Origin of the sequence: Micromonospora sp. NPDC007230 (assembly GCF_042869115.1) — a bacterium.
In the GTDB taxonomy this organism is placed as follows: Bacteria; Actinomycetota; Actinomycetes; order Mycobacteriales; family Micromonosporaceae; genus Micromonospora.
On sequence record NZ_JBIAFE010000038.1, the window covers coordinates 1 to 50,019 of the forward strand.

The window sequence follows — 50,019 nt, forward strand, 5'->3', positions numbered from 1 at the left end:
AACACACCACCGGTGAAAGCCAGACCAGCAACACCAAGAACACTCTTACGCAGCATCGAGTTCATGATCAAAGCTCCATTCGGGGGTTGGCGCACCACAGCCCGATGGGGGTCGGACAGCATGCGCAAGCACCGTCAGGCGCTCAAACAAGGGGGGAAAGTCTTCGACCAGCGGCTCGCGGGGCGGGTTCGCCTCTTCGCGGCGCCGGGACCATATCCAACGACCGGCGGCCCGCCATCATTCCGGGCCCGGCCACCCCATCTCACGGGGGTGTGCCTACCTCGGCCGTGCAGCCATGTTCAACGAAACCCGGCCGCCCATCATTCCGGTCCCGGGATGCCGCCGACCACACCCACAAACCGGACATCGCCCACCACAACAGCTCACCAAGTGGGCGCGAAACGCCCTTGATCCACTCCATGTCGCGGAAACGGCGGTAACCGACACGCGCCTACACCGCCACATCCCCGACAGGGAGTCGATCACGGGCGGGCCAGGACGGGAGGCCACACTTTCGGCGCAACCGGCGGCCGAGCCGGTGCCCCGCCGAGGCGCGGACCGTGCGCAGGTACACATGCCGTACCCGGGGTGCGAACCGCGCACGCCGGACAGCCGGACGGTGCCGGACCACGACGCGAGGTGTGCCGGACGGTCAGGCTTGATCCCTGCGCTGGTCACGGTGGGCAGCCGGGCACGGCGGGACACGCACGCCGCAACCAAGCACAGCGCAGACGAAACCGGCCGGCCCAGAAGGGCCGGCCGGTTCACGAGGTGCAGGAAGTCACCAGACCTGCTGGACGATGTCCGCCGCCTGCTCCTCCCACTGCGCGTACGCGTACGGGAAGGCGGACACCTGCACGGTCTGCGCGGCGGCGGTCAGCGGCAGGTCCTGCCAGTCGCCGACGTTCTTCAGCGCGCCGAAGAACGCCTTGGACGCGTAGTCCGGGTCGGTGATCTGTTCGGGCGTACCCCAACCGGACGACGGGCGCTGCTGGAACAGGCCCTCCGAGTCGTGGTCGTTGTACGTGCCCAGGTGGCCGAGGTTGTACAGCTTCGACTCCTGGAGGGAGGTCGCGACGCCGATCACGGCGCCCCGCTCCCCCACGCCGGTCTCCTTGGCCGCCTTGACGATGGCCTTGGCGTTGGAGACCTGCTCGTCGTTGAGCGGGATGCGCGACTGGGCGCCCTCGACGCCGTGCGGGATGAGTTCGTCCCGGCTGGGCCGGTCGGCCTTGGTGGGAACCTTGTCGCTGGCGGTGGTGAGACCGGACTCGACCGTGTTGCCGGTGGCCAGGTCGATGGCGGCGACGGCGCCGGCGTGCGGGCCGGTGGTGACCGGCGCGGCGAAGGCGCTGGGGCCGACGGCCAGCCCGCCCAGGACGGCCACACCGGCGATGCTCAGCGCGGCCTTGCGGCGCGGGTTCTTGGCGATGTCGGGAAGCGATCGGGTGACGAGCTCGGCCTTGTCCTGCGCGGTCTTCGCGAGGGCGGGCAGCCGGCGGGTGACGAGCTCGTCCTGCGCGGTCTTCGCGAGGCCGGGGAGCCGGCGGGCGACGAGTTCGGCCTTACCTTGCGCGGTTTTGGCGATGGCGGGGAGCCATCGAGTGAAGTGCTGCTTCACGATGGTTGCCCTTTCGATCGTTACGACGCGCTCCGGGGTGAGCGAGCCTCGGGGGAAGTACTGACCGGTACGGGTTTACGTTCCGGCCGTACGGGGGACACAACCAGCTTGACGTGTCCGTCATTCCGGATATGCCGGAGTGGCCGCTGGCGGCGGTCCAGGTCACATGGGGTGCTGGACGGGCTGACCGAGTCGCACCGGAACGGGACGAAGACCCCAAAGGGCCGACAGCGCTCAGGCGGCCGTCGGGGTACCGAACCGGACGAGGACGTGCCAGAGCTGCTTGAGGTGCTGGAGGGTGACCTCGATCGGCCCCCGGTCGGCCCAACGGTCCGGTTCCCGCACCACCGAGGCGGCGGCCCGGCCGATCAGGGCGGCGTCGACAGGCTCCCCCGGGCGGGCGAACTCGGCGTGCACCCGCGCGGCCAGCGGCGGGATCGCCGGACCCCGGAACTCGGCGTCGATGCCGTCGACCGGCAGTTCGAAGCCGGCGTGCCAGCGCATCGGAAAGCCGTGCCGCCCGGCGATGCCGGCGAGGATGCGCCCCACCTCGGTGCCCCGGAACGACGGGTCGACCACCAGGGCCTCGACGTCGCGGGCCAGGCCCAGCTCCCCGTGGATCTGGGCCTCGATGTAGTCGTCCAGGGCACGCCCGGCCACGCCGGACCGCCGCGCCCTGCGGCGCAGCAGCGCACCCAGCAGGGTGCTGGTGTCCATACCGGCCACGCCGAGGCAGACGCCGGTACCGGCAGTGGCCGACAGCAGCGCCGCGAGCACCGGCTCGAAGATGTCGAGCGTGCCGAAATCCGTCGGCTGCGTGTGGCTGTCACCGAAGCTGAAGGTGGCTCTGGCGAGGGCCTCCGGGCGCAGCCGCAGGTGGCAGGAGCCGAACCGGGGGCAGGCGCCGTCGGCGTGGTCCAGCAGGTTCAGGCCGCCGTACTTCGGGCGTTCCGCGGGGAGCACACCGGGCCGCTGGTACGCCCCGCCGAAGAGCACCTCCTCCCAGCGGTCCCGGTCCCCGCCGGGGAACGCGGTGAGACCGCCGTTGGAGATGCCGGTTTCGAACTGGCTGCGGTAGACGCCCTCCTGGTCGAGCGCCTCGGCCACCGCGCGGCCGTCGGGCAGCAGCCGGTCCGGGTGGAAGTTCAGCGTCAACCGCCCGTGTGCGGCCACCGCCGCGATGACCTCCTCGGTCCGGTACGCGGTGTCCGCGCTGGCGAGCGGACCGGCGATGGCGCCCAGCGCCGCCGGCCGGTCCCGCAGCGCCACCTCGCGGACGTGCCGCAGGGCGGCGGCCTGCGCCGGGGTGAGCAGGGGTGTGGTGGCGGGATCGGGCACGGCCGCGATTATGGCGACTGGAAACGCCGACCGCAGGCGGATTTCGGCCGTCAGGCGTCGGTGCCGAACCCGTCCCGGCTGCTGCGTTCCGCCGGGCCGAGCAGTTCCTGGAAGATGGTGAGGTGCAGGCCGGCGGGTCCGTCGAGGCGGGCGTTGAGCGACTGCCACGGGGTGACCGTCGGCGGGGCGACCTCCGTGGCGCCGGCGGCGACCAGGCGCTCGGTCACCGCGCGGCTGTCGTCCACTTCGAACGCCACCCGTAGCCGGGGCGCGACCTGCCTACCGACCTCCACCTCGTCGATCATCCGCTTCTGCGCGGGGTTGGCCAGCTCCAGGGTGGCCCGGCCGGCTTCCAGGATCACCACCCGGGCACCGTCACCGCCCGAGTACGCCGCCTGCTCGGGCAGACCCAGGGCCTCCCGGAAGAACGCGACCGCGGCGTCGTAGTCGTCGGCCTCGACGACGAGGCGCAACTGGCGGACGGTCGGTGGTCGGTCGTTTCCCGCTGCGGTCATGGCAGCCGATCATAGTCGTCCGGACGCGCCCCGCCCGGTGCCGAAAGGGCGAACCGCTTGGCCATGCCCTCGAATTCGGCGTCGACCCGCGGACTCGGTCGACGTGTGGCGGGGTCCGACACGGCCGGACGAGGCCCCCGCGTCACGCTGGCGGGTCTTCTTCAAAGTTGCTCAAACGCGCCAGCCTCGCTACAGCCCGTAACCTACGATCGCCACCGTCGTTAAACACGCTCGGCGAGATGCCGGTGTCGAGGAGCGTGCCGTCGTCGCCGCATCTCACACCCACCAAGCCCGCCGCGGCTCGACCCGCCGCCGCCTCCCGTTCGACCCACCGCCGGCACCCGCACTGGCAGCGCCACCTCACCGTGGCCCAGCGGCAGCTCGGTGACCTGGCTGGCGCGGGACGCCGGCGGTGGCGGCCGACAGCCCATGCCGGGGCGAACGCTGCTTCGACTGCGGCAATCCCTTCCCCCGGCGGCCGCCCATCCGGAGAGTGCCACCACGACGCCGGCACCGGATCGCGATGCGGCCAGGTGGCCTCGCCACACTGCGCCTGATTACGCGTAGTGCAGCCGCCCGACGCTTGATAGTTGCCATCGACAACCCACCGCAGGTGCTGGCTCCCCAGGGCAGACATCGAAGCAGGACTATTTGGTATAGCAAAGGTTGTGACAAGTCGACACAGCGCTCAGCCCCCTGCTGGAAGCGCGCCCAGCAACCATTAAGGAGGCTTCAACGAGCTGTTGCCAGATGAAGAATTGGAACCGTGAATCATCATTTTCACGGCCAGGGAGCCATGTCGTCGCGCTGGGTCACCCACGGGGCCAACTCGACGTCACGGAGAGTAGTCACGTCGTCGCCGTAGATGTTGCACCCGCCAGCAGCCCACCGCTAGCATCGTCTCGGCACTAGGACAGTGGTGAACGCCAATTGCTCACGCCCATCGGATACGAACGGACAGGCTGGCCTGTGATGGGGGACGAGTCGGCCGCCTCCACCATTCACAATGGGAGCGAATTGCGCCGAGAGCCACTGCCTAGCCGTTTTCGGCAAGGGGGAGGCTTTGAAGGACCCGAGCATGAGGGCTGCCGAACGAGTCATTGAATACATGCAAGAGAATCTTGCAGATCAATTGACCGTTGACGACATGGCGAAGGCAGCCCTGTTCAGCAAGTTCCACTTTTCCCGCATCTTCCAGCGAGCCACCGGAGTCTCGCCGGGGCGGTTCCTCTCCGCCCTGCGACTGCAGCAGGCCAAGCGCCTGCTGATGTCCACCTCGCTCAGTGTCGCGGACGTCAGCCTGAGCGTCGGCTACTCCAGCGTCGGGACGTTCAGTTCGCGGTTCACCCGCAGCGTCGGACTGTCACCCACCACGTTCCGGCGCCTGGGGGGATTCACCACCCACGTCCCCATCGCCGACGGGCACGCGGTCGCCGACCGGCCGGGCGGGACGGTACGCGGGCGGATCACCGGAGTTCCGGGGATGCCCGCAAACCGGGTCTTCGTGGGGATGTTTCCGCAGCGAATTCCCGAGGGCCGGCCCGTGCAGTGCCGCATTCTCGACACCCCGGGACAGTTCACCCTCGACCCGGTACCCGTCGGGGCGTGGCACCTGCTGGCCCACTCGGTCGGACCGGACGAGGAGAAGGTGCCGGCGGCGGACGCCACCTGGGTCGGCAGCATCGGACCCCTGCTGATCACCCGGCACAGCTCCCTGGAGGTGGACCTCTCGCTCCAGCCGATGCGGATCGTCGACCCGCCCGTACTGCTCGCGCTGCTGGACGCCCGGCAATCGGCCCTGCGGCGGGAGCGGGCGCGACGGCGGACGATCGGCGCGCGCCACGGCTAGTGCGGCCGCGGCACGGCCCCCGCACCGGTGTCGGTGCGGGGGCGCGTCGGCCGCCGCCTCAGCGGACCGGATGGACGTGCATCGGCAGGCCACCCCGGACCCGCAACGACAGCATCGGCTCGGGTACGGCCCGGTGACCGGGCACCTTGGTCAGCCGCAGTTCGCGGGAGATCAGGGCCAGCACGAAGACCGCCTCGAGCATGCCCAGGTGGTTGCCCACGCAGAACCGGGGGCCGGCGCCGAACGGGAGGTAGGCGTAGCGCGGTCGGTCATGCCGGTGCGCCGGGTCGAACCGGCCCGGGTCGAACCGCTCGGGTTGCGCCCAGAAGGCCGGGTGCCGGTGCAACGTGTAGGGGCAGATCAGCACGTCCGCACCGGCCCGTACGTCGTAGCCGGCCACCGTGTCCGGGCCCTGCGCCTTGCGGGACAGCATCCACACCGGCGGGAAGAGGCGCATCACCTCCTCCACCACCATGGTGGTGTAGCGCAACCGGGGCAGGTCCTCGTATGTCGGCAGGCGGTCGCCCAGGACCTCGACCGCCTCGGCGTGCAGCCCCTCCCGCACCTCGGGGTGCTCGTCGACCAGGTGCAGCGACCAGCCCAGTGTGCTGGCCGTCGTCTCGTGCCCGGCCAGCAGCAACGTGATCAGCTCGTCCCGCATCCGCTGCCGGCCGACCCGGGGGTCGCGCTCCTCCCGGGTGGACTGGATGAGCCGGGACAGGGCGTCGTCACCGGCGACGCTCTCCCCGTCCCGGGCGATCCGGTCGGCCACCAGCCGGTCCACCACCCGTTGCAGGTTGCGCCGCGCCCGCCGGAACCGCACCTGCTTGGGCAGCGGCACCCACATCGGCACGGCGCTCATCGTGGCCAGCTCGAACATCGCCTGGTCCTGCATCGCCTCGAACGACCGGCCGACCGAGTGGTAGGCGCTCAGGTCGGTGTCGAGCAGGGTACGACCGAGCACGCCGAGCGTCAGGTCGGTCAGTCCTTCGATCACGTCCACCGGCTGTCCGAGCGCGGTGGCGCGCAGCCGGTCCACGAACCGGGCCCCCTCCTCGGCGACCACCCCGGCCTGCTGCGCGATCCGCTTGGCCTGGAAAACCGGCTGGATCGCCCGCCGCTGCTTGCGCCACAGGTCGCCCTCGCTGGTCAGCAGCCCGTCGCCGAGCGCCCGCCGGGCGTGCACCAGGCCGATGCCCTTGTGGTAGTTCCGGCTGTTGTCGGCCAGCACGTGCTTGGCGTGGTCCGGATGGTTGAAGAAGTAGAACGGCTTCGGCTCGGGGGCGAGTCGCACGGCGTCGCCGAACGTACGGGCTGCCGAGGTCATCAGCCCCAGCCGGTCGAAGCCGAACTTCCACAGTGTCGGCAGCAGGGCGACGCCGGCGGGGCCCGGTGGCACGGCCCGGCTCCTGGTGACGGTCACCGCCCGACCTCGCTGTGCTCCGCGCCGACCTGACGGAACCGGCCGCGGAAGAAGAGCACCGGTTCCTCCTCCCGCTGCCGTTCCACCGACAGCAGCCGACCGATGAAAATCGTGTGGTCGCCGCCGTCGTACGCCCGCGACAGCGTGCACTCGAAGCGGGCCAGGGCGCCCTCGATCAGTGGCGCCCCGGTCGCCCGGCCGGGCACCCAGTCGACGGCGTCGAACTGGGCCCGGCCGAGCGGTCGCCACTTGTCGGCGAAGTGGCGGGCGATCTTCTCCTGGTCGGCGGCCAGCACCGACACCCCGAACGTGCCGGCGGCCTGCAGGGCCTCGTGCATGACCGCCCGCCGCTCCACGCAGACCAGCACCAGGGGCGGGTCCAGGGAGACCGACGTGAACGAGTTGGCGGTCATGCCGTGCGGAGCCGGGCCGCCGACGGTCACCACGGTGACCCCGGTGGCGAAGGTACCGAAGGCTCCCCGTAGCTGTTTGGTATCGGTGACCTGCCCGGACGGTTGGTGGTCGACGCTCACGTTGGTCCCCTCCTCGCGGTCCCTGTCGGGTCAGGCCCGGGCCAGGGCCCGGTACGGTTCCAGCGCCCGGATCAGCGGCTCGGGCACGCGGGTGGGCACGGTGCGGGTGTTCGGCCCGCGCATGCACGCCACCCGTTGCCGTCCCCGGGCGATCAGGGTCTCGCCGCCGCCCGGGTCCAGGCGTACGTAGTCGAAGCTGAACTCGACCTGCGTCTGCGCCAGGTCCACCAGCCGCATCCGGATCGACAGTTCGTCGAACGCGGTGATCTCGGCGAAGAACTCGCAGTCGACCTTCAGGGTGAACAGCTTGAGGTCGCCCTGCAGATCGGCCAGCACCTCGGGGGCGTTGCGCTTGAGGAACATCTCCCGGCACCGTCCCTGCCAGCGCAGGTAGTTCACGTAGTAGACGTTGCCGACGATGTTGGTCTCCTCGAATCCCACGACGTGCGGGTACTCGAAGTAGTCGCTCACCGGTGCTCCCCCTTGCCGGTCAGGATCGCGAAGACCACCGGCTCGGCGCGGTCGCGCAGCCGGGTCGAAAGGGTCGCCACCGCCACGGTGCCGGCGGTGAGCACCACCCAGCCGTCCCGCCTCGGCGGGGTCAGGGTCAACGGGGCGCCCGGCAGGCCCGCCTTCTGCAGGCACTCGACGGCGGTCCAGACCCGGCTCGCGGCGACCTCGACGCTCTCGCCGGCCTCCCGGGCGATCAGCTCCACCAGGTCGTCGTACGAGCCGAGCAGATCCCGCCAGGCCTGCCGGTCCCGCGGCCGGACCTCCTCCACGTCGCAGGCCAGCGGCCCGGCCCCGGCCACCGCGAGCGTCACGCCGGCGCCGTGCGCGGCGGAGACGGCCTGGTCACCGTCGATCTCGGGTGCCCCGTCCGGCCGGTACCGGACCTGGACCGGGGCGCCGACGGCCCGACCGACGGCCACCGCGGTGCGGGCCCGCCGCCCGGCCACCCCGTCGGCCTCCGTCGGACCGTCCGGCTCCACCGCGACCGCCACCGCGGCACCGACCAGGTCGCCGATGGTGCGTTCCAGGTAGGAGCCGAGCAGCGGCGCCACCCAGGGACCAGCCCCGCCCTTCTTGCGTACGGCGTGCAGGCGCAGGCCCGCCCAGCGTTCGACCACCTCGCCGCTGTCGTCCCGGACGGCGATGTCGTAGACGTAGGTGTCGCCGTCCCGGCTGCGCTCGGTGGCGCAGTAGCGCAGTTCCCGATCCGCGGCGAGCCGGGGACCGCCGGGGTGGATCCGTTCGATGCCCGCCGGAAGCAACGTCCCGTCGGGCACGCAGACCTGGTTGCCGTGCATCAACGCGTCCCGCATCCCGGGGTCGCCGAGCAGCAGGTCGCCGGGGAGGAACCCGGCGAACCAGTCGGTCCCGCCGACCACGGCCACGTCCACGTCGACGTGCCGGGCCGCCGCCCGGTGGTAGCGGCGCAGCCGCTGGAACCGGCCGCCCTGGAACAGCGTGTCGCCGTAGAGGTCACGCTGCGGGTCGAGCGGCACCTCCGGCAGCCCCGCGCCGACCTGGTCGGGCGGCCCGGCCGGCGTCGGGTCGGTGGAGAAGACCAGCCGGGCCCGGAAGTGCTCGGCGGCGAAGCCGGTCTCCGCGCTGCGGATGGCCACCTCCACGGTGTCGTCGTCGGTGACGACCGCAGCGATCCGGATCGTGGTGGCACCGTCCGGCGGCACGACGATCGGCCGGCTGAACTCGGCCTGCTCGATGCGGGGCACGGTGCGGCGGCCGGTGAGGGCGGTCGCCACCTGGGCCATCGCCTCCATCCCGAACACCGCCGGGAAGAGCAGGTTGCCGTCCAGCAGGTGGTCGGCGAGGTAGAGGTCGGATCCGGCGCTGAGCGTGGTCTCGCAGACCAGCTCCACCCCGTGGTAGTGGACCAGCGGCTTGTCGACGAACCGGAGCAGCGGCAGCTCGGGCAGGTCGTAGCGGACCGTGTCGATGCCCTGGGTCCGACCGCTGACCACCACCACCGGCGGCACATCCGGGTCGGCGACCAGGCGCCGCATCAGCGCCACGCCCTGCTCGGGTGAGATCGGGGTGACGCCCTCGCGGGCCAGGCTCTCCACCACGGACAGCCGCTCCCCCATGCCCACGCCCGACCAGACCGACCACTCCAGGCAGAGGGCGCGGCACCGCGGGTGCCGGCGGCCGAACTCGGTGGTCAGGTCGGCCAGCCACTCGTTGGCGGTGGCGTAGTGCGCCTCGCCGCGTAGGCCGGCGCGGCCGATGATGCTGCCGAAGGTGACCAGCAGGCGCAGCCGGTCCGGGTCGACCGCGTCGAGCACGGCCCGCAGCCCGCCGACCTTCGGCGCGAAGGTACGCCGTACCGCCGCCATGTCCAGGCCGGTCAGCGCGGCCGGCTCGTTGCGGCCGGCGCCGTGCAGCACCGCGGTGACCGGTCCGAGCGCCCCGGTCACCTCGGCCACGGCCCGGCGGACCTGCTCGGCGTCGGTGACGTCGGCGCGGGCGTAATGGACGGCGACGCCGCTGTCAGCCATCCGGCGCAGGTTGGTCGCCAACTCGTCGTCCTCGGCCGGGTCGGACCGGCCCAGCACGGCCAGCCGCGCCCCGGCGTCGGCGGCCAGCGCGAGCGCGCACTCCGCCGTGATGCCCTTGCCGCCGCCGGTGACCAGCAGCACGTCGTCGGCGCCCAGCGGCTGTTCGGTCCGGCCGGCCCGGACCGGCAGGGCACGCAGGACGGGCACCCGGCGTACGCCGGTCTCGTCGTAGTGGACCTCGGCGTAGTCCGCCGTCGCGGCGACCTCGTCGAGCACCCGGTCGACCATCTCGCCGGCCTGCGGGGCGTCCACGACCGTCACCCGCAGCTGCGGCGCCTCCAGCCGCAGCGTCCGGGCCAACCCGGCCGCTCCGGCCCCGTGCTGCAGCAGGACGAACCGGGTGTCCGGGCCGGCCGCCAGCGCGGCGCGGGCGCCGAGCAGCGCCAGCTCCAACTGCTCCTCGGCACAGTCGGGCGGCAGACAGACCAGTACGCCCGAGCCGACCCCACGCTGCTGCAACGCCTGGCGCAGCCGCGCCGCGAGCGGGTGGTCGTCAGAGGCGAACACCTGCCAGCGCCCGTCACTCTCCTCGGCGCGCACCGCCGGCAGCGCTGCCACGTCCAGGTCGACGCGGAACGCCCTCGCCCAGGGGGCCGCGCCGGTCACCACCGGCGCGGCTCCGGTCTCGCCGGGCCGGGCGGTCGCCGCCAGTTCCTCCAGCGCCTCGGCCAGCTCGCGGACGGTGGCGGTGGCGAAGTTGGTCGGCGTGGCCGAGGCGGCGATCCCGCGCTGCTGGGCCGCCTGGTTGACCACCTGCCCCACGGTGATGGAGCTGAGGTGCAGGTCGTCGAGGAGCCGGCTGTCGCCGTGCACCATCTCGACCGGCAGCTCGGCCCGCTCGGCGGCGAGCCGGCGGAGCAGGTCCAGGCTGGACTCGCCCTCGCGGGCCGGCTCGACCACCCCGGTCGGCCGCGCCTCGGCGGGCCGGGCGACCTGCCGGACGGTCACCTCGGGGGCCTGTTCGCAGGGGCTGCCGAAGAAGGTGAACGTCTGCCCCACCGCCAGCGGTCGCACCAGCCGGCCGTGGAACAGCCCGCTGTGCACCTCCGGCGCACCCACGACGTATGCGGCCGCGACCACCCGCAGCAGCCCGCCGAGGGACTCGTCGTCGGTGTCCAGGGCCACCGCGGGAATCTCGGTCGCCGCGGCCGCCAGACCGGTGAGCACGTGCCCGGGCCCGACCTCCACGAACAGGTCGATGTCCTTGGCCGCGACCGTCACCGCCTGCTGGAACAGCACGGCGTCGGTGATCTGGCGGTGCAGCAGCGCCGGGATGTCGGTGTCGGGGCCGAGCACCTCACCGGTCACGGTGGAGACCACCGGGCGGCCGACCGGACCGAAGTCCTCGGCGGCGAGCCGCTCGGCGAAGGCCGCGGCGGCGGGGGCCACCAGCGGCGAGTGGAAGGCGTGCGACACGTTGAGCCGGGTCGCGCCGAGGCCCGCCTGGCGGGCCGTGTCGCAGAACTCCTCCACCGCCTGGACCGGGCCGGCCACCACCGTCTGCTCCGGGCCGTTGTAGCCGGCGACGACCAGTTCGGTGCCGTCGATCATCCGGGTCACCGTCTCGGCCGAGGCGGCGATGCCGGCCATGGTGCCGGAGGCGCTGTGCTCGGCCATGGTGCCGCCGCGTACGCCGGCGACCCGCAGCAGGGTCTCCGCGTCCATGGCACCGGCCCAGTGCAGGGCGGAGAGCTCACCGAGGCTGTGCCCGACCGCCACGGCGGCCTCCAGCCCGAGGTCGGTGAGGGCGGTGAGACCGGCCATCGAGCCGGTGACGATCCGCGGCTGGGCGACCGCGGTGGCCACCATGTCACCCGAGGTGGGCAGGGCCGCCCGCCGGTACACCTCGTCGACCTCCGGGAACCGCCGGCGCAGGGCGCCGCCGCTGGTGCCCCGGCCGGAGCCCTGACCAGGGAAGAGGTAGCCGATCCGGGCGGTGCCGGTGGCGTGGTTGAGGAAGCAGCGCCCGTCCGGGGAGAACAGCCGCGCCTCCCCGGCGTCCAGCGCCTCGGCGATCCGCTGGAGCTGCCGCTCGGCCTCCTCGGGCGAGGAGACGACCACGGCGGCCCGGTACGGCAGGTCGCGCAGCTCGCCGTGCAGGGTGGCGGCCAGGTCCGCGAGCTGCGCGTACGACACGTGCGGCACGAACTCGAGCAGCTTGGCCACCCGCTCGCGCAGGTCCGCCACGGACAGCGCGTCCAGCAGCAGCAGCTCCGCGTCCTGGCGGGACGAGGCGAGGCTGCGGGTCCGGCTGTCCAGGGTGGAACGGCGGCGCGTCTGACGCTTCTCCAGCACCACGTGGGTGTTGATGCCGCCGAAGCCCATCGCCGTGATGCCGGCGCGGACCGGCACGCCGGTGGGCCAGCGCTCCGCCTTCGGCAGCACCCGCAGCGCCGCGTCGTCGCTGGTGAGCAGCTCGTGCGGGTCCACGCAGCCGATCGCCGGCGGCAGCACCTCGTGGTGCACGGCCATGGCGGCCTTGATCAGCCCGGCGACGCCGGCCGCCGCCTTGGTGTGGCCGATCATGCCCTTGATCGAGCTGATCGCGGCCGGGGCGGCGGCGGAGTCGGCGGCCTGCCGGGCGGTGGACAGCGCCCGCAGCTCGGTGGCGTCGCCGACCGCGGTGCCGGTGCCGTGCCCCTCGAAGAGGCCGACCGTCTCGATGCCGAAGCCGGCCCGCTCGTACGCCCGGCGCAGCGCCAACTGGTAGCCGTTGACCTCCGGGCGGGTGATGCCGCCCTTGCCGTCGGAGGAGATGCCCCAACCGGCGATCGTGGCGTAGATCCGGTGCCCGGCCTCCAGCGCCTCCCGCTCGCGCATCAGCACGACCATGCCGCACCCCTCGCCGGGCCAGAACCCGTTGGAGTTGCGGTCGTACACCCGCATCTCGTTGCGGGCGAGCGCGCCGGTCTTGGCGAACCCGACGATCTCGAACGGGTCGATGGACAGGTCCACCCCACCGGCCACGGCGACGTCGACCTCGCCGTCGAGCAGCGTCTTGCAGGCGGTCGCCACGGACAGCAGGGAGGACGAGCAGGCGCCGTCCACGGTGTAGCCGCCGCCCTTGAGGTCGAAGTGGTTGCAGATCCGCCCCGCGATGGTGTTGGAGAGGCCGCCGGCGAGGGTGTCCTCGTCGATCTCCGGGAACGGCGACTTGTAGCGGGTCTCGAAGTCGGCGAGGAACTCGGCGAGCTGGTCGTCGTTCCAGTCCTGCTCCTTGAGCGCGGCGGCGACCATCCGCCGGACGTACGGCCAGCGCAGCCGCAGCTGGTTGGCCCGGGAGAACTCACCGGTGAGGCTGTTGCCGACGATGACGCAGGTCCGGTCCCGCGGCAGCCCCTCGGCCATCGGGAAGCCCGCGTCGGCGAGGGCCGTGGCCGCGACGTCCAGCGCCAGCCAGTGGGTCAGGTCGGTCGAGCGGAACGTGCTGCCGGCGACCTTGTAGGCGACCCGGTCGAACTCGTACCCCTCGATCACCGCGGCGTTGCGGGCGTAGAACCGGTCCGGGGTGGCCGGGTCGGCGTCCCAGTAGTCGTCCAGCCGCATCCGCACGTCGGGCAGGCGGCGGAACGCCCGGCGCCCGGCGATCGCGTTCTCCCACAGTTCCCTCGGTGAAGTGGCGTCCGGGTAGCGACACGCCATACCCACCATCGCGATCCTGCTCATGCCAGCACCTCGCTGCTGCACTGATGATTCGCTCGCTGACGCTCGCTCATGCCAGCACCTCGCTTCGCTCGGCGCCGGCATGAGGCACCACGGCGCTGCACTGATTGATTCGCTCGCTGACGCTCGCTCATGCCAGCACCTCGCTTCGAGTGCCGTTGACGTTTGCCGCCGGCGCGGGCGAGACCGGCGCGTCGCGCAGGGCGGCCGGCGGCGTGTCGGCCCGCTCGCGGGCCTTGTTCACGAAGTGCAGCGACCAGTGGAAGATGCCCCGGCCGAGGCACACCAGCGCGGTCGCGAAGAAGATGCCGTACGCGATCCCCGCGCCGGTGAGGAAGGCGTACACGATCGCCACGCTGGCGCCGAAGAGGAACTGGGGCCAGGGCTTCGACGGGCTGGTGCCCGGGTCGGTGACCATGTAGTTGGTGAAGAGGACGAACGCGGTGCCGGTCATCATCGCCAGCGCGCCGGGGATGGAGGTGTCCAGGATCAGGCCCCGGACGACGGCCTGGAGCGCGAAGACGAGCACCCAGCCGAGGATCAGCCACATCCGCCCGGTGAGCTTCCCGTTGATCATGGTGCCGCCGACGATGATCAGGGCGGGCAGCGCCCAGTCCAGCGGCCCCGAGATGTGCTCGGTGAAGTGGTACGGCGGGGCGATGCTGGCCCACGGGAAGACCAGCAGGATCACGGCGATGCCGAAGTTCGACGGGTTCATGTAGTGCCGCATCCGCCCGCGTACCGGTGCCTGGAGCACCCACTTGGCGCCGATGGCGACGCAGACCCCGAAGATCAGCGCGATGATCTGGTCGTTGACGTAGATCAGCATGTTCATCGCGAGGCTGGTGATGTGGGCCGGGTAGAGGAACTCGACGAGCCCGCGGAAGCCGTTGCCGGTGAACCGGGGGCGGCGTCCTTCGGCGCGGGCGCCGATCACCTCGAGCACGATCTCCAGGGAGTAGCCGGTGGCCAGGGCCACGAACGGCCAGACGAAGGGCTGCTCGAATCCCAGCAGGGTGTAGCCGACGATGTTGAACACCGTGATCGAGATGGCGAAGTTGCGCAGAGCCTTGATGACCTTCGGGTCATGACGAGGCGCGCCGATCGTGGTCGCGGCCATCAACGTCACCTTTCCTGAGCCTGGGAGCCGAGCTGGATGTCGTGCCAGCCCGGGGACAACTGGAGCTTCTGTTCGTGGGTCCGGCCGTCCCGGTCGCGCCAGTTCAGCTGCACGCCGACCGGGCCGGAGACGTCCTTGCCGAGGCCGATGTGCGCCTCGTTGCTGCGCTTGCCGGAGTGCCCGCTGCCGCCGTCCACCCGGGTGATGAAGGTGCGGCCGTCGGAGGTGGTGACGGTCACCTGGGCGCCCACGGCGGGAGATCCGGAGACCGGCCGGCCGGCGCTGGTCTGGCCGGCGTCCGCCGCCGGTTCGTGGGTCAGGCGCAGCCCGAGGAACGCCCCGACGGACGGGCTGTCGTTGTGGTAGAACACCGGCTCGTCCCACTGTCGGGCGACGGCGAAGTCCAACCGGCCGTCGCCGTCGGCGTCGCCGGTGGCGATGCCCCGGGTCGGCACGGGGATCGCCAGGCCGAGCTCGCCGGCCAGGTCGACGTACCGGCCGTCGCGTCCCTTGGCGAAGAAGTGCAGCCGCTGGCTGCCGCCGATGTCGTCACCGGACTTGACGTGCGGCCACCACAGCGGGTTGTCCAACAGGTCGTCGTTGGCCGTGGCCAGCTCCTGCAGCTGCGGCCAGCGGTTGACGTCGCCCTTGACGAAGCCGGTCGCCTGCGCCACCACGAGCTGTCCGCTGTTGTTGAAGTCGGCCATCTTGACGTCCCAGCCCCAGCCGGACCAGGCCAGCCCGAGCGGCGCGCTGCGGTCGTCGAACGGGGCCCGGCCGGCGGTCAACTGCCGGCGCAGGTCCTCCCGGTCCTTGGCCGAGCCGATGAACGCGAAGTGGCTCTCCTCGATGCCGAACGAGGTGGTGATGTTGCTGACGAACATGTCGTACAGTCCGTCGCCGTCGAGGTCGCCGTAGTCGATGCCCATGCCCTTGAACGAGTCGAGCCCGATCCGCTTGGACTTGGGCACCACGGCGCTGCTGCGCGCGCTCTGGACCAGCTCGAAGGCGATTTTGCCGGGGACCGAACGGTTGTGCAGGAGCCGATCCGGGCCGAAGTCGTGTGCGACGTACAGTTCCGGCAGCAGGTCGCCGTCGAGGTCGTTGGCCCCGGCGGCCAGCGCCCAGCCCTTCGACACGTCCCGGGGCAGGACGTTGTCGACCTTCTGGAAGGTGGCGGTGGGGCGGGGCCCGGCGGTCGCGCCGGTCCAGCGGAAGAAGTAGTCCTCGCCGCCGTTGAGGCCGTTGGACATGGAGTGGTTCATCTCGACGCCGCCGAAGACGGTGTCGTCGAGCACCGGGCCGTGCGGGAAGTAGTTGGCGACGAAGATGTCCACGTGGCCGTCACCGTCGAAGTCGTCGACGGCGATCGCGTTGGTGTTCCACTGCGGCTCGGTGTACTCGGTGGTCGACCCGGGCACCAGCTCGGTCGGCTGGTAGGCGTCCATCGACAGCGTCCGGGCGTCGGAGCGGGCGAGGTAGAGGATCGGCGTCCGGCCCCAGAAGTAGACGAGGAGGTCCATCCGGCCGTCCTCGTTGAAGTCGCCCGGGACGCAGCCCATCGGCGCCATCGCCTTCTTCATCGGCAGCGGCTCCGGCCGCAATGCGAACGGGGCGTAGCGGTCGCTGCGGGTGCCCGGCGTCGGGGTGACCGTCACCTGGTCGGTACGCGGGTCGGTCACGCACAGGTCGTTGGCCAGCCCGTCGCCGTCCAGGTCGTTCATGGCGATGGCCGAGCCGACCGAGGAGATCCAGGCGTCGATGTTGCGGTACCGCTGGTTGACCTTCCGGATGCTCTGCTGGGGGAACCCGCCCGGCAGTGCGATGGCCGTGGGGGTGAAGGCGAAGCCGTCCGCCAGCTGCTCCCGCTCCGCCGCCGACGCGCTGGGCAGGCGGGACGCGAAGAACAGGCTCACCACGAGGATGAGGGCGACGACCCCGGCAAGGTGCCGACGAAGCCAGCCGACTGTCATGGACATGTGTCAGTTCCTCCCGATGGCCACGAGGTCGTTGGCGACACGCTGTCGCCAGAGTTCGTACGCCGGTAGCTGGTCGCCGTCCGGTCCCTCCGGACGGCGCTGGTCGGTCAGCGCGGACGCTTCCGCGGGCGTCATGCCGCACAGGACGGCGGTGCCGGTGGTCACGTGGGGCACGACCAGGCCGGCCCGGACCCGCGCGGCGGCCGCGAAGGCGCTGCCCTGGGCCACCTGCGGGCGGTAGCGGCCGGCGCGGCGCAGGAAGGACCGCAGCTCGTCCTCGTCGGCCCCGCCGGCGTAGGTGGCGGCCAGGCCGGCACCGCTCCACAGATCCGCCCGCCGGTGCTCGGGGAAACCGTCGATGGTGTCGGCCACCCGGTCCGCCGCGGTGCCGCAGACGAACCACAGGGCCCGGCCGATGCCCTGGTCGATGGCCCGGTTCACGTAGGACCGTGGCCCGCCGGCGGGCCAACCGAACGCGGGTTCCTGGTAGTGGGCCCGGACGTACCGATCGGTCTTGAAGTACGCCTGGTGGAATCCGTAGCCGTCGAGAGCCAGCCAGCGCAGCAGCGGGTCCGGCAGCGCCAGCCGGCGGAACCGGAAGCGCGGGACTCGCGCCATGGCCCAGCCGATCCCGACGTACGCCATGTAGACGTGTTTGTCGGCGGCGCCGGCGAGGAAGCGCGACACGTTTGTCGACCTGCCGAAGGGCAGGGCGTCGAGAACGGCGAAGCCCATCGTCGCGCCCTCGTAGGCGAACCCTCGAAAACGATTGGGAATACCTTCCAACCGGCTGACGGCGTCGTCGTGTCTTGCCGCCTCGACGGCGAATGCGTAACCGGCGAGAAAGGTTTGACCGATGGTTTCCAGCAATTCCCGGGAAGCCCGGTTCTTCACATGGAATCCACGCACGTCAAGCCTGGTCTCGGAGACGTTCGGCGTGAGAATTCGGCGCCGGAGCGCGCGCGTGTGACTGGTCAAAGCGCCCCCAGGGGATATCACCAACGGTCATTCCGACGGGTCTGAATGGATTTTGCCAGCCGCCCGGCGGAACTTCTTCTTCTAGGATGCGAAGGGCCGCCGGCAGCACGAATCAACAATTTTGCGGGTGGCTTGATCGCAATTTCATGACCAATCGACGAGTCAGCGCACCGGCCCGGCCGACCGCAGGTCCCGGCAGCGCTGCCGGATCCGCTGCCGCCACGTCTCGTACGGTGGCACGTCGCCGCTGCCGCGCAGGTCGTCCGCCACGTCGTCGGCGAGGACCGCCGCGTCCCGTACTGACATGCCGGCCAGCACCTCGGTGGCGGCCTCCGAGTGCCCCGGGACGGTGCCGCTGAACGCCCGGGCCTTCGCGGCGAAGACCGCGCCCAGGGCGAGCTCGGGCCACTCTTTCCCGGCCGCCTCGCGGAGCCGGACCAACTCCTCCCGACCGCACCCGCCGGCGAAGACGGCGGCGAGCCCCACCCCGCTCCACAGGTCCGGGCGGCGGTCGACGGCGAAGCGACGCACCGCGGTGTCCACCTCCGCCGGCCGGGCGGAGTGGACGAACCAGAGCGCCCGGCCGATGCCCTGGTCGACCGCACGCGGGAAGTAGCCGGCGAACCCCTGCCAGGGATAGGACTTCGGGCGCTCCTGTGCGTCCACGATCCGCCCGGTGTCGAAGTACGCCCGGTCGAAGCCGTACCCGTCCACCGCCAGCCAGCTCATCGTCGGGTGGTACGGCATGCCGGGCAGGTCCGGCAGGACGGTCCGCCACAGCGGGCGCGGCAGCCGGGCCATCGCGAAGCCGATGCCGATGTAGGCGAGGAAGATGTGCGGCCGCCCCGGGCCGAGCAGCAGTTCCCGGGTACGCGTGCCGCGCCCACCGCGCATCGCGTCCAGGACGGTGCAGGCCATCGTGGCCCCTTCGTAGGCGAAGCCCCGCATGGCCGGCTCGACCAGCTCCAGCCGGCGCTCCAGCTCCCACTGGTCACGCGCGTCGATCCCCCACTCGAAGCCGCAGACGACGGACTGCGGCACGGCCTCCAGCCAGTGGGTGGCGGCGAGGTGCGGGCCGGGGAAGCCCCGGCGGGCGAAGCCCACGTTCGCCAGCGACGGCGCCAGCACGAGGCGGCGTAGGGCACCCAGAACGGTCGACATGGTTCCTCCAGCGGGTGTGGGTGGTCTGGGGCGGGTGCCTCAGAAGCTCGGGGCGGCAGGGCGCGGCGGAGGGTTCGTTGGTGGCCTGCCGGGAGCGGTCGCACCGGACCGGTCAGCCCCCGGCGGGCCCCGACTCGGCCGGCACGTAGCGGGCACCGATCCGGCGGGCGACGGCGTAGCTGGCCCAGGCGGCCGCCTCGACCAGGCGCCGGTCGTCGGGGTCGTGGCGCCGGAAGTCCTCCACCACGCTCTCGTCCACCTGATGGGAGGCGAGAGCGGTGAGCAGGGCCAGCCGCGCGGCGGCCCGCTCCGCTGCGGGCAGCCCGGCGACCAGGTCTTCGCACCACTGCCGGCTCAGCCCGGTCTCCTCGCCCCGCCAGTCCGCCAGCCGGCTGTGCACCAGCGCCCGGACCTCGGGCGACAGCGCCCGCTCGCCGGCCGCCTCCAGCGCCGCGTACGCCCGGGAAACCGCCTCGGCCACCACGTGGTTCCCGGCGGCCCAGCCGGCGTCCACCGGCAGCGCGGCGGGCGGCAGCAGCGACAGCGACCGGCCCGGCGGGAACGCGCCGCGCAGGGTGGGGCTGAGCAGGTGACTGATGCCCTGCTTGGCCCGTCGGCGGGCGGCCGGCGACAACCGCGGCGGCAGCAGGAAGCTGGCGAGGAAGACGTTGACCATCCGGGTCAGGTAGTGGAAGGCGACCATCACCCCCACCAGCTCGGGACGCTCGGCCTCGGTGAACACGGCTGGCGACGGCATCGGCGCATCCAGCAGGTGCGCCTCGCGAGCCCAGCCGGCCAGCCGCCGGAGGCGCTCGTCGCGCACGTCGTCCAGCCGGTCGGTGGCGATCGCCTCCGCGTCGTCGGGGCCGGCCAGGCCGTACATGTTGGTGCTGTGCATGTCCAGGCAGTACGGGCAGATGTTCGCCACCGACACGGCGGAGGCCACCGCCTCCTTCGCCGACCGGTCCACCGCGCCGCCGGTGGTCAGCGGCTCCCGCATCAGCATCCAGTACGCGGCGGTGGCCGGCGGCGACGGCGAGTGCAGCAGCACCGGTGGGACCACCAGGCGCATCTCCCCCGCCACCTGCTCGTACACCTCGGCGACGATGCCCTTGGCGGACTCCTGCGGGACCGGCTTGACGTACTTGACCTGACGCTGGACGACCGATGAAACGACCCGGCTGGCGAGCACTCCGCCTCCATGGTTGCGCTGACGTGGGCCGGGACCGGAGTCCGACTCGTCCCGGCCCCGGCCGGACGGTGTCCCGGCAGGGCCGGAGCGGAAGTCCGATCCCCTCCGGCAGGCCGGTCGTGGTCGGCTCCGTCGGGCCCCCGACCGGCGGTCACCGCCCCGGAACGGCGGGACTGGTGCCAGAATGACCGACCGCACCGAGGTGGCAGAACTCCGAGAGTGCGAACCTGAGCCGCCGCGGCGGGCCCGCGGCGCGACCCGTGCCGACCCGGCACACCGGCTCACCGCTCGGCGGGCTGGCCCGGGGTCCGACTCCCGGTGGCCGGGCCGGCGCCGGCCCACATCCAGGTGCCGATCCGGCGGGCCGCGGTGAGGCTGGCCCAGGAGGTCGCCGCGATCAGCCCTCGGTCGTCCAGGCCGGCCCCGCGCGCGTCCTCGATCACCGATGCGTCCACCTGATAGGAGGCGAGGGCCGCGAGCAGAGCCAACCGCGCGACCGGCCGCTGCGCCGTCGGCAGGTCGGCGACGGCCGCCCCGGTCCAGGACCGGCTCGGGCCGAGCGGCCGACCGTCCCACCGGCTCACCTCGGCCACCACCCGGTCCCGCACCTGCGGGGCGAGCGCCCGGGCGCCGGCGGCCTCGATGGCCGCGCCGGCGCGGGCGAAGGCGTCCGCCACGGGGGCGGATCCCCGCGCCCAGTCGAGGTCCGCCGGGAGGGCGGCCACCGGCAGTTGACCCCGCGCGGTACCGGCGGCGCGGGCCGTCCGGCCGGTGTGCCGCATGACGGTACGCAGCAGCCGGCGCAACGCCGACTGCACGGCGACCGGCGCCGCCGCCGGCAGCGGTGAGTCGTCCAGGAAGATGTTCACCATGCGGTTGATGTAGTGGAAGGTCACCGCGACGCCGATCACCTCCGGCGCCTGCGCCGGCCCGAACGGGGGCGCGGGGCGGTCGGACGGCTCACGGACCCCGCTGTGCCGGGCCCAGGTCGCCATCCGGCGCATTTCGGGGTCGGTGACGAGGTCGACCCGGTCCCGCGCGACCGCCGTGGCGTCCGGGCCGCCGGCCAGGGCGTCCAGGGTCGTGCCGTGCACCTCCACGCAGTACGGACACCGGTTGGCGACGGAGACGGCTGCCGCCACCGCCTCCTTGACCCCCCGGTCCACCCGTCCGGTGGCGACCAGGGTCTCGCGCAGCATCGCCCAGCAGGCCGCGAGCGCGTCCGGCTCGGGCGAGTGGAGCACCACCGGCGGTGCGAGTACGCCGAAGTCCCGCTCGACCTGGTCGTAGAGCGCGGCCACCGGCGGCGGGGCCGCCGCCGGTGGCACCGGTGTCACGTTCCGGATCTCCACTATCGACCGGCGTACGGCCGTCCTGAGCAACCAGCCTCGCACAGTCCACTCCCTCGTCCCGGACGGCGCCGCCCGGCGGTCCGTCATCATCGGTCGATGTCGACGCGGTCACTAAGATGACCGGATGTACAACCGGATCTACACAGGCCAGACCTGTTCGATCGCCCGTTCTCTCGACGTGGTCGGCGAGCGGTGGAGCCTGCTGATCGTCCGGGAGGCGCTGCTCGGCGCGACCCGCTTCGACGTGTTCCTGCGTAACCTCGGGATCGCCCGCAACGTGCTGGCCGACCGGCTCGGCACCCTGGTGGACGGGGGCGTGCTGCAGCGGGTGCCCTACCAGGAACGCCCGTTGCGGCACGAGTACCACCTCACCGACCGCGGCCTGGAGCTGGTGCCCGTGATCCTGGCCCTGATGCAGTGGGGGGACCGGCATTTCGCGGGCCCGGCCGGCGCGCCCCGGATCGCCGAGCACGACGGCTGCGGGGGCGCGGCCCAGGCCGTGATGCACTGCGTCGAGTGCGAGCGGCCACTCACCCCCGCGGAGGTGACCACCCGTCCCAACCCGGATCATGTCCCGCCCCGGTGACGCCGGTCCGGCGCGGCGGCCCGGGCGACGGCGCGCCACCCGCTCAGTTCGCGGTGCGGCCGGCCACCAGGGGCAGGACCCCGCGCCGACCCGCGGTGCCGCCGTCCGGCGACGGAGCGCCGTAGCGGACCTGCACGCCCCGCTCCTGGGCGGCCCGCACGATGCCCGGCACCGCGCGTTCGGCGAGCGCCGCGATGGTCATGGCCGGATTGACGGTGAGGGCGCCCGGCACGGCGGATCCGTCGGTCACGAAGATGCCCGGGTGGTCGCGCAGCTCGTGCCGGTCGTCCAGGGCGGAGGTGGCCGGGTCGTCCCCGATTCGGCAGGAGGCCAGCGGGTGCACGGTATAGGCGCCCACCACCTCGTTGGTCCACGGCATCACCCGAGACAGCCCGTCGCGTTCGAGGATGTCCCGCGCCGCCGCGTCCGACTCGGCCCAGCCGCGCAGCGTGTTGGGCGTCGGCCGGTAGCGCAGCGCCCCCCGGCCGAGCATCTGCTGGGACAGCCGCTGCGAGTTGCCGGACTCCGGGGGCGGCCCGAACACCCCCTCGTTGTCGTCCTCGCTCATCGTGAAGATGGTCAGCCAGGACCGCCAGCGGCGGAGCAGTTCCTTCTTCTCCGCGCCGAACCAGGTCGGGCCAACGGCGTCCGGCACCTGGGCGAGGATGGTGCCGAAGCCCGGCGGGAAGTACAGCTGCTCCAGCGAGAAGCGGCTGTACTCGGGCAGTGCCCCGTCCAACTTGTCCCAGCTGGCCACGCACGGCCCCTTGCCGATCTGGTAGCCCTCGTACGGCACGCCGTCGGCCCGGGACAGGCCGAGCACCTCGCGCACCCGGTCCTCGTCGAAGACGGCCGTGTTGAGCCGTTCCCCGTTGCCGGAGAAGTACCGGCCGACGGCCGACGGCATCGGCCCGAGGTGCGGCTCGGAACGTTGCAGGATCACCGGGGTGGCGCCCGCCCCGGCGGCGAGCACGACGACCCGGGCGTCGATCGCCCCGGCGCCGACCTCGACCCGGTAGTCGACCTCGTCCAGGACGCGGTAGTGCACCCGGTAGCCGCCGTCGTCGGTGCGGGCCAGGTACTGCACCTCGTGCATCGGCCGGATCTGCGCGCCGTGGGCCAGAGCGGCCGGGAGGTAGTTCAGCAGCAGGGACCGCTTCGCGTCGAAGCGGCACCCGGACATCATCCAGTTGCAGTTGGTGCAGCGCTCCCGGTCGATGGCGACCGGTACCGGGTTGGCGGTCCGGCCGGCGTGGGCGCAGGCCGCGCCGAACAGCCCGCCGGAGTACGGCACGTCGGTCCAGGTCTGCTGGCTGACCGGCAACGCCTCGGCGACCCGGTCGTACCAGGGGTCCAGGGTGTCCCGGGAGATGGCGGCGGGCCACATGCGACGGCCGATGCTGCCCTGCCGGTCGAAGACGAAGCGGGGCGCGCGGGGCATGGCGGCGAAGTAGACGACGCTGCCACCGCCGACGCAGTTGCCGCTGAGCACGCTCATCCCGTCGCCGATGACGAAGTCGAACACCCGGGTCGAGGACGAGCCGAACTTGAAGTCCTGGTCGAACTCCTCGCCCTGCAGCCACGGGCCGCGTTCCAGCACGACCACCCGGGCGCCGCCGGCGGCCAGGTGGTACGCGGTGATCGCGCCGCCGAAGCCGCTGCCGATCACGAGGACGTCGGTCTTCTCGGTAACCGTCATGCCGGGCTCCCTGAGGGGGTCGTGTCGGGGTGCGGTCGGGCGAGCACCCGGCCGTAGGAGTACTCCGGGAACCGCCAGATCCCGTCCCGGTCGGGTGGGTAGTAGCCGAGGGTGGCCAGACCGGGGTGGCCGGCGGCGAGCGCGTCGGTGGTGTGCAGGTGCGCGGCGGCGTCGAAGGCGATCGTGCTGAACATGGCCAGGCTCACCCAGGCCTCCCGCTCGGGGTGGTCCGCGCCGGTCAGCTCCTGCAACAACGCCACCCGGTCCGGGTAGGCGAGCGCCACGAACGGCGGTACGTCCGCGTCGGGCGTCAACCGGTGCTCCTCGGCGTACCGGCGGGCGTGGCCGTTGAGCGCCTCGGCCAGGCCGTCCAGGGCGGGGGCCATCCCGCCTTCCGGAGTGCGCAGCACGTCCACCGCGCCCGACGCGACCGCGCCGCCGCCGGCGGAAACCCCGGCGACGCTGCGATCGTCGGGCGAGCGCTTCTCGCCGGGCAGGATCGTGTCGGCGAACGCCTCCAACGTCATCGTCACTGCCGGGTCGGCATCAGGGGTAGTCGGTTGCACTGGCGTGTCTCCTGTCGTCGGTGAGGAGCACTGGTCGGGTGCCGGCAGCAGCGGGCGACCATCGCGGACCCCGCCCGGCTGCGAGACCCGTCCCGTGGGGGGGTACCGGCGGCGCGCCGTCCCGGCCCGCCGCGCGCCGGGACGGACCGACAGCGGCCGCCCGGTCCCGGCCAGCCGAGGCTCCGCACGGGCCGGGTGGCGCTGGCCCGGTACGGCCGGTCCTATCGTCCGAATCGCCGTCCAGACGCCGCATCTTCCCAGTTGCTAACCAGAACCGAGCAGTTCAGAAGCGGTGTGAGGCACCTCAGCCGGCGCTCTGCCGAACTGCGCAACATCGAAGAGCATGGCGCGTCCGGACGCCGTTAGCGTGGCTGGTGCACCCCAGTCACACGGATGGAGACAGTCATGCGCGTCCATGAGGCAGAGCGCGGCCGAGGCCTCGTCGCCCGGATCAACGGCCGGTACCACCAGACCGCGCTCCGGCTCTACCTGCTCGTCGTCGTGGCGCACTGGGCCGAGCACCTGGTGCAGGCCTACCAGATCTGGGTGCTCGGCACACCCCGGCCGGCGGCCCGCGGTGTGCTCGGCCAGTTCTACCCCTGGCTGGTCACCTCGGAGTGGCTCCACTACGGATACGCCCTGCTCATGCTCGTGGGCCTGTTCCTGCTGCGACCGGGCTTCGTGGGGCGGGCCCGCACCTGGTGGACGATCTCGCTCGCCCTGCAGTTCTGGCATCACATCGAGCACGCCCTGCTGTTCATCCAGGCCCAGACCGGCGCCTACCTCTTCGGCGCGACGGTGCCGACCAGCGTCCTGCAGCTGGTCCTGCCGAGGGTGGAGCTGCACCTGTTCTACAACTCGGTGGTCTTCATCCCGATGGTGGTCGCGATGTACCTGCACCTGCGACCCAGCCCGGCCGAGAGCGCGGCCATGTCCTGCGCGTGCGCGGCGAGCCGCCGCCCGTACCACGAGCCGATGCCGTCCTCGCCGATGCCCGCCTGAGATGGCTGGCCGTCACCTGATCCGGGCAGTAGTTCCGGCCGTGCTCACCGTCGCGCTCGCCGTGCCGGCCGCGCCCGCGGGGGCGTCGGGCGGGGACGACGCCACGGCCAGCGTCCCGGCCGACGGGGCCGCCCTGTCCGCCGCGCCGACACAGGTGGAGCTGACCTTCTCCCGGGCCCCCGTCGCGGCCCGCTCGCACCTGGCCGTCGTCACCGAGGACGGCCGGCGGGTCAACCGGTCCGACACGCCGACCGCCGCCGGGCGTCGGCTCGTCCAGGCCGTCTCGATCCAGCGGCCCGGTGTCTTCACCATCGCGTACCACGTGGAGTTCGCCGACGGCGGCGAGGCGCAGGGCAGCCGGCGCTTCAGCGTCGGCACCGGGGCACCACCCCCGGCCGCACCGGTGCCGGCGGCGGCGGTGTCGGAACACCAGCACGGCGTCGACCCGGTCAGCGCGGTGCTGCTGGTGGTCGACGGCCTGGTGGTCCTGGGCGCGGTGGCGATGCTGCTGCGGACCCGGCGGCCACGGCACGCCGGACCGAACCCGTCCGTCCCACCCGGGCCGCCCGCCGCCCATCCCGGGCCCGGCATCCGGCCGGTTCCCTGACCAGCGCCCGACCGATCGAGAGGAAGACTCGTGACCGCACAACCCGACGTGTACGCCCAGCTGACCGCCGAGGGCCAGGACGTGGACAGGTTGGTGGCCGACCTGGACACCGCCGGGTGGGAGCGCCTGACGCCGGCGCCCGGCTGGACCATCGCCCACCAGATCGCCCACCTGGCGGCCACCTTCCGGATGGCCGAGCTGGCGGTCAGCGACCCGGACGCCTTCACCCGGCTCACCTCCGGGCTCAGCGCCGACTTCAACACGAACGTCCAGCACGCCCTGGCCGGCTACCTGGCCGAGCCGCCGGAGGTGCTGCTCAAGCGCTGGCGGGCCGAGCGTGCGGCGGTGGACGAAGCGCTGACCGCGACGCCGCCCGGGCAGCTGGTGCCGTGGCTGGTCCGCCCGCTGCCGGCGGCGGTCCTCGCGGCGGCCGGCATGATGGAACTCTTCGCCCATGGTCAGGACATCGCCGACGCGCTGGGCGTGCGCCGGCAGTACGGCGACCGGATCCGGCATCTGGTCGAGTTCGTGGTCCGGACCTGGGACTTCGGCTACCAGTCCCGCGGCCTGGCCGTGCCCGACGTGCAGCTGCGGTTCGAGGTGACCGGGCCCTCGGGGGCATCCTGGACGTTCGGTCCGGCCGACTCCGGCGAGCGGATCGCCGGGCCGGCCGTCGACCTCTGCCTCCTGGCGACCCGTCGTCGCCACCGGGATGACCTGGCGCTCACCGCGACCGGCGCCGAGGCGGACCGCTGGCTCGACATCGCCCAGGCCTATCGTGGCCCCGCCGGCGCCGGGCGGCAGCCGGGACAGTTCGCCGGCGGGACGGCCTAGGCACGGCCGGTCACCAGCCGGCGAACCGACCGCGCGGCCGTCGTCGTCGTCACCCGGCCGGCGTCGGCCCTGTCGGACGTCTATCTGAACGGCGCCGCCCGGTTGCGCCCCGATCTGTCCCCCGCCGAGGAGGTCCGCTCCGACCCGGACCGGTCCGGCGGCCCCGTCGCCGGCGGGTAGGGGCGACCCGGCGGCCCGCCTGGTCATCGGGCCCACCCTGTGCGACGTTGTACGGATGCAGACTCATCCGTCCGGCCCGGAGGCCGCGTCGTACGCGCTGCGGCCCGTCGGCCGGGTCGAGTCCCCGCTGACCGATCCGGCGCTGGCGCCGAAGCAGGGCGACGAGGGGGCGCCGGAGGCGTGGCTGGTCTTCGACGAGACGTACGCCCCGGCGTTGCGCGGCCTGGGGCCCGGTGCGGACCTGCTGGTGCTGACCTGGCTGGACCGGGCGCAGCGGGACGTGCTCGTGGTGCACCCACGGGGCGACCGGTCCCGGCCGGAGACCGGGGTGTTCGGCACCCGCTCGCCGCACCGCCCGAACCCGATCGGACTGCACCGGGTACGGGTGCGCGAGGTGGCCGGCCTGCGGGTGCGGGTGGCCGACCTCGAAGCGGTGGACGGCACCCCGGTACTCGACCTCAAGCCGGTGCTGGACGGCGAGCGCTGAGCCCGACCGGGTCGGCGACCCGGCCGGGCGGTGGTTCAGTGACCCCGGGCGATCCACTCGGCGACGTGCGGTGCCTCGGCGCCGATGGTGGTGTCGTCGCCGTGTCCGGTATAGACCACGGTCTCCGGCGGCAGTGTGAGCAGCCGGGTCCGGATGGAATCGATGATGGTGCCGAAGTCGCTGTAGGAGCGGCCGGTGGCGCCGGGACCGCCCGCGAAGAGGGTGTCGCCGGTGAAGACGGCGCCGAGGTCGGGGGCGTGCAGGCTGCACGCGCCCGGGCTGTGCCCGGGGGTGTGCAGCACCCGCAGTGTGCTGCCGCCGACCGCCACCGTCTGGCCGTCGGTCAGCTCCCCGTCGGGTGGCGTGTCCGGGTGGACCTGGTCCCAGAGCACCCGGTCGGCGGGGTGCAGCAGGACCGGAGCGCCGGTGACCCGGGCCAGCTCGGGCGCGACCCGGACATGGTCGTCGTGGGCGTGGGTGGCCAGGATGGCGACCACCCGGCGGTCGCCGACGACCTTGCGGATGGCGGCCACGTCGTGCGGGGCGTCGACGACGACGCACTCGGCGTCGTCGCCGATCACCCAGACGTTGTTGTCGACGTCGAAGGTCTGCCCGTCGAGGGAGAACGTGCCGGAGGTGACGGCGTGGTCGACGCGGGCGGTCACGGGAAGACCACCACCGAGCGGAGCACGTCGCCGTGGTGCATCCGGGCGAACGCCTCCTCGACCTGGTCGAGGGCGATCTCCTCGGTGACGAACGCGTCCAGGTCGAGGCGGCCCTGCCGGTACAGCTCGGTGAGCATCGGGAAGTCCCGACTGGGCAGGCAGTCGCCGTACCAGCTGGACTTGAGTGCCCCGCCGCGGCCGAAGACGTCCAGCAGCGGCAACTCGATCTTCATCTCCGGGGTAGGTACGCCCACCAGCACGACCGTGCCGGCCAGGTCCCGGGCGTAGAAGGCCTGCTTCCAGGTCTCCGGGCGGCCCACCGCGTCGATGACCACGTCGGCGCCGAACCCGCCGGTGGCGGCGCGGATCGCCTCGACCGGGTCGTCCTCCGAGGCGTTGACCGTGTGGGTGGCGCCGAACCTGCGGGCCCAGTCGAGCTTGCGGGAGTCGGTGTCCACCGCGATGATCGTGGTCGCCCCGGCCAGGGCCGCCCCGGCGACCGCCGCGTCGCCGACGCCGCCGCAGCCGATCACCGCGACCGAGTCGCCGCGGGTCACCTGACCGGTGTTCATCGCCGCGCCGAGGCCGGCCATCACGCCGCAGCCGAGCAGCCCGACGGCGGCGGGTCGGGCGGCCGGGTCGACCTTGGTGCACTGCCCGGCGTGGACCAGGGTCTTCTCGGCGAACGCGCCGATGCCGAGGGCGGGGGCGAGCTCGGTGCCGACGGTGAGAGTCATCTTCTGAGCGGCGTTGTGCGTGTTGAAGCAGTACCACGGGCGGCCCCGGCGGCAGGCCCGGCACACCCCGCAGACCGCCCGCCAGTTGAGCACCACGAAGTCGCCGGGGGCCACCCCGGTGACCCCCGCCCCCACCTGTTCGACCACACCGGCGGCCTCGTGCCCGAGCAGGAACGGGTATTCGTCGGTGATGCCGCCCTCGCGGTAGTGCAGGTCGGTGTGGCACACCCCGCACGACTGGACGCGGACCACCGCCTCGCCCGGCCCCGGGTCGGGCACCACGATGGTGGTGACCTCCACCGGCGCGCCCTTGCGCCGCGACACGACTCCCCGGACTTCCTGGCTCACGGGCCCCTCCTGCGGTCGGTATGCGATCACGTCCCTGGAGCGAACCTACCGCCCGATCACCATCGCCGGGTCGCCGGTGCGGGGCGGGTTATCCCGCGCGTCGCGGGGTACGCGGGGGCCCGGGCTTCTCCGGCACTGACGGGAGTGATCATGAAGCTGACGCATGCGCCGCTGCGGGTCGCCATCGGCGCGTTCATCCTGAATTCCGGGCTCAGCAAGCGGAGCCTGGAGGGCGAGGCCGCCGCGGGCATGCACGGTATGGCGGTCGGCGCGATCCCGCAGCTGCAGCAGTTCGCGCCGGACCAGTTCGCCAAGCTGCTGTCCCGGGCCGAGCTGGCCCTGGGTGCCGCGCTGCTCGTCCCGTTCGTGCCGTCGTTGCTGGCGGGTGCGGGGCTGACCGCGTTCGGCGCCGGCCTGGTGCAGCTCTACCTGAAGACGCCGGGCATGCGGGAGCAGAACAGCCTGCGACCGACCCAGGCGGGGATCGGCCTTGCCAAGGACGTCTGGCTGGTCGGCGCCGGGCTGACCCTGGTGCTGGACGCGCTGACCCACCGCCGCAAGCACCTCTGAGGCACTCCGCGCGCTCGACGGTGCTCGCGGGGCGGGAGCCGCGCCGAGGGCGTATCCGCACCGCCGGCGTATCCGGCCCGGCCGCCGGTCAGGCGCCGGCCGGCGCGGGCACCGGGGCGGCGGTGCGCTCGGCCGCCTGCCGACGGCGGGTGGCGTTGCGGTAGCGCAGCACCTGCACCGCACCGAGGCCCCACAGAAGGTACTGCACCGCGAACGCCCAACGGAACGCGTCCAGCGGCGGGGTGTCGCGGCCGGCCGGGGTGGCCAGGTCCAGCACCACGCCGACGGCCAGGATCAGCAGGATCGAGGCGACGAACCCGCCGACGTTGACGATCCCGGTGGCGCTGCCGATCCGGTGCATCGGGTTGAAGGTGCGCGCATAGTCGAAGCCGATCATCGAGCCGGGACCGTTCACCGCCAGGACGACGACAAGGGCCACCAGCAGCCAGTGCGGCGCGCGTCCCGGCCAGGCCAGCACGACCGCCCACACGGCGGCGGTGGCCGCGGTGATGGCGAAGACCACCACCGACCGGTGGAACGGGTGCCGGGCGCACAGGTGCGCGATCACCGGCCCGCAGATCAGGGTCACCACGGTCATCAGGGTGAGCAGGGACGCCGCCGCGGTGGGCGCGAAGCCCTGGCTCTGGACCAGGAACGGGTAGCCCCAGAGCAGCGCGAAGACCGAGCCGGAGAACTGGGTGACGAAGTGGGCCCACAGGCCGAGGCGGGTGCCCGGCTGGGCCCAGGAGTCAACGAGCTGCCGGCGTACGGTGGCCAGGTCGGTGGCGACGGCGGCGGGGTGCTGGGTGTGCGGGGTGTCCCGGACCGCGACGAGGACCAGCAGCAGCACGGTCGCGCCGAGCGCCGCCGAGGTGAGGAACGCGGGCGTCCAGCCGACGTGGTGCAGCAGCGCCACCAGGGGTACGGCGCCGAGCACCGCGCCGAGCTGCCCGACGGTGCCGGTGAGCTGCACCAGCAGCGGGTTGCGCCGCCCGGGGAACCAGAACGCCACGATCCGCAGCACGCTGATGAAGGTCATCGCGTCGCCGAGCCCGACCAGCACCCGGGCGGCGATGGCGAGCCGGACGTCGGTGGCGAGGGCGAAGCAGAGCTGGCCGGCGGCCATGAGCGCGCCGCCGGCCAGCAGCAGCCGGCGGGAGCCGAACCGGTCGAGGAGCACCCCGACCGGGACCTGCATGGCCGCGTACACGGCGAGCTGGGCGACGGAGAAGGTCGCCAGGGCGGCGGCGTTGATGTGGAAGCGGTCCGCCGCGTCCACCCCGGTGACGCCGAGCGAGCTGCGGTGGAAGACGGCGGTCACGTACGCGGTGACGGCGACCGCGTAGACCAGGGCGGCGGAGCGGCGTGGGGCGACGGTAGGGGCGGCGGCGCTCACCGCAGTGTCCGCAGCACGGTCGCGGCGTTGTCGACGTGCGCGCCGACGGCGTCGAGCCAGGCCTGCATGTCGTCGCCGTCGAGCGCGGCGAGCTGGCCGGCGTGCTCGGCGAGCACCACGTCGGCCCAGCCCGGCGAGAGGCGGAAGCTGGCCTCGCCCATCCGGAGCTGCCGGTCGCGCAGCCGCTGGTACAGCTCGGCGAGGATCTCGTTGCCGGCCGCCTCCACCACGGTGGCGTGGAAGGCCCGGTCCGCGGCCATCAGGGCGGTGACGTCGCCGGCGGCGTGCGCCTGCCGCATCTCGTCGAGCCAGCGGGCCAGGTCGGCCCTGATCTCGGCGCGGCGGGGCCAGACCCGCTCGGCGGCGTGCAGCTCGACCAGGCGTCGGGCCTCGATCACGTCGGTGATCTCCCGGGTGGAGACCGGCCGGATCAGCGCCCCGCGCTTCGGGTAGAGGGCGACCAGGCCCTCGGCCTCCAGGCGCAGCAGCGCCTCCCGGACGGGGGTACGGGAGACCCCGGCCGCCTCGGCGATCTCGCCCTCGCTGATCAGCTGCCCGCCCGGATAGACCTGTTCCAGGATGGCCCGCTTGAGGTGCCGGTACGCCCGCTCGGCGGCCGAGGGCCCGGCGGTACGCGCCGAAGCGGTGGGATGCGTCATGTATCTATGATGTGTGCCGAGCGCGTCGCAGCCCCCTGCCGCCCCCTCGAACGTGACCCGTCCCACGCGCTTCAGTCGGGGCGCAGGGTGATCAGGCCGTCGTCGCCAAGGTTGAACCGGGTCCGGTACGGGGCACCGAGCCCGTCGAGCAGGTCCGCCAGCCAGCGGGCCTCCTCCGGGGCGGCCCGCTGCAGCCGCATCCCCCGCATCCGCACCGGCACCAGCCGCAGCCGGCGCAGCTCGCCGGTCTCCGCGTCGAGCGTGGGCAGGTGCAGCAGGCGCAGCTCGGGCCGGTACGACTCCTGCCCGCCGATCCCCTCGTAGTCGTCGATCAGATCGCCGCAGCCGTACAGGACGAGCCGCCCCCGGTACCGCTCGATCGGGCGGGGGTGGTGCGACGAGTGGCCGTGGACCACGTGCACCCCGGCGTCGACCAGGGTGTGCGCGAAGCGGATGTGCTCGTCCGGCACCTCGTGGCCCCAGTTCGACCCCCAGTGCACCGAGACCAGGAGCAGGTCCCCGGGCCGGGCCTCCCGGGCGATCCGCTCGGTGAGCGCCTCGGCCGACCTCGACGAGGCGTCCGGCAGGTACGCCACCCCGGGCCGCCCGCCGGCCGCCGCCCACTGCGGGTACACGCCGCTGGACGGGGTGCCCACCGACCAGACCAGCAGCCGGTGGCCCCCGGTGAGCCGCACCACGGCGGGCCGCCACGCCTCGTCGGCGTCCCGACCGGCGCCGGCGGTCCGGATGCCCGCCGTGTGCAGGGCCTCGAGGGTGTCGGTGAGCCCGGTGGGGCCGAAGTCGAGGACGTGGTTGTTGGCCAGCGCGCAGACGTCGAGCCGGGCGGCGGTGAGGCAGGCCAGGTTCGCCGGGTGCATCCGGTAGTGGATGCCCTTGCCGGGGGCGTACTCGCCACGGCCGGTCACCGACGTCTCCAGGTTGACGATCCGGGCATCCGGGCGCAGCGCGTTCAGCAGTTCCAGCGCCTCGCCCCACGGCCAGTCCGGCGGCACCGGGCGCGGCACGGGGCCGGTGACGGACTCGGCCAGCTCGACGTAGCGGCGGGCGTCGGTGACGGCCGGCTCGCGCAGCGCGGGCGGCCCCGGGTGGGGCAGGATCTGGTCCACCCCCCGGCCGGTCATCACGTCGCCGGCGAGGAAGAGGGTCACCTCGGGCATGGCGGTTGTCTTCCCACCCCGGGCGCTCCCGCACCTGCCGGACCCACCCGTTCTATGCTCCAGCCATGATGATCATGGATCGGGACGTGGCGATCGCCGCCGCGGAGGCGGGGGCCGCCGTCGTGCGGTCCCGGTACGGGGCCACGCTGGCGCGGGTGGAGAAGTCCGGGGGCGACTTCGCCACCGCCGCCGACCTGGAGGCGGAGCAGGCCATCCTCGACGTGCTGCGGGCCGCCCGGCCCGACGACGCGGTGATCGGCGAGGAGAGCGGACGCACCGGGGCCGAACGCGCCGACCGCACCTGGCTGGTCGACCCGCTCTGCGGCACCCTGAACTACGCGGCGCGGATGCCGCTGGTCGCGGTGAACGTGGCGCTGCGGACCGGCGCGGGCGTCGCGGTGGCCGCCTCGGCCGACCCGTTCGCCGGGGAGCTGTTCTGGACCGACGGCGGCCCCGCCCAGGTACGCCGGGACGGGGTGGACGAGCCGCTCACCCCGTCGGCCGAGTCCCGGCTGGTGGACGTCAACCTCGACCCGCCGTTCCCGAACGGTCCCGCGTTCCAGGCCGCCCGGCTGCTCGCGCACCCGGAGTTCGGGGCGCGGTTCCGGCCGCGGGTGGTCTCCACGACCCTGGCGGTGGCCTGGGTGGCCGCCGGCCGGCGGGCGGCGTACGTGACCGACGGCCAGCTGGCGGACAGCGTGCACTTCGCCAGCGGAATCGCCCTGTGCCGGGCCGCCGGCTGCGTGGTCACGGGCCTGCGGGGACAGCCGCTGCACACCCGCGCGGGCGGCCTGCTGGTGGCGGCGGACCAGGACACCCACCGCGCCCTGCTGGCCCTCGTCGAGGAGCAGTTCCTGGGCTGAGGCACCGTACGCGTCAGCTGGCGACGGGGCGCGACCAGAAGTCGGTGACCAGGGCGTGGAACGCCTGCGCCCGCTCGATCTGCGGCATGTGCCCGGTGTCGGGGAACAGGTGGGTCCGCGCCCGCGGCAGTCGGGCCCGGGCCGCCGCCAGGTGGTGGGCGGGCAGGATCAGGTCCCGGTCGCCCCAGACCACCAGCACGGGCAGGTCCAGCGCGGCCACCGCGGCAAGCAACTCGGCGCGCCACTGGGGCCGTACGCCCCGCCAGGTGCCCAGGTTGCGGACCAGTTCCCCCATCACCTGCGCGGCGTGCGGCTGGCGGGCCACCGCCAGCGCGAGCGCGATCCGCTCCTCGGTGGCGTACGCCGGGTCCTGGAAGATGGCCCGCTCGGTGCGCCGGGCGATCGCCGGGTGCGGGCGCAGCAGCAGCCGGGCCAGCGGGCGCAGGGCGAGCAGCCGCAGCGCGACGGTGACCTCCGGGCCGAAGCCGGCGCTGTTGACCAGCACCAGGCTCGCCGCCCGGGCCGGCTGGTCGGCGGCGAGCCGCATGGCCACCGCCCCGCCGAGGGAGTTGCCGACCAGGTGCGCCGGACCGGTGACCCCGGCGGCGTCCAGGAACTCGGCGACCGCCCGGGCGAGGGCGGGCAGGGTGTGCGGCGCGTCCAGCGGCGCGCTGCCACCGTGGCCGGGCAGGTCGACGCTGATCACCCGGTGGTCGCGCGCCAGCAGCTCGTGCTGGGCGGTGAAGTCCTCCAGGGTGCGCCCGATGCCGTGCAGCAGCACCACGGGCGGGCCGGCACCGGCGATGCGGCAGCGGACCGGGCGGCCGGCCACCGCCACGCTGTCGGCGGGCGGCAGGGCGACGGTCACGACGAGCGCTCCGGCTCCGGCGCGACCGGCTCGGGGGCGGGCCGCGGCACCGGCACCCGGGCGGCCCGTCGGTTCATCCCCAGCGCCAGGACCTTCCCGTACGAGGCGGGGGCGAGCCGGGCCAGCAGGTCGGGCAGCTTCGCCGACCAGCCGATCAGCACCCGGCCCCGGCGGCGCTCGACGCCGCGCAGGATCACCTCGGCGGCCTTCGCCGGGTCGATGGAGAGCAGCTTCTCGAACTCCTTCCGGCCGGCCTCGTACTCCTCGCGGGAGACGCCACTGCCCACCCGGGCGCTGGCCGCGATCCGGGTGCGGATGCCGCCCGGGTGCACGGAGGTGACGCCCACCCCATCCTCGACCAGCTCGTGCCGCAGCGCCTCGGTGAAGCCGCGGACGGCGAACTTGCTGGCCGAGTACGCCGCCTGCCCGGCGGGCGCGATCAGCCCGAACAGACTGGAGATGTTGACCAGGTGGGCGCCCGGCTCCGTCTTGAGCGCGGGCAGCAGCGCGTGGGTCAGCCGGACCACGGCCCGGAAGTTGATCTCGATCACCCAGAGGAACTCCGCCAGGGTGACCTGGTCGAACCGACCGCCCAGCGCGACTCCCGCGTTGTTGATCAGCAGCCGGATCCGGGGATGCCGCCGGCGGAGTTCGGCGGCCACCCGGTCGGTGGCGTCGGCGTCGGCGAGGTCGACGAGGTGGGTGTCGATCCGCCTGTCGGGGTGGGCGGCGCGGATCGCGGCGACCACCGCGTCGAGCCGCTCGGCGTCCCGGTCGAGCAGGACCAGATCGGCGCCGCGCCGGGCCAGCCCGTGCGCCAGGGCCTCGCCGATGCCGCTGGCCGCGCCGGTGACCACCGCGGTGCCACCGGGAAAGACGAAGTGACGCATCGCGCTCCTCTCGGTCAGGCGACGGGCGCGGCCGGCGGGGGCGGGCGCACCGGCACGGGAGAAGCGGACCCCCTCGTCGGTGAGCCGGCCGTGCCGCATCAGCAGCACGTCCCGGGGATAGTTCTGGTGCAGCCGCCACGGCGCCGTCGGGCCCTGCTTGGGCAGCCGGTCGACGGCGCGCAGCACGTACCCGGACTTCAGGTCGATGAGCGGCACCAGCTCGCCGGAGGCGGGGGCGACCGGGGTGACGATCTGCTGGCCGGTGCCGTCCAGGTGGCGCAGCAGTCGGCAGACGTACGTGGCGACCAGGTCCGCCTTGAGGGTCCAGGAGGCGTTGGTGTAGCCGATGGTCAGGGCGAAGTTCGGCACGCCGGAGAGCATCATGCCCTTGTAGGCGACGGTCTGCGCCAGGTCGACCTCGGTGCCGTCCACGGCGAGGGTCATGCCGCCCAGGGCGAGCAGGTTGAGGCCGGTGGCGGTGACCACGATGTCGGCGGGCAGTTCCGTGCCGGAGGTCAGCCGGATGCCGTGCTCGGTGAAGGCCTCGATGGTGTCGGTGACCACTGCGGCCCGCCCGTCGCTGACCGCGGCGAAGAGGTCCCCGTCGGGCACCACGCAGAGCCGCTGGTCCCAGGGGTTGTAGCGGGGCGCGAAGTGCCGGTCGATGTCGTACCCGACCGGCAGCCGACCCTGGGCGGCCCGGCGCAGGAACCTCTTGACCAGGCCGGGGGCGCGCCGGCTGAGCTGGAAGTTGACCACCCCGAGCAGCACGTTCTTCCAGCGCACCACGGCGTAGGCGGCCTTCGCCGGGAGGCGGCGCCGCAGCGCGTCGGCGAGCGGATCGCGCGACGGCAGCGCGATGACGTACGTGGGTGAGCGCTGGAGCATGGTGACGTGGCCGGCCCGCTCCGCCATGGCCGGGACCAGGGTGACGGCGGTGGCGCCGCTGCCGATCACCACCACCCGCTTGCCGGTGTGGTCGAGGTCCTCGGGCCAGTGCTGCGGGTGCACCAGCCGGCCGGCGAACCGCTCGATCCCGGGGAACTCGGGGGTGTAGCCCTCGTCGTAGCGGTAGTAGCCGGCGCAGGTGAACAGGAACGCGCAGGTGAGGACGACGTCCTCGCCGGTGTCGTCACGGTGGGCGTGCACGGTCCAGCGGGCGGTGCCGCTGTCCCACTCGGCGCGCACCACCCGGTGGTGGAAGCGGATGTGCTCCGGCACGCCGTACTCCCGGGCGGTCTCGCGGACGTACTCCCGGATGGCGTCGCCGTCGGCGATCGCCTTCGGGTTCGTCCACGGCTTGAACGAGTAGCCGAGGGTGTACATGTCGGAGTCGGACCGGATGCCCGGGTAGCGGAACAGGTCCCAGGTGCCGCCGATGGCGCCGCGGGCCTCGAGGACCGCGTAGGTCTTCCCGGGGCAGTTGCGGTGCAGGTGGACGGCGGCGCCAACGCCGGAGAGCCCGGCACCGACGATGAGGACGTCGACGTGGTCGGAGGCCATGGCGTCTCCCGTTCGGGCGGCAGTGGTCCGGACACTATCCACCAACGGCCGACGGAAAACTGTGAGGGGTCTTACGAGTCGGGGTGGCGCCCAGGTCCGCCGAGGTCCTTGGAGCGCTGGGTACGCGCGGTCGAGGCGGCCATCGAGGGCGAGCGCCGGCGCGGCGCGGCCCCGGACGGGCTGCCCGCCCGGGACCGCACGACCGCTCCCCCGCCGGCCGGACCGGTCAGCCCGTCCGGGTGAACTCCATGATCCAGTTCGTCTCCCAGGTGCGCTCGCCGTCGGTGGAGAACGCCTGCTCCCAGCGGCAGGACGTGGGGGTGATGCCGGACCAGATGAACCGGCAGCGGACCGGCCGCCCCTCGTCGGTGTCGTCGGCGTAGAAGGTGCCGACGCCGTCGACGAACCGGCCCACCACCGGCGGCAGTTCGAGGACGCCGCGGCGGCTGTTCATCCAGTAGATCGACCAGAGCCCGGTCGACGGGTCGAGGATCCGCACCGTGGATCCGGAGAAGCCGCGGGTCGGGAAGCGGATCTCGTCGAAGCTGCCGGCGCCGTCGAAGAACCGGTGCGCGACCGTGGTGCCGGGGAACTCGTCCCAGTCGTCGCTGCCCACGTGCCGCTTGTGCAGCCGCCGGCTGGCCACGTCCCAGCTGCCCACGAGGAAGTCGAAGTCGCCCATCAGTGGCCCACCGGCCCCTCGGCCCGGAAGTCGGCCAGATATCCGGCCAGGTCGGGCCGGTCCGGCGCGAGCAGGTGGCGGACCCAGGCGGCCCGCTCGTGCTCCAGCACGCCCAGTTCCCAGACGCAGCCCACCCCGGGCCGGTCCAGTGGGATGAAGTGCGTGGGGTCGTCGTCCGGGCAGTCCAACGCGGGCTGCCCGGCGATCGCGATCCGGCACTCCACCACGTTGTCGAAGAACCAGCTGTACGCCAGCAGGTATGCCCCGGTGTCCGCGCCCCGGTGCAGCACCACCCAGCTCGCCGGCGGGGTGCCGCCGTCCGACCCGGGCAGCAGCTTCGGCAGGTACGCGTACGCGGCCTCGATCACGGCCGGTTCGAGCCGGCGGTCCGGCTGGTCGATGTGGTAGCGCTTGACGTGCCGGCCGGCGACCTCGACGGTCCCCGGCACGGTCAGCTCCTTGTCTCGGAATGCCATGCCGGGACGGTAGGACCGGTCCCCTGACAGGTAGTGTCAGGGGAATGCGGGCCAGCCGTCTCCTGTCCATCCTGCTGCTGCTCCAGGCCCACGACCGGCTCACCGCCGCCGAACTGGCGCGCCGCCTGGAGGTCTCGGTGCGCACCATCTACCGGGACGTCGAGTCGCTGCACGCCGCCGGCATCCCGCTGTACGGCGAGGCCGGCCACGCCGGCGGCTACCGCCTGGTCGACGGCTGGCGGACCCGGCTGACCGGGCTCACCGCGGAGGAGGCCGACCGGCTGCTCTTCGCCGGGCTGCCCGGGCCGGCCGCCGAACTGGGCTACCAGTCGGTGGTGGCCACGCTGCAACTGAAGCTGCGGGCCGCGTTGCCGCCCCCACTGGCCGACCGGGCGACCCGGCTGCAACAGCGTTTCCACCTGGACACCCCCGGCTGGTATTCCGACGGCGACCCGTCGCCGTACCTGGCGCCGGCGGCCGAGGCGGTGTGGCGGCAGCACCGGATCGAGGTCCGCTACCGCAGTTGGACCGGCGAGGTGACCCGGGTGCTGGAGCCCTACGGCCTGGTGCTCAAGGGCGGTCGCTGGTACGTGGTGGCCGCCCGGCCGGACCGGACCGAGCCGGCGACCTACCGGGTCAACCAGATCCTCGACCTCACCCCGCTCGACGAGCCGTTCGAGCGGCCCGAGTTCGACCTGCCCGACTGGTGGCGGACGCACGTGGCGGACTTCCGGGCCCGGCTGCACCGGGACGAGGCCACTATCCGGCTCTCCCCGCGCGGCCGGGAACGGCTGCGGGAGATCGCCAGTGACCCGGTGGTCGCCGCGGTGGACGCCAGCGCCGGCCCGGCCGACGCGGCGGGCTGGGTCCGGGCGGTCATCCCGATCGAGTCGCTCACCCACGCCCACGGCGAACTGCTGCGGCTCGGCGCCGAGGTGGAGGTCCTCTCCCCCACCGCCCTGCGCGACCACCTAGCCACCACCGCCACCGCCCTGACCACCCTCTACCACCCGCCATCGCCCGCCCCACCCAGTTGATCAAGGAGGTTGCGTCGATGTTGATCACTACGGAGACGCAGACCTCTTGATCAACGGGAGCGTCTCGGCGGGGCGTTCGCGGGAGCGGGGTGGTCGGCGGTCAGGGGAGGTCGCGGAGGGCGGCGGCGACGGTGGCGAGGCCGCGGTCGATGTCGCTGGCGACGTTCGCGGCGTAGCCGAGCACCAGGCCGGGCGGCTGCGGCCGCTGCCCGTGCCAGGACAGCGGCTGCACCTTCATACCCCGGCGCAGCGCCGCGGCGGCCAGCTCGACGTCGTCGACGTCGCCGTCGAGGGTTACCAGCAGGTGCAGGCCGGCCGCGGCGCCGTGCACGACCGCGCCGGGCAGGTGGTGGTGGATCGCCCGGATCATCGCGTCCCGGCGGCGGACGTGCCGGCGGCGCAGCAGCCGCAGGTGCCGCTCCAGCGCGCCGGAGTCCATCAGCTCCGCGAGCACCAGTTGGGGCAGCGCGGCGTTGCCCAGGTCGGCCATCCGCTTGGCCGCCACCAGCGCCGGGTGGTACCGCTGCGGCACCAGCACCCAGCCGATCCGCAGGGCGGGAGCGAGCAGCTTGGAGACGCTGCCGGCGTAGCAGACCTGCTCGGGCAGCATGCCCCGCAGCGCCGGCACCGGCGGGCGGTCGTAGCGGTGCTCGGCGTCGTAGTCGTCCTCGATGACCAGGCCGCCCCGCTGCGCCCAGCGCAGCAGCCGGCGGCGCCGGTCACCGTCGAGCACCACCCCGGTCGGGAACTGGTGCGCCGGGGTGAGCATCACCGCCGGGGCGCCGCTGGCCGCCAGCAGGTCCACCCGCAGCCCGTGCGCGTCGACCGGCACCGGCGGGGTGTCCAGCCGCCAGTTGCGCAGGTGCTGGCGTACGCCGAGGGATCCGGGATCCTCCACGGCGACGGTGTGCACGCCGTCGCCGTGCAGCACCTGGGCGAGCAGGCCGAGCGCCTGGGACACCCCGGCGACGATCACCACCTCGGCCGGGTCGACCCGGATGCCCCGGTTGCGGGCCAGCCAGGTGGCGACCGCGAGCCGCAGCGCGGGGGTTCCGGTCGGGTCGCCGTACCCGAAGGCGGCCGGCGCGAGGCGGTGCAGCACCGCCCGTTCCGCGCGCAGCCAGGCCGCCCGGGGAAAGGCCGCCAGATCCGGTACGCCGGGCGTCAGGTCCAGTTCCGCCGGGGCGGTACGCAGGGCGTCGAAGACGTCGGTGTCGGGCTGGTCGGCGAACACCCCGACCCGGGCAGGTGCCGCCGGCGCGCGGGTGACCACCGCGGCGGGGGTGGCCACCACGACGGTGCCGGCCCGGCCCCGTCCCACCACGTGCCCGTCCTCGGTCAACCGTTGGTACGCCTCGGTCACCACGCCCCGGGACACACCCAGCTCGGCGGCGAGCACCCGGCTGGCCGGCAGGCGAGCCCCCACCGGCACCCGGCCGTCGGCGATGGCCGCCCGCAGCCGCCCGGCCAGCCAGTCGGCGCGCCCGCCCGGCGGGGCCTCGCCGACGTCGAGCTGGAGGAAATCGGCGCCGGCCGCTATGGACCCCTCGACCACCGGGGCTTTGGCCCTGTCCATCGGACCATTATGGCCGCAGGGTAGACCGCATGAGCATCGCCTTCCTGCTGACCACGCTGGTCGTGGTGGCCACCCCGGGCACCGGAGTGGTCTACACGCTCTCCGCCGGGCTCGCCGCGGGCCGCCGCGCCGGACTGGTCGCCGCCGCCGGCTGCACGGTCAGCCTCGTCCCGCACCTGGCCGCCGCGGTCACCGGCCTGGCCGCCGTGCTCCGCGCCGGCACCCCGGCGTTCCGGGTGGTGACCTGGCTGGGCGTGGCCTACCTGCTCTGGATGGCCTGGTCCGCGCTGCGCGATCGGGGGCCACTGCCGCTCGACGACGGCGCCCCGCCCCGCCCGGCCGCCCGGCTGATCCTCGACGGGGTGCTGGTGAACCTGCTCAACCCGAAGGTGACCGTGTTCTTCGTGGCGTTCCTGCCGCAGTTCGTACCCCCGGACGCGCCCGCGGCGGCGGCCCGGATGCTGGCCTGCGGCACGGTCTTCATGCTGACCACTTTCGTGGTCTTCGCCGGGTACGGCGTGCTGGCCGGCACGCTCCGGCGCCGGGTGCTGGCCCGGCCCCGGCTGACCGCGCTGCTGCGGCGCGGCTTCGCCGGCAGCTTCCTCGCCCTGGGCCTCGGCCTGGCCCTCACCGCCCGATAGGAGTCTCCCGTGCGTTTCCGGCACGATCCGCAGGTCTGGTCGACCTTTCCCGAGCTGGCCTGCGGCGTACTGCACGTCACCGGCATCACCCCCACCGCCGACGTCGGCCCCTGGCTCACCCGGTACGCCGACGCCGCCCGGGCCCGCCTCGCCGCCGGTCCGGAGAGCGGATTCCCGGAGATCCAGGCGTGGCGGCGGGCCTTCGCCCGGATGGGGCTGGCACCGACCCGCTACCGGTGCGCCGCCGAGTCGCTGCTGCGCCGCTTCCGCCGCGACGGCCGCCTGCCCCGGCTGCACCCGCTGGTCGACCTGGGCAACGCCCTCTCCCTCGGGTACGCCGTGCCGGTGGCCGTCCTCGACGTCGACCGGATCGACGGGGACCTGGCGGTGCGACCGGCCACCGGCGCGGAGACGTACCTGACCCTCGGCGGGGACGACGAACGCCCCGAGCCGGGCGAGACGGTCTTCGCGGACTCGGCCGGCCGGGCGCACTCCCGCCGCTGGACCCACCGGCAGAGTGGCTGGTCGGCGGTCCGCGAGGACACCACGGAGGTGCTCGTGGTGATCGAGGCGCTGCACGACGGCGGGGCCGAGACGGTGCCCCGGATGCTCGCCGAGCTGGCCTCGGCCGTGGCGGACCGGTGGCGGGCACCGGTCCGGTCGGCGGTGCTGACCGCCGACGCGCCGGTCTTCGCGGTGGCGCCGGCGGCCAGCTGAGGGGCTCCCGGGCGACCGGAGTCGCTGGAGAGCCCCCACCGGTCACAGCGTGGGCGGGTCCAGCCAGCGCCACGTGACGCCGTCGGCGGAGAGCCAGGCACCCGTGCTGTCCGGCCAGCCGGTCTGGACGTACCCGCCGGACACCGGCACTGGGTCGGCGCCCGGCCCGAGGGGTGCGGGACGCAGCGTCGCGCCGCCGTCGGAACTGTTGAACATCAGGGGGTCCTCGCGGGCGGTGACACCGGCCTGGACCATCAGCACCCCGTCCGGCCGCACCGCCGCTCGGATCGTGCGCTCCCCGGCCTTGGCCGTTCCCGTGGTGCGCGCCCAGGTACGGCCGCCGTCCGCGCTGCGCCAGATCACCAGGTCGCCCCGGACCCGGCCGACGGCGTAGACCGTGCGACCGTCCTGGGTGGCCACCGCCGGTCCGCCGACATCGTCGGAGGCGGTGAGCCCGTCGGGGAACTCGTGCCGCCGCCAGGTTCGGCCGCCGTCGCGACTGACCTCGACGGCGCTACCGGTCCAGATCACGCGACCGCCGTCGCCGGCCTTCTCCCCGGTGCGGCCGCTGACCCAGAGGCCGGCGCCGATCGGCGCGCTCGCCACGGTCGCCGCGTTGTGCAGCGTGGACCGGTTGGCGAGCTGCGCGACGTCCCCGGTGGCCGGGTCCACGGCGACCAGCGCCTCGCGGTCCGGGCCTGGTTGACGGGCCAGCACCGGCCATCCGGCCGGCAGCGCGTCCACCCGCCGCGCATCGACCTGTCGCCAGGTGGCCCCGCCGTCGCGGCTGACGGCCCACCGGGCGTGCGAACTGTCCGGGCTGGACCGGGACAGATACCAGGCGACCAGGGTGCGGGGTCCCACCACCCGCAGGTCCACCAGAGCGTCGTCCGGCACCGGCAGCGCGCCGGTACGCCAGTGCCGGCCCCCGTCGTCGGTGCCCGCCCAACGGGGCGGGCACCCGTCGCGGCACTCGTGGTATCGCAGATACACGTGGTTGAGATCACCGGCTCCCGGGCGCCCGGTGGAGACCTGCCGGCCCGGGCCGGGCGTGAGCGTGGGGCCCGGGGTGGGGATGAAGTCCGGGGTGCGGTCCGGGCCGAAGCCGGGAGCCGGCACTGGCGGACGCTCGGTCGCGGGGCGGCCCGCGACGGCGATCCCCGAACCGGTCGCCAACAGGGCCACCACGGCGACGGTGACGATCCGGTGTCGCTGGCGTCGCCGCCGGGCACGCGCGGCCACCTGCTCGAAGTGCGGCTTGAAGCCGGCCTGGGCGGCGATGTTCAGCCCGGCGAAGTCCAGCTCAGGCATGACGGACCTCCCGCTCGGCACAGGTCGGGGAGGTTGTCTGGTCGGCGCGGACCTGCTCCGCAGAGTCGCCGGGGCCGGCGTCGCCGAGGTGGTCGGCCAGCGCACGGCGGGCCCGCACCAGGCGGGTCTTCACGGCCTCCACGGAGCAGCCCAGGGCGATCGCCACCTCGCTCACCGGGAGGTCGGCGAGGTGGTGCAGCACCACGGTCTCCCGGGCCTGCCGAGGCAGCCGCTGCAACGCCGCCACCAGGGCGACGTGGTCCGGCGACAGGGCCGGCGCGGTGGGCTGCGCCGGATCGAGCCGCCCGGAGCGGACGATCCGCCCCAGGACCGCCCGACGCCGGTGCCGGGACCGGGCGACGTTCAACGCCACCGTCCGCAGCCACGCCTCCGGGTTCTCCACCAGCCGGAAGCGCCCGGGCCGCGCCAGGGCCCGGACGAACGCCTCCTGCACGACGTCCTGCGCCTCCGCGTAGTCGCCGGTCATCGCGTACATCTGGGCCACCAGGCGGGCCGCCGAGGCGGCGTACACCTCGCTGATCTGTTGCTGTGGGTCCACATCGTCCCCTCCCGTGTCGGTCGTCGCACCCGGTACGACCGACGAGTGGGCGGCGAGGTGACATCCGCCTCGACGGAGGGCGTCAGTCCTCGCCGGGCCAGCGGGGGTCGGGCTCCTCGATCCAGCGGACCCGCCCGGCGTCCGGGCCGAGGATCTCCTCGAACTCGGCCCGGGTGATCTCCCCGTTGCGCAGCCGCCGGACGTTGGCGACGAACCGGGCCATCCCGGCGCCCCGGAGATCCGGCTCCGGCGCCAGGCCGCTCGCCGTGGCCAGCGACCGGGCCTCGTCGGCGACCTGGCGCGGGTCGTCGGGGTCGACCGGCTCGCCGTGCAGCTCGCGCAGCGCCACGGCGAGGCGGGCGTCGGCGGCGGGGCCGGTGCCCCAGGACCGGGCCAGGTCGACCGTCCGGCCGAGGGTGTCCTCACCCACCTTCTCGGCGCGCAGCTCGGCGCGCATCATCCGATGAAAGAGGACGGTCACGGCGTCGGAATCGTCGGCGATCATGTCCGGCACGGTAGCCGGCCGGTGCGACAGTCCCGCCGCCCCGCTCACTCCTCGCCGGGCCGCTCAGGCCGAGGTCGAGCCGGGAGCGGTCATGCGGCCACCCTGAGGATCCGTCGGGCGTTTCCGCCCGCCACCGCCGCCACCGCCAGCGGGTCCAGATCGGAGTGGCGCAGGCGCAGTCGGGGCACCACGGCGTCGTGGAAAGGGGTGCGTGAGCCGTAGAGCAGGCGCTCGACGCCGACCTGCGCGGCCACCGTCTCCAGGGCGTCCGGGGAGTTGAGCAGCCGGGTCGAGGTGTGGAAGCCGGGCTCGTCGCGGGCGGCCACGAGGAAGTCGCCCAGGTGGTAGAAGTGCGTGTCGAGGAAGACCACGGTCGTGCCGCGCAGGGGCCGCCAGAACCGGCGTACGTCGCCGCCGGCCAGCAGCACCAGTCCGGCTTCGGTGGCGCGTCGGGCGACGTGCCGCACGGACGGGAAGTCCGGCTCCACCCGCTGCTCGTCGGGGAAGAGTCGAACGGCCCGGACGCCTCGCTCGGCGAGCCGGACCACCTCCCGCTCGGCACCCAGCGAATCCCGCAGGTCCACCGCGCCCACGGGCAGCACGGCCGGCCCGGCGAGGGCGGCCACCTCGTCATTGCCGCCGGGCACGTCGAACAGGGCCGCCCGCAGGCTGGCCACGGCCGCCGCGGCGATGCCGTTGGCGGCGAGCGCCGCACCTACCTGGGCCGGGTCGCCATCCGGCCCGGGTCGATCGGCGTACCGGCCGACCAGGACGTCGACGTCGAACGTGACCGGTGGCAGGTCGTCCGCCGCGAACGGCCTCCGGGTGGTGCCCTCCCGCTCGGGGTCGGTCACTGCAGCACCCGGGCCCGGTCCGCGCCGGGCAGGTCGGGACCGTACGGGTCGACGGCGTACCGGGTCGGGACGCGCCCCTCGTGGGCCGCGATCCACAGCATGCGCTGCACGTAACCTTCCATCGGTTCGGTGAAGGCGGCGCCGGCGAGGCGTCGAGCCGCGCCGAGGCGGCGACTCGGTCACAGTCATGGCCGCAACCAGGCTGACCAACTTGATTAGGAATCGTCGGTGATCCTAGGTTAACTGTGTGGACTGTGGCGTTTCCTCTATGGGCTGGTTCGGGGGAGGTTCCGGTGACGTGGGCCGGTCGTGATTGCGGGTTCTCCTGGATCGATGTCGAGGCGATGCGCCGGTGAGCGGGAAGCTGTCGCTGGCCGAGGGCGAGACCTCCCACACCGCTTGCGCCCGCGCCGTGCTCCGATCAGGCGTGGACGAGGAGAGCGGTGAGGTTCTGTCGCAGGCCGTGCTTGCGCAACGGATCGGCTGGTGTGCCGATCTGGTGGCGGGCATGGTCTCCGGCCTGTTGGCTGAGCACTGGAACACCGCGGATGTGGACGTGTTGGCCTCCGGACACGACGCGGGTGGCCGGAAACTTCCGTCGAACGCGTGGATGGCGCTGCGGCGTCTGGGTTGGACCGCCACCACGGCCGAGGGTGTGAGGGTCAATGACCGGATCGTGCGCATGGCCCAGGAGCAGGCGGGGCGTGTTCTTCGTTCGGCGTGGTGGCGTGCTGGCCTGAGCGCTGGGGTGCTGGCGACGTGGCCGGCCGATCCGCGTACACGCACCCCGCAGGAGTGGGAGCAGGTACGCAAGGCGGTTCCGGGCGGGGAGCATCTGCCGTCGAGCGTCATCAAGTCCCGCACGCGGCAGGCTGCCAGCTTCCTTGCCGCGCACGGCCGTCTGCCGGTGGATGTGTTCGAGCTTGAAGGCGTCCCAAGGGTCCCACGGATGTTGCTGCTGGCCGCGTGTGACCGGCAGCAGGCCACCATCGAACGCAGCGACACCGACCCGGGCAGGGTGTTGCTGCGCTTGCAGCTTCCCTCACGTCCGGATCCGAGAGCCTATGCAGATTGGACGTGGGTGGCCTGTCCGATCGTCCTGCCGCCCACGGTTCCCGCCTCGGCGGTGCTGCACCTGCCCACCCTCCGGGTCACCGGCCGGCAGGTGCGCGCCGATGTGGCATACAGCCACGCCGTTCCGAAGGCCCGGCGTACCGGTCACTCTGTGGCGCTGGGTGTGGACTGGGGGCTGAACACCCTGCTATCCGCTGGAGCCCTGCGACTACACGAGGACGGCCGGATCACCGCGTTGGGAGCGGGTGGCCAATTCCGGGCCGCCGGGGTCCTCGCGAAACAGCACCGCCTACGGCGCCTGTCAGAACGGTTGCACGCCAAAGCTGACCACTACCAGCGGCTCGCCGGCGTCGACTCAAGGCATCAACTCTTCGGCAAGCACGAGGTGCTGCGCGACGAGATCCGCCACGTCTGCGCCCGCCGCCGGAACCTGAACGTCGCGCTCGCGTGGGCCGCCGCCCGCTGGACCGTCGACCAGGCCATCGCCGCCCGGGCGACCGTAATCTACGTCGAAGACCTGCGGTCGATGGAAGCCCGGGGCATGGGCGTCACCCTGAACACCCGCCTGTCCCAGCAGGTGCGCGGGCAGATCGTCGACCGGATGCGGCACCTCGCCGCCGAGGCGGGTATCGCCGTCGTCACCACGCCTGCCCGCAACACCTCCAAGCACTGCCCCCAGTGCCTGACCCCGCTACGGCACTGCAAGGCCCCCGACAAGCCCACGGTGGCGGGTTGGAAGTGGGCGATCTGCCCCCACCAGTCCTGCCGCTGGCAAGGCGACCGCGACCAAGGTGCCTGGCGGCGCATCGCCGCCCGCGGCCTCACCCACCAGACCAAGACCGTCATCGACAAGACCAGCGGGCACATGCTCATCCGCGCCGTAGTCGACAAACTCGAAGTCTCCGCGGTCATCACGAAGACCAGCCGGGGGGACCGGTCGAAGACCGGCCCCACCCGGCACAAACCACCACGCCCCGCGCCCAGGCGACGCAGGGCACCCTCCCCCACCCGGCCCCACAGCCGAGCGGACAAGCGCCCGGAGGGACACGCACCAACGGACCGGAGGCTGCCCCGCGCAGCCCACCGACACCAGGACGTGAACACGATCAGCACACCCACCACCGGCCACCAGCCACGCGGAGCCGCCCTGGGCGCAGGATTCCACTTCCACGCCCACGCCTCCCCGCCACGGTGGGAAACGATCCCGGAAACTCAATCCGACTCAGGATCACTAAGCTGATTAGAGACGCTACGGTCGGCGATCCACGGGCGTCAACGTCGTGCCGGATCGCTCGGGACGGTCCGTTGCCGCGGGTCGGTCGAAGCGCCGCGCCGGGCGGCCGCCGTCACGTACGGTGGCAGCGGCACCACCGCGCTCGCCGCGACGACGTACGGCGCGGTGGCCGCGGGCGTCCGGTATGGGAGCGGGAGATGGGCAGACGACCGGCGCGGGGGCACCGGAACGTGCCGCACACCGCCGACGTACGGATCGAGGCGTGGGCGCCCGACCGGGAGGACTGCGTGGCCGAGGCGGTGAGCGCCCTGGTCGACACCTTCGTCGACACCGCCGGCGCGGACGGCACCACCGAGACCGAGTTCTCCGTGCCGCCCAGCAACGACGAGGACATGCTGGTCACCGTCCTCGACGAGGTGATCTTCCGGCTCGAGACGGCGGGTGTCCTGCCGCTGGCCACCGACGTACGCCCGGCCGACGGCGGCGGGCTGCTGGTGCGGTGGTGGACGGTGGACACCGACGCGGTGGAGCTGGTCGGCGCGGTGCCCAAGGCGGTGGCGCTGCACGAGCTGCGCTTCGGCCCGGACCAGGACGGCTGGTCCTGCGCGGTCACGCTGGACGTGTGACCGGCGACCCGCCGGCGTGCGATCAGCCCTTCGCCACGCCGAGCGGGACGAGCCGGGCCACCCGCCGGCAGAGCCCGGCCCCCTCGGTCGCCTCGATGACGGCGGTGATGTCCTTGTACGCGGTGGGCATCTCCTCGGCCAGCCCTTTCCGGGACTTGCCCCGGACCGCGATGTCCTGGGCCTCCAGCTCGCGACGCGGATCGTGCCCCCGGACCGCCTTGGTGGCCTGCTTGCGGCTCTGTGTCCGGCCGGCGCCGTGGCAGGTGGAGGCGAACGCGGGTGCCCCCGGTGTCCCGACCAGCACGTACGAGTCGGTGCCCATCGACCCGGGGATCAGCACCGGCTGCCCGACCGGGCGCAGGTCCTCCGGCAGGTCCGGGTGCCCCGGCGGCAACGCCCGGGTGGCGCCCTTGCGGTGTACGCAGAGCCGCCGCTGGTCGCCGTCGACGCCGTGGGTCTCGATCTTCGCGAGGTTGTGCGAGACGTCGTACACCAGATCCAGGTCGCCTCCGGTGATCCGCTGGAACACCTGCCGAGCCGAGTGGTGCAGCAGTTGCCGGTTGGCCCTGGCGTAGTTGGCCGCGGCGGCCATCGCACCGAGATAGGCGCGTCCCTCGTGGGACGACACCGGCGCGCAGGCGAGCTGCCGGTCGGGCACGTGGATGCCGTACCGGGGCATCGCCTTCTCCATCTCCCGCACGTAGTCGGTGCAGATCTGATGGCCCAACCCCCGCGAACCACAGTGGATCATGACGCAGATCTGGCCGGCGCGCAGCCCGAAGGCCGCCGCCACCGGCTCGTCGTACACCTCTTCGACGGCCTGTACCTCGAGGAAGTGGTTTCCGGAGCCGAGGCTGCCGACCTGGCCGGCGCCCCGCTCCACCGCCCGGTCGCTGACCTGGGCCGGGTTCGCGTCGCCGACCGCGCCGTAGTCCTCGCACCGGTCCAGGTCCCGCTGGACGCCGTAGCCGCGTTCGACGGCGTAGCGGGAGCCGCCGCGCAGCACCGCGTCGAGCTCGCCCCGGTCGCTCAGGTGCCACGCCGCGCCCTTGCCCATGCCGCGCGGGGTGGCCTCACCCAGGCCGTCCATCAGCGCGTCCAGTCGGGGCCGGAGCTCGTCGCGGTTGAGGTGCGCGGCGAGCAGCCGGACGCCGCAGGAGATGTCGAAGCCGACGCCGCCGGGCGAGACGACCCCGCCCGCCTCGACGTCGGTGGCGGCAACCCCGCCGATCGGGAAGCCGTAGCCCCAGTGGATGTCCGGCATGGCGTACGAGGCGCCGACGATGCCGGGCAGGGTGGCCACGTTCGCCACCTGGTCCAGCGACTTGTCCGCCCGGGCGTCCGGCAGCAGCGACCGGGACGCGAAGATCACCCCAGGGACCCGCATCGGGTCATGCCGGTCGATCCGGAACCGGTACGGCGACTCCTCGACCAGCTCCATGCGGCACGGGCTACCCCGCTGTTGGGCGGTTACACCCGATCCGGTCGATCAACCCACTGCAGCGTCCTTGGCTTGAGTCAGTGCTCCGCGTTCGGGGTAGTGGCAGGCGGTGAGTTGGGTGCCGCCGTCGCGGGTGATCAGTGGGGGTTCTTCGGTGGCGCAGTGGTCCTGGGCTTTCCAGCAGCGGGTGCGGAAGCGGCAGCCTGATGGTGGGTTGAGTGGGGTGGGTACGTCTCCGGCCAGGCGGATGCGTCCGGCGGGGCCGAGGGTGGTGACGTCGGGGATGGCGGACAGCAGGGCTCGGGTGTAGGGGTGTTGGGGGTGTTGGTAGATGTCGTTGCGGTC

44 protein-coding genes and 2 pseudogenes are annotated in these 50,019 nt (G+C 73.3%); 14 read left to right on the forward strand and 32 right to left on the reverse strand.

Translation table 11 applies throughout. From position 1 onward, the window contains the following. Positions 1 to 781: 781 nt before the first annotated feature. The 3 genes from ACFYML_RS33550 to ACFYML_RS33560 all read right to left on the reverse strand — a co-directional run bounded on the left by ACFYML_RS33550 (position 782) and on the right by ACFYML_RS33560 (position 3,474). Positions 782 to 1,495: a hypothetical protein gene (locus ACFYML_RS33550; RefSeq protein ID WP_387424496.1), complete on the reverse strand. Its 714-nt coding sequence runs from the start codon at positions 1,493 to 1,495 to the stop codon at positions 782 to 784. Positions 1,496 to 1,855: 360 nt separating this feature from the next. Next, entirely contained in the window at positions 1,856 to 2,959 is a 1,104-nt protein-coding gene (locus ACFYML_RS33555) for a DUF3626 domain-containing protein (protein WP_387424457.1), read from the reverse strand. 50 nt (positions 2,960 to 3,009) lie between these two features. After that, positions 3,010 to 3,474 (reverse strand): VOC family protein, encoded by a 465-nt coding sequence (locus tag ACFYML_RS33560; protein ID WP_387424458.1) that lies wholly within the window; start codon positions 3,472 to 3,474, stop codon positions 3,010 to 3,012. 1,078 nt (positions 3,475 to 4,552) lie between these two features. Between ACFYML_RS33560 and ACFYML_RS33565 the strand changes: the two genes are divergently transcribed. After that, positions 4,553 to 5,323, forward strand: coding sequence for a helix-turn-helix domain-containing protein (locus ACFYML_RS33565; RefSeq protein WP_387424459.1), 771 nt, complete (start codon positions 4,553 to 4,555; stop codon positions 5,321 to 5,323). A gap of 58 nt (positions 5,324 to 5,381) precedes the next feature. On the opposite strand, the gene ACFYML_RS33570 is transcribed toward ACFYML_RS33565, so the two are convergent. The 10 genes from ACFYML_RS33570 to ACFYML_RS33615 all read right to left on the reverse strand — a co-directional run bounded on the left by ACFYML_RS33570 (position 5,382) and on the right by ACFYML_RS33615 (position 21,303). After that, entirely contained in the window at positions 5,382 to 6,746 is a 1,365-nt protein-coding gene (locus ACFYML_RS33570) for a cytochrome P450 (protein ID WP_387424460.1), read from the reverse strand. Beyond that, on the reverse strand, positions 6,743 to 7,279 hold the full coding sequence (locus tag ACFYML_RS33575) for a flavin reductase family protein (RefSeq protein WP_387424461.1): 537 nt from the start codon (positions 7,277 to 7,279) through the stop codon (positions 6,743 to 6,745). Before ACFYML_RS33575 ends, ACFYML_RS33570 begins: the two co-directional genes overlap by 4 nt. Positions 7,280 to 7,309: 30 nt before the next feature. Further along, positions 7,310 to 7,750, reverse strand: a complete 441-nt coding sequence (locus ACFYML_RS33580) for an acyl-CoA thioesterase (protein WP_357445075.1) — start codon at positions 7,748 to 7,750, stop codon at positions 7,310 to 7,312. Then, positions 7,747 to 13,524, reverse strand: a complete 5,778-nt coding sequence (locus ACFYML_RS33585; RefSeq protein ID WP_387424462.1) for an SDR family NAD(P)-dependent oxidoreductase — start codon at positions 13,522 to 13,524, stop codon at positions 7,747 to 7,749. The genes ACFYML_RS33580 and ACFYML_RS33585 overlap by 4 nt, the downstream gene beginning before the upstream one ends. Positions 13,525 to 13,651: 127 nt before the next feature. Then, positions 13,652 to 14,641 (reverse strand): enediyne biosynthesis protein, encoded by a 990-nt coding sequence (locus ACFYML_RS33590; protein ID WP_387424463.1) that lies wholly within the window; start codon positions 14,639 to 14,641, stop codon positions 13,652 to 13,654. A gap of 5 nt (positions 14,642 to 14,646) precedes the next feature. After that, complete coding sequence (locus tag ACFYML_RS33595) at positions 14,647 to 16,620, reverse strand: CRTAC1 family protein (protein WP_387424464.1); 1,974 nt, start codon at positions 16,618 to 16,620, stop codon at positions 14,647 to 14,649. A gap of 3 nt (positions 16,621 to 16,623) precedes the next feature. After that, positions 16,624 to 17,598 (reverse strand): DUF1702 family protein, encoded by a 975-nt coding sequence (locus ACFYML_RS33600; RefSeq protein ID WP_387424465.1) that lies wholly within the window; start codon positions 17,596 to 17,598, stop codon positions 16,624 to 16,626. Positions 17,599 to 17,760: 162 nt separating this feature from the next. After that, the gene (locus tag ACFYML_RS33605; protein WP_387424466.1) at positions 17,761 to 18,759 is read right to left on the reverse strand and encodes a DUF1702 family protein; all 999 of its coding nucleotides are present in this window, start codon (positions 18,757 to 18,759) and stop codon (positions 17,761 to 17,763) included. A 112-nt stretch (positions 18,760 to 18,871) separates the two neighbouring features. Further along, complete coding sequence (locus tag ACFYML_RS33610) at positions 18,872 to 19,951, reverse strand: carboxymuconolactone decarboxylase family protein (protein WP_387424467.1); 1,080 nt, start codon at positions 19,949 to 19,951, stop codon at positions 18,872 to 18,874. Positions 19,952 to 20,232: 281 nt separating this feature from the next. Continuing rightward, positions 20,233 to 21,303: a carboxymuconolactone decarboxylase family protein gene (locus tag ACFYML_RS33615; protein WP_387424468.1), complete on the reverse strand. Its 1,071-nt coding sequence runs from the start codon at positions 21,301 to 21,303 to the stop codon at positions 20,233 to 20,235. Positions 21,304 to 21,427: 124 nt separating this feature from the next. Here ACFYML_RS33615 and ACFYML_RS33620 point away from each other — a divergent pair, with 124 nt between their 5' ends. Next, positions 21,428 to 21,889, forward strand: coding sequence for a winged helix-turn-helix transcriptional regulator (locus ACFYML_RS33620; RefSeq protein WP_387424469.1), 462 nt, complete (start codon positions 21,428 to 21,430; stop codon positions 21,887 to 21,889). A gap of 43 nt (positions 21,890 to 21,932) precedes the next feature. Here the strand turns inward: ACFYML_RS33620 and ACFYML_RS33625 are convergent, their stop codons facing one another. Together ACFYML_RS33625 and ACFYML_RS33630 are read right to left on the reverse strand one after the other, a co-directional pair. After that, complete coding sequence (locus ACFYML_RS33625; protein ID WP_387424470.1) at positions 21,933 to 23,588, reverse strand: FAD-dependent oxidoreductase; 1,656 nt, start codon at positions 23,586 to 23,588, stop codon at positions 21,933 to 21,935. Further along, positions 23,585 to 24,115 (reverse strand): DUF5987 family protein, encoded by a 531-nt coding sequence (locus ACFYML_RS33630; RefSeq protein ID WP_387424497.1) that lies wholly within the window; start codon positions 24,113 to 24,115, stop codon positions 23,585 to 23,587. The genes ACFYML_RS33625 and ACFYML_RS33630 overlap by 4 nt, the downstream gene beginning before the upstream one ends. Positions 24,116 to 24,559: 444 nt before the next feature. On the opposite strand from ACFYML_RS33630, the gene ACFYML_RS33635 reads away from it, so the two are divergent. The 4 genes from ACFYML_RS33635 (at position 24,560) to tsaA (ending at position 27,264) form a co-directional block, all read left to right on the forward strand. Further along, on the forward strand, positions 24,560 to 25,156 hold the full coding sequence (locus ACFYML_RS33635) for a hypothetical protein (protein WP_387424471.1): 597 nt from the start codon (positions 24,560 to 24,562) through the stop codon (positions 25,154 to 25,156). Position 25,157: 1 nt separating this feature from the next. After that, on the forward strand, positions 25,158 to 25,763 hold the full coding sequence (locus tag ACFYML_RS33640; protein WP_387424472.1) for a copper resistance CopC family protein: 606 nt from the start codon (positions 25,158 to 25,160) through the stop codon (positions 25,761 to 25,763). A 30-nt stretch (positions 25,764 to 25,793) separates the two neighbouring features. Beyond that, positions 25,794 to 26,597 (forward strand): TIGR03084 family metal-binding protein, encoded by an 804-nt coding sequence (locus ACFYML_RS33645; RefSeq protein ID WP_387424473.1) that lies wholly within the window; start codon positions 25,794 to 25,796, stop codon positions 26,595 to 26,597. A gap of 235 nt (positions 26,598 to 26,832) precedes the next feature. Further along, positions 26,833 to 27,264: a tRNA (N6-threonylcarbamoyladenosine(37)-N6)-methyltransferase TrmO gene (gene tsaA, locus ACFYML_RS33650; protein WP_387424474.1), complete on the forward strand. Its 432-nt coding sequence runs from the start codon at positions 26,833 to 26,835 to the stop codon at positions 27,262 to 27,264. Between the two features lie 35 nt (positions 27,265 to 27,299). On the opposite strand, the gene ACFYML_RS33655 is transcribed toward tsaA, so the two are convergent. Together ACFYML_RS33655 and ACFYML_RS33660 are read right to left on the reverse strand one after the other, a co-directional pair. After that, on the reverse strand, positions 27,300 to 27,929 hold the full coding sequence (locus ACFYML_RS33655; protein ID WP_387424475.1) for an MBL fold metallo-hydrolase: 630 nt from the start codon (positions 27,927 to 27,929) through the stop codon (positions 27,300 to 27,302). Then, positions 27,926 to 29,014 carry an S-(hydroxymethyl)mycothiol dehydrogenase gene (locus ACFYML_RS33660; protein WP_387424476.1) on the reverse strand — a complete coding sequence of 363 codons (1,089 nt, stop codon included), beginning with the start codon at positions 29,012 to 29,014 and terminating at the stop codon, positions 27,926 to 27,928. The genes ACFYML_RS33655 and ACFYML_RS33660 overlap by 4 nt, the downstream gene beginning before the upstream one ends. Before the next feature lie 150 nt (positions 29,015 to 29,164). Between ACFYML_RS33660 and ACFYML_RS33665 the strand changes: the two genes are divergently transcribed. After that, entirely contained in the window at positions 29,165 to 29,584 is a 420-nt protein-coding gene (locus ACFYML_RS33665) for a hypothetical protein (protein ID WP_387279017.1), read from the forward strand. An 88-nt stretch (positions 29,585 to 29,672) separates the two neighbouring features. Here ACFYML_RS33665 and ACFYML_RS33670 read toward each other — a convergent pair whose 3' ends face one another. The 3 genes from ACFYML_RS33670 to ACFYML_RS33680 form a co-directional block, all read right to left on the reverse strand. Continuing rightward, the gene (locus ACFYML_RS33670) at positions 29,673 to 30,980 is read right to left on the reverse strand and encodes a nitrate/nitrite transporter (protein WP_387424477.1); all 1,308 of its coding nucleotides are present in this window, start codon (positions 30,978 to 30,980) and stop codon (positions 29,673 to 29,675) included. Further along, a complete protein-coding gene (locus tag ACFYML_RS33675; RefSeq protein ID WP_387424478.1) occupies positions 30,977 to 31,639 on the reverse strand; it encodes a GntR family transcriptional regulator in 663 nt (220 codons plus the stop codon). Before ACFYML_RS33675 ends, ACFYML_RS33670 begins: the two co-directional genes overlap by 4 nt. A 71-nt stretch (positions 31,640 to 31,710) precedes the next feature. Next, entirely contained in the window at positions 31,711 to 32,817 is a 1,107-nt protein-coding gene (locus ACFYML_RS33680; protein WP_387424479.1) for a CapA family protein, read from the reverse strand. A 65-nt stretch (positions 32,818 to 32,882) separates the two neighbouring features. Between ACFYML_RS33680 and ACFYML_RS33685 the strand changes: the two genes are divergently transcribed. Further along, the gene (locus ACFYML_RS33685) at positions 32,883 to 33,680 is read left to right on the forward strand and encodes an inositol monophosphatase family protein (protein WP_387424480.1); all 798 of its coding nucleotides are present in this window, start codon (positions 32,883 to 32,885) and stop codon (positions 33,678 to 33,680) included. Between the two features lie 13 nt (positions 33,681 to 33,693). On the opposite strand, the gene ACFYML_RS33690 is transcribed toward ACFYML_RS33685, so the two are convergent. The 3 genes and pseudogenes from ACFYML_RS33690 to ACFYML_RS33700 form a co-directional block, all read right to left on the reverse strand. Beyond that, a complete protein-coding gene (locus tag ACFYML_RS33690; protein ID WP_387424481.1) occupies positions 33,694 to 34,548 on the reverse strand; it encodes an alpha/beta fold hydrolase in 855 nt (284 codons plus the stop codon). After that, positions 34,545 to 35,438 (reverse strand): SDR family NAD(P)-dependent oxidoreductase, encoded by an 894-nt coding sequence (locus ACFYML_RS33695; protein WP_387424498.1) that lies wholly within the window; start codon positions 35,436 to 35,438, stop codon positions 34,545 to 34,547. Before ACFYML_RS33695 ends, ACFYML_RS33690 begins: the two co-directional genes overlap by 4 nt. 42 nt (positions 35,439 to 35,480) lie before the next feature. Then, a pseudogene (locus ACFYML_RS33700) lies at positions 35,481 to 36,941 on the reverse strand (flavin-containing monooxygenase); the annotation flags it as partial. A 108-nt stretch (positions 36,942 to 37,049) separates the two neighbouring features. Between ACFYML_RS33700 and ACFYML_RS33705 the strand changes: the two are divergent. Then, a pseudogene (locus ACFYML_RS33705) lies at positions 37,050 to 37,148 on the forward strand (TetR/AcrR family transcriptional regulator); the annotation flags it as partial. Positions 37,149 to 37,167: 19 nt separating this feature from the next. Here ACFYML_RS33705 and ACFYML_RS33710 read toward each other — a convergent pair. Together ACFYML_RS33710 and ACFYML_RS33715 are read right to left on the reverse strand one after the other, a co-directional pair. Further along, entirely contained in the window at positions 37,168 to 37,623 is a 456-nt protein-coding gene (locus tag ACFYML_RS33710; RefSeq protein WP_387424482.1) for a hypothetical protein, read from the reverse strand. Next, positions 37,623 to 38,099, reverse strand: a complete 477-nt coding sequence (locus tag ACFYML_RS33715) for a hypothetical protein (RefSeq protein WP_387424483.1) — start codon at positions 38,097 to 38,099, stop codon at positions 37,623 to 37,625. The genes ACFYML_RS33710 and ACFYML_RS33715 overlap by 1 nt, the downstream gene beginning before the upstream one ends. Positions 38,100 to 38,143: 44 nt before the next feature. Here ACFYML_RS33715 and ACFYML_RS33720 point away from each other — a divergent pair, with 44 nt between their 5' ends. Next, positions 38,144 to 39,136: a helix-turn-helix transcriptional regulator gene (locus ACFYML_RS33720; protein ID WP_387424484.1), complete on the forward strand. Its 993-nt coding sequence runs from the start codon at positions 38,144 to 38,146 to the stop codon at positions 39,134 to 39,136. A 100-nt stretch (positions 39,137 to 39,236) separates the two neighbouring features. Here the strand turns inward: ACFYML_RS33720 and ACFYML_RS33725 are convergent, their stop codons facing one another. Continuing rightward, positions 39,237 to 40,712: a PLP-dependent aminotransferase family protein gene (locus ACFYML_RS33725; protein ID WP_387424485.1), complete on the reverse strand. Its 1,476-nt coding sequence runs from the start codon at positions 40,710 to 40,712 to the stop codon at positions 39,237 to 39,239. Between the two features lie 29 nt (positions 40,713 to 40,741). Here ACFYML_RS33725 and ACFYML_RS33730 point away from each other — a divergent pair, with 29 nt between their 5' ends. Both ACFYML_RS33730 and ACFYML_RS33735 read left to right on the forward strand, forming a co-directional pair. After that, positions 40,742 to 41,353, forward strand: a complete 612-nt coding sequence (locus ACFYML_RS33730; protein WP_387424486.1) for a LysE family translocator — start codon at positions 40,742 to 40,744, stop codon at positions 41,351 to 41,353. Positions 41,354 to 41,362: 9 nt separating this feature from the next. Then, positions 41,363 to 42,070, forward strand: coding sequence for a B3/4 domain-containing protein (locus ACFYML_RS33735; RefSeq protein ID WP_387424487.1), 708 nt, complete (start codon positions 41,363 to 41,365; stop codon positions 42,068 to 42,070). A gap of 42 nt (positions 42,071 to 42,112) precedes the next feature. Here ACFYML_RS33735 and ACFYML_RS33740 read toward each other — a convergent pair whose 3' ends face one another. The 4 genes from ACFYML_RS33740 to ACFYML_RS33755 all read right to left on the reverse strand — a co-directional run bounded on the left by ACFYML_RS33740 (position 42,113) and on the right by ACFYML_RS33755 (position 45,299). Then, positions 42,113 to 43,381 (reverse strand): WD40/YVTN/BNR-like repeat-containing protein, encoded by a 1,269-nt coding sequence (locus ACFYML_RS33740; protein ID WP_387424488.1) that lies wholly within the window; start codon positions 43,379 to 43,381, stop codon positions 42,113 to 42,115. Continuing rightward, on the reverse strand, positions 43,374 to 43,940 hold the full coding sequence (locus ACFYML_RS33745; protein WP_387424489.1) for an RNA polymerase sigma factor: 567 nt from the start codon (positions 43,938 to 43,940) through the stop codon (positions 43,374 to 43,376). Before ACFYML_RS33745 ends, ACFYML_RS33740 begins: the two co-directional genes overlap by 8 nt. Before the next feature lie 82 nt (positions 43,941 to 44,022). Beyond that, positions 44,023 to 44,445 (reverse strand): hypothetical protein, encoded by a 423-nt coding sequence (locus ACFYML_RS33750; protein WP_387424490.1) that lies wholly within the window; start codon positions 44,443 to 44,445, stop codon positions 44,023 to 44,025. A gap of 89 nt (positions 44,446 to 44,534) precedes the next feature. Next, on the reverse strand, positions 44,535 to 45,299 hold the full coding sequence (locus ACFYML_RS33755; RefSeq protein WP_387424491.1) for a hypothetical protein: 765 nt from the start codon (positions 45,297 to 45,299) through the stop codon (positions 44,535 to 44,537). A 352-nt stretch (positions 45,300 to 45,651) separates the two neighbouring features. Here ACFYML_RS33755 and ACFYML_RS33760 point away from each other — a divergent pair, with 352 nt between their 5' ends. Further along, complete coding sequence (locus tag ACFYML_RS33760; RefSeq protein ID WP_387424492.1) at positions 45,652 to 47,613, forward strand: hypothetical protein; 1,962 nt, start codon at positions 45,652 to 45,654, stop codon at positions 47,611 to 47,613. Positions 47,614 to 47,804: 191 nt separating this feature from the next. Continuing rightward, positions 47,805 to 48,233 carry an archease gene (locus ACFYML_RS33765; protein WP_387424493.1) on the forward strand — a complete coding sequence of 143 codons (429 nt, stop codon included), beginning with the start codon at positions 47,805 to 47,807 and terminating at the stop codon, positions 48,231 to 48,233. Positions 48,234 to 48,255: 22 nt separating this feature from the next. Here ACFYML_RS33765 and ACFYML_RS33770 read toward each other — a convergent pair whose 3' ends face one another. Both ACFYML_RS33770 and ACFYML_RS33775 read right to left on the reverse strand, forming a co-directional pair. Next, a complete protein-coding gene (locus ACFYML_RS33770) occupies positions 48,256 to 49,674 on the reverse strand; it encodes an RtcB family protein (protein WP_387424494.1) in 1,419 nt (472 codons plus the stop codon). A 48-nt stretch (positions 49,675 to 49,722) separates the two neighbouring features. Continuing rightward, positions 49,723 to 50,019 (reverse strand): oligopeptide/dipeptide ABC transporter ATP-binding protein (locus ACFYML_RS33775; protein ID WP_387424495.1); only part of this gene is annotated, 297 nt, incomplete at its 5' end.

Excerpts from the sequence above, each read along its gene's own strand:
- ACFYML_RS33565 (WP_387424459.1), top strand. The coding sequence starts at position 4,553 with ATGAGGGCTGCCGAACGAGTCATTGAATACATGCAAGAGAATCTTGCA.
- ACFYML_RS33620 (WP_387424469.1), top strand. The coding sequence starts at position 21,428 with ATGTACAACCGGATCTACACAGGCCAGACCTGTTCGATCGCCCGTTCT.
- ACFYML_RS33770 (WP_387424494.1), bottom strand. The coding sequence starts at position 49,674 with ATGGAGCTGGTCGAGGAGTCGCCGTACCGGTTCCGGATCGACCGGCAT.
- ACFYML_RS33680 (WP_387424479.1), bottom strand. The coding sequence starts at position 32,817 with ATGCCCGAGGTGACCCTCTTCCTCGCCGGCGACGTGATGACCGGCCGG.
- ACFYML_RS33605 (WP_387424466.1), bottom strand. The coding sequence starts at position 18,759 with ATGTCGACCGTTCTGGGTGCCCTACGCCGCCTCGTGCTGGCGCCGTCG.
- ACFYML_RS33595 (WP_387424464.1), bottom strand. The coding sequence starts at position 16,620 with ATGTCCATGACAGTCGGCTGGCTTCGTCGGCACCTTGCCGGGGTCGTC.
- ACFYML_RS33625 (WP_387424470.1), bottom strand. The coding sequence starts at position 23,588 with ATGACGGTTACCGAGAAGACCGACGTCCTCGTGATCGGCAGCGGCTTC.
- ACFYML_RS33695 (WP_387424498.1), bottom strand. The coding sequence starts at position 35,438 with ATGCGTCACTTCGTCTTTCCCGGTGGCACCGCGGTGGTCACCGGCGCG.
- ACFYML_RS33665 (WP_387279017.1), top strand. The coding sequence starts at position 29,165 with ATGAAGCTGACGCATGCGCCGCTGCGGGTCGCCATCGGCGCGTTCATC.
- ACFYML_RS33585 (WP_387424462.1), bottom strand. The coding sequence starts at position 13,524 with ATGAGCAGGATCGCGATGGTGGGTATGGCGTGTCGCTACCCGGACGCC.
- ACFYML_RS33685 (WP_387424480.1), top strand. The coding sequence starts at position 32,883 with ATGATGATCATGGATCGGGACGTGGCGATCGCCGCCGCGGAGGCGGGG.
- ACFYML_RS33640 (WP_387424472.1), top strand. The coding sequence starts at position 25,158 with ATGGCTGGCCGTCACCTGATCCGGGCAGTAGTTCCGGCCGTGCTCACC.
- tsaA (WP_387424474.1), top strand. The coding sequence starts at position 26,833 with ATGCAGACTCATCCGTCCGGCCCGGAGGCCGCGTCGTACGCGCTGCGG.
- ACFYML_RS33710 (WP_387424482.1), bottom strand. The coding sequence starts at position 37,623 with ATGGGCGACTTCGACTTCCTCGTGGGCAGCTGGGACGTGGCCAGCCGG.
- ACFYML_RS33630 (WP_387424497.1), bottom strand. The coding sequence starts at position 24,115 with ATGACGTTGGAGGCGTTCGCCGACACGATCCTGCCCGGCGAGAAGCGC.
- ACFYML_RS33715 (WP_387424483.1), bottom strand. The coding sequence starts at position 38,099 with ATGGCATTCCGAGACAAGGAGCTGACCGTGCCGGGGACCGTCGAGGTC.
- ACFYML_RS33730 (WP_387424486.1), top strand. The coding sequence starts at position 40,742 with ATGAGCATCGCCTTCCTGCTGACCACGCTGGTCGTGGTGGCCACCCCG.
- ACFYML_RS33765 (WP_387424493.1), top strand. The coding sequence starts at position 47,805 with ATGGGCAGACGACCGGCGCGGGGGCACCGGAACGTGCCGCACACCGCC.
- ACFYML_RS33560 (WP_387424458.1), bottom strand. The coding sequence starts at position 3,474 with ATGACCGCAGCGGGAAACGACCGACCACCGACCGTCCGCCAGTTGCGC.
- ACFYML_RS33720 (WP_387424484.1), top strand. The coding sequence starts at position 38,144 with ATGCGGGCCAGCCGTCTCCTGTCCATCCTGCTGCTGCTCCAGGCCCAC.
- ACFYML_RS33675 (WP_387424478.1), bottom strand. The coding sequence starts at position 31,639 with ATGACGCATCCCACCGCTTCGGCGCGTACCGCCGGGCCCTCGGCCGCC.
- ACFYML_RS33590 (WP_387424463.1), bottom strand. The coding sequence starts at position 14,641 with ATGGCCGCGACCACGATCGGCGCGCCTCGTCATGACCCGAAGGTCATC.
- ACFYML_RS33635 (WP_387424471.1), top strand. The coding sequence starts at position 24,560 with ATGCGCGTCCATGAGGCAGAGCGCGGCCGAGGCCTCGTCGCCCGGATC.
- ACFYML_RS33725 (WP_387424485.1), bottom strand. The coding sequence starts at position 40,712 with ATGGACAGGGCCAAAGCCCCGGTGGTCGAGGGGTCCATAGCGGCCGGC.
- ACFYML_RS33740 (WP_387424488.1), bottom strand. The coding sequence starts at position 43,381 with ATGCCTGAGCTGGACTTCGCCGGGCTGAACATCGCCGCCCAGGCCGGC.
- ACFYML_RS33750 (WP_387424490.1), bottom strand. The coding sequence starts at position 44,445 with ATGATCGCCGACGATTCCGACGCCGTGACCGTCCTCTTTCATCGGATG.